The 57,148-nt window shown below is 47.5% G+C and carries 56 protein-coding genes (1 of these 56 only partly in view); 16 read left to right on the top strand and 40 right to left on the bottom strand.

Translation table 11 applies throughout. The annotated features are described in order from the left end of the window. From ACWJJ5_RS13150 to fabD, 6 genes are all read right to left on the bottom strand, one after another. Positions 1-3,410, bottom strand: part of the annotated coding region (locus ACWJJ5_RS13150; protein WP_454022450.1) for an SDR family NAD(P)-dependent oxidoreductase (this coding region is incomplete at its 3' end). 6,424 nt of the annotated region lie to the left of the window's left edge; 3,410 of its 9,834 annotated nt are in view. Positions 3,411-3,449: 39 nt separating this feature from the next. Further along, the gene (locus tag ACWJJ5_RS13145; protein WP_003153268.1) at positions 3,450-4,187 is read right to left on the bottom strand and encodes an SDR family oxidoreductase; all 738 of its coding nucleotides are present in this window, start codon (positions 4,185-4,187) and stop codon (positions 3,450-3,452) included. Between the two features lie 14 nt (positions 4,188-4,201). Next, complete coding sequence (locus ACWJJ5_RS13140) at positions 4,202-5,566, bottom strand: long-chain fatty acid--CoA ligase (RefSeq protein WP_176283415.1); 1,365 nt, start codon at positions 5,564-5,566, stop codon at positions 4,202-4,204. Continuing rightward, complete coding sequence (locus ACWJJ5_RS13135) at positions 5,563-5,835, bottom strand: acyl carrier protein (RefSeq protein WP_003153264.1); 273 nt, start codon at positions 5,833-5,835, stop codon at positions 5,563-5,565. The genes ACWJJ5_RS13140 and ACWJJ5_RS13135 overlap by 4 nt, the downstream gene beginning before the upstream one ends. Positions 5,836-5,859: 24 nt before the next feature. Next, positions 5,860-6,840: an LnmK family bifunctional acyltransferase/decarboxylase gene (locus tag ACWJJ5_RS13130; RefSeq protein WP_176283416.1), complete on the bottom strand. Its 981-nt coding sequence runs from the start codon at positions 6,838-6,840 to the stop codon at positions 5,860-5,862. 39 nt (positions 6,841-6,879) lie between these two features. Next, positions 6,880-9,138: an ACP S-malonyltransferase gene (fabD, locus tag ACWJJ5_RS13125; RefSeq protein ID WP_176283417.1), complete on the bottom strand. Its 2,259-nt coding sequence runs from the start codon at positions 9,136-9,138 to the stop codon at positions 6,880-6,882. Between the two features lie 734 nt (positions 9,139-9,872). Here fabD and loaP point away from each other — a divergent pair. Further along, entirely contained in the window at positions 9,873-10,403 is a 531-nt protein-coding gene (loaP, locus tag ACWJJ5_RS13120; RefSeq protein WP_003153257.1) for an antiterminator LoaP, read from the top strand. 342 nt (positions 10,404-10,745) lie between these two features. Here the strand turns inward: loaP and ACWJJ5_RS13115 are convergent, their stop codons facing one another. Then, complete coding sequence (locus ACWJJ5_RS13115) at positions 10,746-11,624, bottom strand: LysR family transcriptional regulator (RefSeq protein WP_102422725.1); 879 nt, start codon at positions 11,622-11,624, stop codon at positions 10,746-10,748. Positions 11,625-11,762: 138 nt separating this feature from the next. On the opposite strand from ACWJJ5_RS13115, the gene ACWJJ5_RS13110 reads away from it, so the two are divergent. The 3 genes from ACWJJ5_RS13110 (at position 11,763) to ACWJJ5_RS13100 (ending at position 14,129) form a co-directional block, all read left to right on the top strand. Continuing rightward, entirely contained in the window at positions 11,763-12,086 is a 324-nt protein-coding gene (locus ACWJJ5_RS13110; protein ID WP_015240166.1) for a GlpM family protein, read from the top strand. A 139-nt stretch (positions 12,087-12,225) separates the two neighbouring features. Beyond that, entirely contained in the window at positions 12,226-13,242 is a 1,017-nt protein-coding gene (namA, locus tag ACWJJ5_RS13105) for an NADPH dehydrogenase NamA (RefSeq protein WP_102422724.1), read from the top strand. A gap of 113 nt (positions 13,243-13,355) precedes the next feature. Next, positions 13,356-14,129, top strand: coding sequence for an alpha/beta fold hydrolase (locus ACWJJ5_RS13100; RefSeq protein ID WP_102422723.1), 774 nt, complete (start codon positions 13,356-13,358; stop codon positions 14,127-14,129). Positions 14,130-14,178: 49 nt separating this feature from the next. On the opposite strand, the gene rpmG is transcribed toward ACWJJ5_RS13100, so the two are convergent. Beyond that, positions 14,179-14,328, bottom strand: coding sequence for a 50S ribosomal protein L33 (rpmG, locus tag ACWJJ5_RS13095; RefSeq protein ID WP_003153246.1), 150 nt, complete (start codon positions 14,326-14,328; stop codon positions 14,179-14,181). Positions 14,329-14,406: 78 nt separating this feature from the next. Continuing rightward, positions 14,407-15,333: a ribonuclease Z gene (rnz, locus tag ACWJJ5_RS13090; RefSeq protein ID WP_454022449.1), complete on the bottom strand. Its 927-nt coding sequence runs from the start codon at positions 15,331-15,333 to the stop codon at positions 14,407-14,409. Positions 15,334-15,541: 208 nt separating this feature from the next. On the opposite strand from rnz, the gene zwf reads away from it, so the two are divergent. Then, complete coding sequence (zwf, locus tag ACWJJ5_RS13085) at positions 15,542-17,011, top strand: glucose-6-phosphate dehydrogenase (protein WP_053573216.1); 1,470 nt, start codon at positions 15,542-15,544, stop codon at positions 17,009-17,011. A 91-nt stretch (positions 17,012-17,102) separates the two neighbouring features. Here the strand turns inward: zwf and gndA are convergent, their stop codons facing one another. After that, a complete protein-coding gene (gene gndA, locus ACWJJ5_RS13080; RefSeq protein WP_003153241.1) occupies positions 17,103-18,512 on the bottom strand; it encodes an NADP-dependent phosphogluconate dehydrogenase in 1,410 nt (469 codons plus the stop codon). A 108-nt stretch (positions 18,513-18,620) separates the two neighbouring features. Beyond that, a complete protein-coding gene (locus ACWJJ5_RS13075; RefSeq protein ID WP_454022448.1) occupies positions 18,621-19,865 on the bottom strand; it encodes a DNA polymerase IV in 1,245 nt (414 codons plus the stop codon). 75 nt (positions 19,866-19,940) lie between these two features. Between ACWJJ5_RS13075 and ACWJJ5_RS13070 the strand changes: the two genes are divergently transcribed. Beyond that, positions 19,941-20,222 (top strand): hypothetical protein, encoded by a 282-nt coding sequence (locus tag ACWJJ5_RS13070; protein WP_003153239.1) that lies wholly within the window; start codon positions 19,941-19,943, stop codon positions 20,220-20,222. Positions 20,223-20,254: 32 nt separating this feature from the next. Beyond that, a complete protein-coding gene (locus ACWJJ5_RS13065) occupies positions 20,255-21,091 on the top strand; it encodes a membrane protein insertase YidC (protein WP_454022447.1) in 837 nt (278 codons plus the stop codon). A gap of 119 nt (positions 21,092-21,210) precedes the next feature. On the opposite strand, the gene ACWJJ5_RS13060 is transcribed toward ACWJJ5_RS13065, so the two are convergent. Genes ACWJJ5_RS13060 through mce form a run of 3 tightly spaced genes read right to left on the bottom strand, consistent with a single transcriptional unit; the run spans position 21,211 to position 24,281 of the window. Beyond that, a complete protein-coding gene (locus tag ACWJJ5_RS13060; protein WP_003153237.1) occupies positions 21,211-22,326 on the bottom strand; it encodes a tripeptidase T in 1,116 nt (371 codons plus the stop codon). A 16-nt stretch (positions 22,327-22,342) separates the two neighbouring features. Then, positions 22,343-23,866, bottom strand: a complete 1,524-nt coding sequence (locus tag ACWJJ5_RS13055) for an acyl-CoA carboxylase subunit beta (RefSeq protein WP_370649019.1) — start codon at positions 23,864-23,866, stop codon at positions 22,343-22,345. Further along, a complete protein-coding gene (mce, locus tag ACWJJ5_RS13050) occupies positions 23,853-24,281 on the bottom strand; it encodes a methylmalonyl-CoA epimerase (protein ID WP_069473494.1) in 429 nt (142 codons plus the stop codon). The genes ACWJJ5_RS13055 and mce overlap by 14 nt, the downstream gene beginning before the upstream one ends. Before the next feature lie 93 nt (positions 24,282-24,374). On the opposite strand from mce, the gene prli42 reads away from it, so the two are divergent. Further along, positions 24,375-24,470: a stressosome-associated protein Prli42 gene (gene prli42, locus ACWJJ5_RS13045; RefSeq protein ID WP_007408390.1), complete on the top strand. Its 96-nt coding sequence runs from the start codon at positions 24,375-24,377 to the stop codon at positions 24,468-24,470. A gap of 13 nt (positions 24,471-24,483) precedes the next feature. Here the strand turns inward: prli42 and ACWJJ5_RS13040 are convergent, their stop codons facing one another. The 6 genes from ACWJJ5_RS13040 to brxB form a co-directional block, all read right to left on the bottom strand. Beyond that, entirely contained in the window at positions 24,484-25,014 is a 531-nt protein-coding gene (locus ACWJJ5_RS13040; RefSeq protein ID WP_003153233.1) for a L,D-transpeptidase, read from the bottom strand. 69 nt (positions 25,015-25,083) lie between these two features. Beyond that, complete coding sequence (locus ACWJJ5_RS13035; protein ID WP_003153231.1) at positions 25,084-26,037, bottom strand: aromatic acid exporter family protein; 954 nt, start codon at positions 26,035-26,037, stop codon at positions 25,084-25,086. A gap of 76 nt (positions 26,038-26,113) precedes the next feature. After that, a complete protein-coding gene (locus ACWJJ5_RS13030; RefSeq protein WP_003153229.1) occupies positions 26,114-26,836 on the bottom strand; it encodes an amino acid ABC transporter ATP-binding protein in 723 nt (240 codons plus the stop codon). Beyond that, entirely contained in the window at positions 26,829-27,488 is a 660-nt protein-coding gene (locus ACWJJ5_RS13025; protein WP_069473495.1) for an amino acid ABC transporter permease, read from the bottom strand. Before ACWJJ5_RS13025 ends, ACWJJ5_RS13030 begins: the two co-directional genes overlap by 8 nt. Positions 27,489-27,549: 61 nt before the next feature. Further along, on the bottom strand, positions 27,550-28,317 hold the full coding sequence (locus tag ACWJJ5_RS13020) for a transporter substrate-binding domain-containing protein (RefSeq protein WP_003153224.1): 768 nt from the start codon (positions 28,315-28,317) through the stop codon (positions 27,550-27,552). Positions 28,318-28,560: 243 nt separating this feature from the next. Beyond that, the gene (brxB, locus tag ACWJJ5_RS13015) at positions 28,561-28,998 is read right to left on the bottom strand and encodes a bacilliredoxin BrxB (RefSeq protein ID WP_003153223.1); all 438 of its coding nucleotides are present in this window, start codon (positions 28,996-28,998) and stop codon (positions 28,561-28,563) included. 177 nt (positions 28,999-29,175) lie between these two features. Between brxB and ACWJJ5_RS13010 the strand changes: the two genes are divergently transcribed. Next, positions 29,176-30,072 carry a YegS/Rv2252/BmrU family lipid kinase gene (locus ACWJJ5_RS13010; RefSeq protein ID WP_014418333.1) on the top strand — a complete coding sequence of 299 codons (897 nt, stop codon included), beginning with the start codon at positions 29,176-29,178 and terminating at the stop codon, positions 30,070-30,072. 43 nt (positions 30,073-30,115) lie between these two features. Here the strand turns inward: ACWJJ5_RS13010 and ACWJJ5_RS13005 are convergent, their stop codons facing one another. The 8 genes from ACWJJ5_RS13005 to ACWJJ5_RS12970 form a co-directional block, all read right to left on the bottom strand. After that, positions 30,116-31,378 (bottom strand): dihydrolipoamide acetyltransferase family protein, encoded by a 1,263-nt coding sequence (locus tag ACWJJ5_RS13005; RefSeq protein ID WP_454022446.1) that lies wholly within the window; start codon positions 31,376-31,378, stop codon positions 30,116-30,118. A gap of 21 nt (positions 31,379-31,399) precedes the next feature. Beyond that, positions 31,400-32,383, bottom strand: coding sequence for a 3-methyl-2-oxobutanoate dehydrogenase subunit beta (bfmBAB, locus tag ACWJJ5_RS13000; RefSeq protein ID WP_003153216.1), 984 nt, complete (start codon positions 32,381-32,383; stop codon positions 31,400-31,402). 12 nt (positions 32,384-32,395) lie between these two features. Continuing rightward, positions 32,396-33,388, bottom strand: a complete 993-nt coding sequence (locus ACWJJ5_RS12995; protein ID WP_070082089.1) for a thiamine pyrophosphate-dependent dehydrogenase E1 component subunit alpha — start codon at positions 33,386-33,388, stop codon at positions 32,396-32,398. 22 nt (positions 33,389-33,410) lie between these two features. Continuing rightward, positions 33,411-34,832: a dihydrolipoyl dehydrogenase gene (gene lpdA, locus ACWJJ5_RS12990; RefSeq protein ID WP_070082090.1), complete on the bottom strand. Its 1,422-nt coding sequence runs from the start codon at positions 34,830-34,832 to the stop codon at positions 33,411-33,413. Next, positions 34,822-35,937, bottom strand: a complete 1,116-nt coding sequence (gene buk / locus ACWJJ5_RS12985; protein ID WP_094247799.1) for a butyrate kinase — start codon at positions 35,935-35,937, stop codon at positions 34,822-34,824. The genes lpdA and buk overlap by 11 nt, the downstream gene beginning before the upstream one ends. A 17-nt stretch (positions 35,938-35,954) precedes the next feature. Beyond that, complete coding sequence (gene bcd / locus ACWJJ5_RS12980) at positions 35,955-37,049, bottom strand: branched-chain amino acid dehydrogenase (RefSeq protein ID WP_003153209.1); 1,095 nt, start codon at positions 37,047-37,049, stop codon at positions 35,955-35,957. Positions 37,050-37,062: 13 nt separating this feature from the next. Beyond that, a complete protein-coding gene (yqiS, locus tag ACWJJ5_RS12975; RefSeq protein WP_454022445.1) occupies positions 37,063-37,956 on the bottom strand; it encodes a phosphate butyryltransferase in 894 nt (297 codons plus the stop codon). 122 nt (positions 37,957-38,078) lie between these two features. Beyond that, positions 38,079-40,148 carry a sigma-54 interaction domain-containing protein gene (locus ACWJJ5_RS12970; RefSeq protein WP_007612462.1) on the bottom strand — a complete coding sequence of 690 codons (2,070 nt, stop codon included), beginning with the start codon at positions 40,146-40,148 and terminating at the stop codon, positions 38,079-38,081. 153 nt (positions 40,149-40,301) lie between these two features. Between ACWJJ5_RS12970 and ACWJJ5_RS12965 the strand changes: the two genes are divergently transcribed. Next, positions 40,302-40,544 carry a DUF2627 domain-containing protein gene (locus ACWJJ5_RS12965; protein ID WP_007408378.1) on the top strand — a complete coding sequence of 81 codons (243 nt, stop codon included), beginning with the start codon at positions 40,302-40,304 and terminating at the stop codon, positions 40,542-40,544. Between the two features lie 28 nt (positions 40,545-40,572). Here the strand turns inward: ACWJJ5_RS12965 and prpB are convergent, their stop codons facing one another. The 10 genes from prpB to ytaF form a co-directional block, all read right to left on the bottom strand. Further along, a complete protein-coding gene (prpB, locus tag ACWJJ5_RS12960; RefSeq protein ID WP_025649861.1) occupies positions 40,573-41,478 on the bottom strand; it encodes a methylisocitrate lyase in 906 nt (301 codons plus the stop codon). Positions 41,479-41,496: 18 nt separating this feature from the next. Beyond that, a complete protein-coding gene (locus ACWJJ5_RS12955) occupies positions 41,497-42,924 on the bottom strand; it encodes a bifunctional 2-methylcitrate dehydratase/aconitate hydratase (protein WP_454022444.1) in 1,428 nt (475 codons plus the stop codon). A gap of 25 nt (positions 42,925-42,949) precedes the next feature. After that, a complete protein-coding gene (mmgD, locus tag ACWJJ5_RS12950) occupies positions 42,950-44,047 on the bottom strand; it encodes a citrate synthase (protein WP_003153198.1) in 1,098 nt (365 codons plus the stop codon). A 23-nt stretch (positions 44,048-44,070) separates the two neighbouring features. Continuing rightward, positions 44,071-45,204 (bottom strand): acyl-CoA dehydrogenase, encoded by a 1,134-nt coding sequence (locus ACWJJ5_RS12945; protein ID WP_003153197.1) that lies wholly within the window; start codon positions 45,202-45,204, stop codon positions 44,071-44,073. Between the two features lie 29 nt (positions 45,205-45,233). Next, positions 45,234-46,085 (bottom strand): 3-hydroxybutyryl-CoA dehydrogenase, encoded by an 852-nt coding sequence (locus ACWJJ5_RS12940; protein WP_165409576.1) that lies wholly within the window; start codon positions 46,083-46,085, stop codon positions 45,234-45,236. Positions 46,086-46,104: 19 nt separating this feature from the next. Further along, positions 46,105-47,286: an acetyl-CoA C-acetyltransferase gene (locus ACWJJ5_RS12935; RefSeq protein ID WP_025852849.1), complete on the bottom strand. Its 1,182-nt coding sequence runs from the start codon at positions 47,284-47,286 to the stop codon at positions 46,105-46,107. 138 nt (positions 47,287-47,424) lie between these two features. Continuing rightward, a complete protein-coding gene (locus ACWJJ5_RS12930; protein WP_454022443.1) occupies positions 47,425-48,162 on the bottom strand; it encodes a glycerophosphodiester phosphodiesterase in 738 nt (245 codons plus the stop codon). An 87-nt stretch (positions 48,163-48,249) separates the two neighbouring features. Continuing rightward, positions 48,250-48,876 (bottom strand): N-acetylmuramoyl-L-alanine amidase family protein, encoded by a 627-nt coding sequence (locus ACWJJ5_RS12925; protein ID WP_007612483.1) that lies wholly within the window; start codon positions 48,874-48,876, stop codon positions 48,250-48,252. Positions 48,877-48,895: 19 nt separating this feature from the next. Next, positions 48,896-49,213 (bottom strand): hypothetical protein, encoded by a 318-nt coding sequence (locus tag ACWJJ5_RS12920; protein WP_070082094.1) that lies wholly within the window; start codon positions 49,211-49,213, stop codon positions 48,896-48,898. A gap of 308 nt (positions 49,214-49,521) precedes the next feature. After that, on the bottom strand, positions 49,522-50,145 hold the full coding sequence (gene ytaF, locus ACWJJ5_RS12915) for a sporulation membrane protein YtaF (RefSeq protein WP_070082095.1): 624 nt from the start codon (positions 50,143-50,145) through the stop codon (positions 49,522-49,524). Between the two features lie 146 nt (positions 50,146-50,291). Here ytaF and ACWJJ5_RS12910 point away from each other — a divergent pair, with 146 nt between their 5' ends. The 6 genes from ACWJJ5_RS12910 to alr all read left to right on the top strand — a co-directional run bounded on the left by ACWJJ5_RS12910 (position 50,292) and on the right by alr (position 54,597). Beyond that, positions 50,292-50,924, top strand: coding sequence for a helix-turn-helix domain-containing protein (locus ACWJJ5_RS12910; protein WP_014418348.1), 633 nt, complete (start codon positions 50,292-50,294; stop codon positions 50,922-50,924). A 290-nt stretch (positions 50,925-51,214) separates the two neighbouring features. Next, positions 51,215-51,352, top strand: coding sequence for a hypothetical protein (locus ACWJJ5_RS12905; RefSeq protein WP_014470646.1), 138 nt, complete (start codon positions 51,215-51,217; stop codon positions 51,350-51,352). 93 nt (positions 51,353-51,445) lie between these two features. Then, positions 51,446-52,564, top strand: a complete 1,119-nt coding sequence (locus tag ACWJJ5_RS12900) for an NADH-dependent flavin oxidoreductase (RefSeq protein WP_094247935.1) — start codon at positions 51,446-51,448, stop codon at positions 52,562-52,564. Between the two features lie 125 nt (positions 52,565-52,689). Further along, positions 52,690-52,902: a spore germination protein gene (locus ACWJJ5_RS12895; protein WP_003153183.1), complete on the top strand. Its 213-nt coding sequence runs from the start codon at positions 52,690-52,692 to the stop codon at positions 52,900-52,902. Between the two features lie 125 nt (positions 52,903-53,027). Beyond that, positions 53,028-53,240: a spore germination protein gene (locus ACWJJ5_RS12890; protein ID WP_003153181.1), complete on the top strand. Its 213-nt coding sequence runs from the start codon at positions 53,028-53,030 to the stop codon at positions 53,238-53,240. A gap of 175 nt (positions 53,241-53,415) precedes the next feature. After that, positions 53,416-54,597 (top strand): alanine racemase, encoded by a 1,182-nt coding sequence (gene alr, locus ACWJJ5_RS12885; RefSeq protein ID WP_003153179.1) that lies wholly within the window; start codon positions 53,416-53,418, stop codon positions 54,595-54,597. Positions 54,598-54,744: 147 nt separating this feature from the next. Here alr and spo0A read toward each other — a convergent pair whose 3' ends face one another. Next, positions 54,745-55,545, bottom strand: coding sequence for a sporulation transcription factor Spo0A (spo0A, locus tag ACWJJ5_RS12880; RefSeq protein ID WP_003153177.1), 801 nt, complete (start codon positions 55,543-55,545; stop codon positions 54,745-54,747). Positions 55,546-55,825: 280 nt separating this feature from the next. Continuing rightward, positions 55,826-57,106, bottom strand: coding sequence for a SpoIVB peptidase (gene spoIVB / locus ACWJJ5_RS12875; RefSeq protein WP_003153176.1), 1,281 nt, complete (start codon positions 57,104-57,106; stop codon positions 55,826-55,828). Positions 57,107-57,148 lie beyond the last annotated feature (42 nt).

Below are 57,148 nucleotides of genomic sequence, written 5' to 3'. Positions count from 1 at the left end.
TCATGTTCATGAATCGGCTGTGCTTGAAACGTGCAGATTGTCAATGATAGTTGTTCCGTGTCAAAATTCAGAAGCAGAAGCGCTTTTACCAGCCGGAAAAGCTGCATGACCCCGTGCTCCTGTCCGTCGGCCGTATCCGCATCATAAACGGATGGAATCGGATGATCCGGCGCAGCCCATATCATGTGTTGAAAAGAGCCTTGCGCTTTCAGTGTTTCAGCCATTTGTTCCGCGCTGTCCAAAGAAGTGATGTCCGGAAAACGGACATCGGAATACATCTCTTTCAAAGCCTGTTGAAAATCCGGCCCGCCCCCGATGACGATTATTTTTTCTTCACGCATGAAAGACATGCCGGTTTCCGGAATGGTGACGGTGTTCCAAACCGGTGTCATAAGCAATTCCGTTTCACGGCTTTTCTTCGGCGTGACGCCGGCTTTTTGGTTAAACCCGGCGCTTTCCTGCACCTCTTTTATGATAAAATCTTTCACTGCCGCCAGCAGCACGCCGCGCTCATCACAAATATGCAGATCAAATTGGTGAACGGAGGCGGCTTTTACCTCCGCATGCACAAATACGGTTTTCGCTAACGGTTTAAGCAGCTGTATTTCTCCGAAGGAAAACGGTACGATAAGCGCAGGCTCTTTTTGAAATTGCAGCACATGCGCCATTGCGGTTTGAACAGCGCCATCCATTAAGGACGGGTGCAGGATGTACTGTTTAAAATCGGCTTCCAAGTGTGACGGGATCGTTAATTTGGCCAGTGCTTTCCTTTCTGTATAAGAAAATTCGCGGATGACCTGAAAACTGTCCTTTTGCACGATTCCCGCCGCAGAGAACGAGTGATAGATGTCTTTCGGCTCCGTTCTCTGCACAAATGGCGCCGGAAGCTGAAAGACCGAGGCCTCAAAAGGCGCTCCTTTTTCTTTACAAATCACTTCTCCTTGCGAAAAGAGAGTGCCGGCCGCTCCTTTTTCCTTAATGACATAGCTTATACGCTCTTTTTCCGCTTCAAACTCTATCATGACGGATCTTGGGTCTGTCCCTGTCACAATCGGCTCCATGTACCACACATTTTGGAGAGAGACGGCCGGACGTTCTCCCCACAATGCCGCGCCGTATGCCGCCATTTCCAGATGACAGACTCCGGGGAGCACATATTTTTCGTTCACTAAATGATCTTTAAAGAAATATTCATCCTTGGAAAATATCTTTTGAAACGTCCCTTTCCGGGCAGATGAAACATTCTCATCAAGCAGCGGATGCAGCGCTTGACGCCTTTTGGTATTTTGGGGCTTTTTTGTATACCGCTTTTTTTGATCGGTCAGCCAGGACGTTTCCTTTAAAAACGGATACGTAGGAAGCGGAACTTTCTGATACGGCGTCTCCGGCTTTTTGAAACCTTGAAGGCCTTTGACCCACAGCGCGGCAAATTTTTCAGGATCTGAAACGGATTGGCCTGAAACGTCCGGCCGCCCGGGTGACGCTTTTCCGAAGTAAATATGTCTGCCGTCACTGTGGCCGCTGACAAAGCCGTCCAATCGCTGTTTCAGCTCAGAAAGAGATGACGCAATGACAGCAAGCCGGTAGGAGAAAGGCTCTCTGCCTGACAATAGGGTGGCAGCGATATTTTCCAGGCTGTATCCGCCGGCAGAAGGCGAGTTTTCCAATCGGGCAAGAAAGGAGCTCAATTTCCCGGCATATTCTTTCAGCTGCTGTTCGGAATGTGCGCTTAGTACGACGGCATGCGGTTGTTGCTCAGTATTCCCGTCCGCTTGCCGTTTTGGCTGATAAGCACCTACGATCAGATGGGCATTAGAGCCTCCTGCGCCGAACGAACTGATTGCGGCGATTCTCGGTTTATCTCCTTCAGCCGGCCACGGGCGGTTGTTTCGGACAACATAAAATGGCGAATCAGAAAAAGAAATCTTGCGGTTCAGTTCCTCGGCGTGCAGACTGGCGGGAAGCGTTTCATGTTTCATGCTTAAAAGCACCTTGATTAAACCGGCGATCCCTGCAGCCGCTTCCAAATGTCCGATATTGGATTTCACCGAGCCGATTCCGCAGTCATTTTTCTCATCGGCCTGTTTCTCAAATGCCATAGACAGACCGCGTATCTCAATCGGATCGCCGAGTGCCGTGCCGGTACCGTGAGCTTCAATGTAGCTGATATCCGCCGGACTTACCGCGGCTCTGTTTATAGCGGATAAAATCAGGTCCCGGTGCGCTTCCGGATTCGGCACCGTATACCCGGTCGTTTTGCCGCCGTGGTTAGTGGCGGACCCCTTAATGACACCGTAGATGTGGTCGTTGTCCGCAATCGCTTTTTTCAATGGTTTTAACAAAACGGCTCCCGCGCCTTCGCCGGGCACGTAACCGTCTCCGCCTTCACCGAAACTGCGGCATTTTCCTTCAGAAGACAGAAAATGCGATTGGCTTAAAAACATGTATTTTTGCGGATGTAAGCTGAGGTTGACGCCTCCGGCCAGCGCCATTTCACAGTCGCCCGACTTAATGGCCTGACAAGCCTGATGGACGGCGACAAGCGATGAAGAACACGCCGTATCAACAGCGATACTCGGTCCATGGAGATCAAGGAAATAAGAAACCCGGTTCGGAATCCCCCAATATAAGGAGCCGGGGCCTTTATACTGATCTTTGAGGAAACCTTCTTCGTGTGCAATTAATGAATATTCATTCCAGGTCACTCCGGCGAATACACCGATTTGATCCGTCGGCCTCGCCGCCGGGTTCCCGTAACCGGCATCCTCCATCGCTTCCCAGCAGCACGTGACATACAGTTTTTGCTGAGGGTCCATTAAATCAGCTTCCCACGGGGAAACAGAAAAAAACAGCGGGTCAAATCGATCCGGACGATCAATAAAACCTCCCCATTTACTGTATGACGCGTATTCTGCCGTTTTCTCTTCCGAGTAATAAGAGCTGTCCCATCTGTCCTCAGGGATTTCGGAGACACAATCTTTATTTTCCATTAAATTGTCCCAAAAATCATGCTGGTTTTCCGCTTTCGGAAACATCCCGCTCATTCCGATAACCGCAATATCAGAACTCCTGTCCGTTCCCGGTTCGGGCACCTTTTCAGCCGCCTGTACAGGAAGCACTTCTTCCTGCCGGCTTCCCGTATCAGGCTCCGTTTCTTTGAATTCAAGAACGCTTTCGGGATTTCGTTTCTGCGTACTTAAAAACTCACTCAATTTCTCAATGTTCGGATATTCAAACAGCAGCGTTTCAGAAAGGCCGGTAAATTCTTTATGCAATATGGTCATGATTTCTTCACTGATGAGAGACGTCACGCCAAGAGTAAAAAAAGCGGTTTTATCTTCTGCTTCGGTCACCTCGGCACCCAGCTTTTCCGCTATTACCGTTCTTAAAAATTCGTTAATACATTTCATGAGGATACCATCCCTTGTACAAAAGAATTTTTCTGTGCTTTAACAAGTTAATCCGCCGTCTATCGCCATTGTCTGTCCGGTCATAAAGGACGATTCAGGAGAAAGCAGGAAACGAACGAGTCCGGTCATATCGTCTGTTTCGCCTAAACGCCCCATCGGCGTCCTTCTGATAATCTGCGATTTTTGTTTTTCCGGCATATTTTTCGTCATATCGGTGTCCACAAAACCGGGCGCAAGTGAATTGACACGGATTCCTTTGGACCCGAGCTCCCTGGCCAGACTTCGCGTCAAGCCGTCAAGAGCCGCTTTGGATGCGCTGTAGACTGAAGTGCCTTTAAATCCTCTTGAACCGATAATGGAGCTTATGTTAACGATTGATCCGGAATTTTGTTTCAGCATGACCCGGGAAACGTTTCGGGTCAGCTTGATGACTGAACCGATATTCAGATTGAGGATGCGGTCAATGTCTTCATCATTGGTCAGGGGCAGCAGCTGATCAAGGTTCAAACCGGCGTTATTGACCAAGCCGTCTATTCTGGAAAACTTGCGGTATACTTGAAGAACAAACTGTTTCATGGCGGCATCATCCGCCGCATCCGCCGCTTCCCAATAAAAGCGGTCACGGTACTTTTCACTCTCTCTCAATGTGTTAATAAAATCAGATTCACTGCGGCTGAAAGCGGCTACTTTGTAATTCTCATCCAAAAGCGCCTGTACAATCGCTTTTCCGAGCCCCCGGCTACCTCCGCTGACGACCGCTACTTTTCCGTTATTCATATTTGCCTCCTGTTTTACACGTTTCTTATTTTTTTAAATCGGTCATTAGACAGTTTCCGATCTGTAACAGAGATGATCTGCGGTATCTGATATGGCTGCAGCTTCTGTCTGCAATGAGCTACGGCCCGCTTTCTGAAAGATTTGATATCTTCCTCTTTTTCAAGCACGGCCTCTGCCGCGACAATCTCGCCCGTAATCGGATTTTTTCGGCCCGTTATGAGAACATCCCGGACATTCGGTATCTCCAGAAAGACGCTTTCCACCTCTGCCGGAAACACTTTCTCTCCGCCCACATTAATAATTTCACTCTTTCTTCCGAGAATTCTTATATATTCGCCGTCTGTTTCCACCTGGTCACCGGTGTCGTACCAGCCGTCTTCATCGAAAGGTGAGGGTGCGTTTAAATAGCCGAGCATCGCCGACTCAGAACGGACCCAAAGCGTGCCTCCGGTAATTTTGGTCTCTGTTCCGGCACCGCCTACTTTCATCCAAGTGGATTGGCTGTCTTTTGATTTCGTTGAGAATATACCCAATTCAGTTAATCCGTATGTTTGTTTCAGCCGTACATCCGGAAACAGCCGGTGAATGCCGCGCAGCGTTGATTGGGGCATCGGTTCTGTGCCGTAAGTGATCAGCTGGAGTGAAGACAGGTTATAGCCGGCATCCGCCTTGGACATCAGCAGCATGTTTAAAAAGGTCGGGGTGGCGGGGAGCACTTGGACAGCATGTTTGTCGACCGCCTGATAAACGGACTCCGGCGTTCTGCTGTCTGATGTGACGATCGTTCCCCCGTTAAACAGAATCGCAAACAGCGTATTAATGCCGCCTATATGATCCAATTTCAGAAAAATGAGCGTACGCAGCGGTTTTCTCTTCGCCGTTTTGTATTTTTCAAGCAGCCGGCCGGCGCTTAACACGGATGCTTTGCTTTTGCCGGAGGTTCCCGATGTGAAAATAATAATGCCTGACTCCCCTCTCTCTCGCAGGTCATCAAGCAGAGGGTGAGAGGCGCTTTCAGAACCTTCACGAAGCGTCCAGCTGTCATTTTCATTTATTTCAATGATTTGATTCACTTTCGCGTCTTCAAACATATCAAGATGCTTTTCCCTTGATTCATTGCTGAGAGGGACAACGATATTTCGGTTTAACAAAAGCGCCATCAGCAAAAAAATGGCGTTCGGGGAATAATCCCCGATAAGCGCCACACATTCTCCTTCACGTATTCCGTTTTGTTCAAGTTCTTTCTGAAAAAAGCTGATTCGTGTCAGCAAATCATCATACGTAAAAGTCTGCCCTTTAAAAATGAGAAACTCACTGTCCTGCGTTTCCCTAAGCTTATCAGTCACCCAGCTGATATCTCCCCTGCTTTCTGTTTTCATGATTGAGCACTGTCCATATATTTTTGATAAATATCACAAATGCTGCCGACGGTTGTAATGCTGGAAATCGTTTCTCCTTGGGAAAAAGGATCTACTCCGGTTTCCATCTCCATCTGTGCGACTAATTGAGCGATATCCAGTGATGAGAAGCCCAGATCCTCTATGACTCTCACATCATCTCCCGCTTCGACGGCCCGATATGACTGCTGTTCTTGAATATCCTGAATGATTTGAGCAATGATCTGCTTCATTTCCTTGGTTTGTTCCATTTGCTTTCAGCTCCATTCTTTATTTTATAAACTTCTGATGACCCGTTTATAATCCGGAATATGATCTTGTGAAGAGGTCGGCACCGCCAGCAGCTTATCCACCTTGGAAATGGCCAGCAATGTATGATTCCTTTTCATATAGACTTCAATCTGATAGCTGATTTTCGCCACTGAGATCATACCGAGGGACTCACCGTGAAAGTCGGGATCGCATTCTTCAATGTGTCCCGTCATATAAATATCAAGCTCTTCATCTGCAAAACAATTTCCGTAATAATACGTCTCTCTTTCAAGCAAAAATAAATGCCGCGCGATTGAAACCGGAAAACCCGGCTTCGATCGGCGCGTCAACCACTCAAATTCCGCCGCATCCATTATCTTGCTGAATTTCGCAAACACCATGGCATGCCCCGGCGCAGCATCCTGATCAACAGGAACCCGATATGAAACGGGGTCCGCTGTTTTGAGGTTGCCCGGCTTCATACCGAAAGCGTCCGTTCTGATTTTCTTTGACCGCATCAGCGCGTAAGGCGGCTTGGCTAACTTAGAAAGTTCCGCAATGCATTCAGCCTTAGGCGCTGAGACTTTGCGGGTCGAACCTTCTGTTTGTGTGACGTCGACGACTATTAAACTATTGGCTTTCATAGAAGGAAACCGTCCCCGGTCCCACTCGCTTTTATCAGAGCTGACCGCTCCTTTCGGCCCGAACAAATAATCAGATTCTAATATGGTTTCTCCAAACCGGGAGATATCGACTCCGACGGAAACCTCGTCCCATAATCGGTACTGATCAAGAGGCTGATCTGAAGGAACTTTGAGATGTGTCATAAAATAAGCCGGATACAAAATCAGCCCTTGGTGATCGGCCATCTGATCAGGCCGGAATCCCGTTCCGTCCGTTAAATGGTGACTGTGTGCGTTGCCGAATAACAGCAGCAGCGCGTACTCATTCAAATTCCCTAATCCGACATGGCTCATCGTTAATTCATGATTTTCAATCAGCATGGTAGTCCTCCGCAGAAAAAATGTAATGTCTGGTCATACTCAGCCTGTAATCGATACCAGCCTTTGCGCCAGAAGGCCGGCTGTTTCTTCCATGAGCTGTTTGCCGATCAAGTCGACATGCCTGTTTCTCCAATTTTCAAGCGGGGTTCCTTTCACCCATTGATTAAACGCGCCGAGTGCAGGGCCGCAATGAATTTGGTAATCTATTTTACTTTCGCTTTTTCCTTCCAGAGCGAGCCTCGTCGTATGGGAAAAATACCATTTAAATACCATCGCCATTTTGTGTTTCGGATTCTGTTCGGCTTTGGCGATCTGTTCAGGAGATTTATCACGCTTCAACTGCTCATACACTTCCTCAAAACTGCGCTGGAAATACTTATCTTCAATTAATGTTTTCGTTTTTTCATCTATTTCATCTAAAGAATTGTATTGTCTGTACAAGTCAAAGAGTTTATTGGCTCTTGCCGGAAAAAACAGGCCTTTTTTCAGCACCTGCACCCTTGCCCCCGCTTCAAACATGTCTCCCGCGGGAGCGTATGACGTATCCTGCACGTTCGCTTCCTGAAGCAGATCTTTCACTGAATCACTTGTCCCGGCTTCGACCGTGCATTGATTAATAGAACCGGTTCCGATAAATTCGGCGCCGAGCAGAAACGCGGCAGCAGCCGCTTCCGGAGTGCCGATGCCGCCCGCTGCCCCGATTCTTACTTTTTTCGCATACCCGTGCTTCTCCATCATGCGGTCTCTGAGTCTGATCATGGCAGGCATTAATGTATACGGAATCCCTTGGTCGGTATGCCCTCCTGAATCCGCTTCAACGCAAATGTCATCAGCCATCGGAATTTCTTTTGCAAGCGCCGCTTCCCCGGCTGTCAGCCGATTGTCAGACACAAGTCTTTCCAGCACATGAGCCGGAGCCGGATTCAGAAAGGCCTCAGCGACTTCAGGCCGGGATACTTTCGCGATGATTCTGTTTTGAACTGACACCGACCCGTCATGATTCCTGCTTAATCCTTTTGCCCTGTATATCACGAGAGCCGGGGTTATGCCCATAAATGCCGATGCTTCAATAAGATGAATGCCGTTTTTCAAATATAAATCTATCATTCTGACTTCCTTGTCAGGTGACATCATATGATGAAGAAGATTCATTCCGAATGTTTCCCCTTGCCGCAGTGCAGACCGGATGGTTCCGATGGCCTGTCCGATCCGTTCGATACTCAATCCGCCCGTTCCGAAAAAGCCTAGCATTCCCGCTTTTGCCGCTTTAATGACCATCTGTTCCGAAGCAATTCCCCTGTACATGGAGCCCGTCATGTAAGCATATTGGATGTTATAATCTTTTTTAAAATCTTCGTTCCCTAATCTCATTCCCGCCGTTTTTTGTGAATCAGCTGCCGATGCTTTAACATCAGCAGTATCAGACTCTTCTTTCGGCATTGGTAATGGGACGGCATCTTTTTTAATCTGCCGCGTCAGTTTTGTCAGCACTTCCCCGGGCCCGACTTCTGCAATTTCATTATTTTCAAGCCCCATCAGACGGCGTATCGTGTCCGTCCACTTTACCTGATTGGTCATTTGCAAAGTCAGATTTGTTTTGATTTCATCATTCTTATAAGGTGCGGCATGAAGATTTGAGATCACCGGAAAACGAAGAGGCAAAAACGCCGTTTCTTCTAAATAATCCGCGAACTCTTTTTCAGCATCTTTCATATAGCGGGAATGGAAGGCGCCGCTCACATTTAAAGGAAGATACATTCTCACGCCGGCTTTTTCAAAGACGGGGCCCGCTTTTTCAATGTCTTGTTTCGTTCCGGCGATCACAATTTGAGAAGGTGAATTGTGGTTAGCGATATCAATGCCGGTCAGATGATAATCGGATAGAACCTCTTTTACTTGTTCAGCCGTAAACCCCAAAACCGCCGCCATGCCTCCGGGAGCTGCCTTGCTCATGAGCTCCCCTCTTTTTTTCACAAGCTGCAAACCGGTCTTAAAATCAAAGCAGCCGGCCGCAAATAACGCATTATATTCTCCTAAACTGTGCCCTGCGGCGTAATCGGGCTCTCTGCCGGACTCTTTAATCTTCTTTAAATAACTGAGTGCACTTACCGTATATAACGCCGGCTGGGTAAATTGCGTTTTCCCCAGCTGATGACTCGGATCCTCCAGACACAATTCTTCTATAGAGTAGCCTAATATGTCATCAGCCTGACGTGTCAGATCTTGAAATTCATCAAACAGCCCGGCTCCCATTCCTTTAAATTGAGAACCCTGCCCCGGGAACACAAACGTAAGCATCTTATCCTCATCCTTTCCGCATCGTCAATTTGAATATCACATGTGGTTCTCAATGCAAAAACGTCTCGCTCATTTCATATATTGACTGGTGTAAACACCGCCATAAAAATAAAAACACAAACGCGTTTGCGATTCAGCACAGGTTTAAAAATCGCAAACGCATTGTGTTTTCCTTTTCTAACATAATTTATATAAAGACATCTTGCTTGTTTACAGAATGTTTCGCATGACAAGCTGCAGTGCCAATATGCCCGAAAACAGCCATGACGGCACACTTCTCCCTTATCATGTATATGTAGATATATACACTGCAATCATTTTTATAATCCCTATTTCCTCTTCAACGTGCCGAAACAGCGATTGAAATTTAATAGGTGCTTTACTTTAATTTAATAAATTTAACAAATAGTTGCTATTTAAAGAGAATAATATCAATTTATAGATAATAATGTCAAGGCTTTATTTCGTTATTTTCTGACATTTATTCCACAGTTTTATGTTCGGTGGACAGTCGGCATAATTGTTTCGGGATAAATGTCAGATAATTCCCTGAACCCTTTTCATGTCAAAGAAAATTCATCACCTCTCTGTCAATTGGGTCTATACTTATTTTTCATTTTCATATATTATGTAAAAAAAAGACGAATTAGAAAATTTTTTAATCACTTTAAATACTATCCATTAAATACTTTCTTTGTATAATAATTTCTTATTATTCTAAGGAGGATCCAGTCATGAAATGGTACGCACTTTTTGTAGAGTCGGGAAAAGAAGAAGCAGTTCAAAAATTTCTGCGTCTGCAGTTTGATGAGCAGGCTCTCTACTCAATCATACCCAAGAAAAAAGTCACAGAACGAAAAGCCGGAATCAAATACGAGGCACTCAAAAAGATGTTTCCGGGATATGTTCTGTTTAAAACAAAGATGACAGAGCGGACATTTCATAAAATCAAAGAACTCCCCATTTCATGCAGAATCGTGAATAACGGCGCATATTATTCCAAAGAGCGCAAAACCTATTTCACGACAATTAAGGATGAGGAAATCCTCCCTATTATCAGGCTGATCGGAGAAGGAGACACTGTAGATTATTCAAAAGTCTATATTGAAAATTCAAAAGTAACCGTTGCCTCAGGGCCTCTTAAAGGAATGGAAGGCATTATTAAAAAGATCGATAAAAGAAAAAGACGCGCCAAAATCTGCCTGTCTTTTATGGGACTGGACAAAATGGTCAACGTCGGAATTGAAGTGCTCTCCAAGCCCTAGCATTTCAAAAAAAGCATCAACAGCATGTGCCGTTGATGCCCTTTTTATATAAACAGACGAAAGCCCGACATCAAAATAACCCCGCTCACCACCGTCACGGTCAGACTTTTTGTTTTCAAGGCATAGTTAACCTGAAGCCGGGCTGCGCCTATGAGACAATCACATTTAGGGGAAGAATCCATTTTAATCAAGAGCGGTGAATTGACGGTTTAGCTTCATGACGAAAACCATGTGCTGACTTCGGGCGGTGCCGCACAGTTATTTTCATTCCTCGGATGAACCGGTGACATATTTTATGCTGGTCTATTATCCTGAACCGGCTTAAACGCATATCAGGCTTCTTCAGACAGAAGCCTGATGGACCGCAACCCATTCTTGTATGCATTGAATCAGTTTCTGGACAGAAGGTGTCTGCGTCTCCCTTGCATGAGCTGTCAAAATGCCGAGCTGCCTGGAGACATACCGGTCGAACCGTTTGATGAGCACATCACAATCATTCACCAAAAGCTGCGGCAAGATGCTGATCCCCAGATTGTTCCGCACCATTGCAATAATCGCTTCATCCCCTCTGATTTGATAAGCGACCCGCGGTGTGATCTTTTCTTCCTTCAGCACTTTCAGCACATCAAAATGTGTCTCCGGATAAGGCACGATACATTTGACGGACTCCATGACATGTAACGGAACCGTTTCACATTGCGCCAATTCATGCTGCGGGCTCATCACCGCTACAATCGGGTCCTCGGCCAACGGGTAAAAATGCCACTTCTCGCTGTGGGATGTCCCGATCGCCGCATCAATCCGGTCATCTTTCAGCCATTGTTCCAGCTCAGTAGAATTTCCTTCAAACAAATGCACCTTAATAGAAGGATACAGCTCATTAAATTCCCTCAAAATTTTCGGCAGCCATTTTACCGCCACGCTCGTAACAGTGCCGAGCCGGACTTCCCCTCTTTCTAACCCATTAATATTATCAACGGTTTGAGACAGTTTTTCATAGTTTTTTTGAATTTCCTTCATAATATGTAACACTTTCAACCCATTTGCGGTGGGCCTCACTCCATGCCGCTGTCTGATCAAAAGCGGAAAACCGTACTCTTCCTCTAATTTACTGATCATTTGGCTGATGTTCGGCTGTGTGTAATTCAATATGGCAGCGGCTTGGGTCAGGCTGCCGCTTTCTACCGTTTTAATAAAGGCTAAATGCTTCTTTAAATCCAACCGGCTTCATCTCCCAGATATCATTCTTTATTATCCAATGCATTAGTTATATTTAGTTTACTTATACATCAATCAAAAATAAAATGGCAATGTCTCCATCATTATACTTGATAACAAACAGAAGGTGAGCGTTTCAGCATGAGTTTTCTCATTCAATTTTTTATCGGCGGCACCGTTATGGTGGCCGCCGCGTATTTAAGCAAGTCGAAATACTTATTTTTATCAGGCGTTATCACCCTGCTGCCGATCATGACGTTATTGAATATTCACTTGCAGCTGAAAAATATGAGCCCCGACGATTTCAGAGCCGCTCAAAAAAACGGAATATTCGGTGCCTTCGGCGCAGTGATCTTCATCAGCAGTATTTTCATCCTGACAAACTGGTTCAAAGGAGGCCACGCAGTCATCGGTGCGTTTCTCATCTATATTTGCTATATGATCGGCTGTAAATGCCTGTTATGAAGATACGGCCACGCTGTGTATAAAAAAATGCCCGTCCAGAACAATAAGAACGATCTGTTCAGTTGTGAGCAGTTTATATGACTGAATGATCATGAGTTGTTATAATCAATGTCTAAAAACATTCCGGGAGGCGAAATAAATGGCGAGAAAATTATTCACACCATGGAGCGTTAAAGATGTAACGATCAAAAACCGTATTGTTATGGCACCGATGTGCATGTATTCCTCACATGAGAAGGACGGAAAACTGCAGCCTTTTCATATGGCGCACTACATATCGCGTGCAATCGGACAGGTCGGCCTGATTATCGTGGAAGCGACAGCCGTTAATCCTCAGGGGCGCATTTCCGATCAGGATTTGGGCATTTGGAGCGATGATCATATCGAAGGTTTTGCCAAACTGACGGAACAAGTGAAAGCGCAAGGATCTAAAATCGGCATTCAGCTTGCGCACGCCGGACGTAAAGCTGAGCTTGAGGGAGACATTTACGCTCCGTCAGCTATTCCGTTCGATGAGCAGTCCAAAACACCGGCTGAAATGACGACAGAACAAATTAAAGAAACCATTCAGGAATTCAAACAGGCAGCGGCGCGCGCGAAAGAAGCCGGCTTTGACATTATTGAACTTCATGCCGCACACGGCTACTTAATGCACGAATTTTTGTCCCCTCTGTCCAATCACCGTACAGACGAATACGGAGGCTCACATGAAAATCGCTACCGCTTCTTAGGCGAGACCATTGAAGCCGTCAAGGAAGTCTGGGACGGCCCGTTATTTGTCCGTATTTCTGCATCGGATTATACAGACAAAGGGCTGGACATTGCGGATCATATCGGTTTTGCGAAGTGGATGAAAGAACAGGGAGTCGACCTCATTGATTGCAGCTCAGGCGCACTCGTTCAAGCTGATATTAACGTCTTCCCCGGCTACCAAGTGAGCTTCGCGGAGAAAATCCGTGAACAGGCCGAAATTGCAACAGGCGCCGTCGGTTTGATAACGACGGGAACAATGGCGGAAGAAATTCTGCAAAACAACCGCGCTGACCTTATTTTTGTCGCGAGAGAACTTCTGCGCGATCCGCACTTTGCAAGGAGTGCAGCGAAGCAGCTGAATACTGAAATACCGTCACCGGTCCAATACGACAGAGCATGGTGATGAAGAGACAGCCGGAGTTTTTCGATCCGGCTGTCTCTTTTTTTATTTTTCGAGAAACGATTGCCGAAGCTTCTCCGTCTTCCCTATAGAACCAATTAGAGGAGATGACTCCAATGAAAGCAGCATGGATGGAAAGGACATATCTGATTGACGGGTGTCCGTTTTATACGAAACACCGTAAAGGCGCCGGCGAAGTGACGATCGTCTTTGAAGCCGGCTACGGCACTTCTTCTGAAACATGGACATCATTACTCGCTGACATAGATGAAGAATTTGGGGTTTTCACATATGACAGAGCCGGAATCGGCAAAAGCGGACGAAGCCGAAACAAGAGGACGGCGGACCATATGGTACAGGAATTAAACGCTCTTCTTCTGAAGGCCGGCGTCAAGCCTCCTTACCTTGTCGTCTCGCATTCATACGGCACGATTATCAGCAGACTTTGGGCGAGCCGGAACCGTCGGGATATTCTCGGGATGGTGCTGCTTGATCCGGTTTCTGAGGATCAGGAGACGAAAGTGTTTCCGCTTCTTCCTGAAGAAATGAAGGCCGCCTATTTGAAACAGTTCAAATTGGAAGGATCACACGCGGAATTTTTAACGAGCCTTAGGCAGATCAAGCATCAGCAGATTCATTTCGGCGATATGCCGCTGTTGATTTTATCATCGGGAGAGCGGGATGAGCGCTTAAAGCACGCTCATGAACAATGGGTGAAACTGCACAGAAGCATGCTTGATGTCTCTTATCAAAGCGGATGGATTCAGGCCAAAAACAGTTCTCATGCCATTCACCACGATGAACCGCACATCGTCCACCTTGCCATTTATGATGTTTGGTGCGCGGTGCGCCAGCAAATGAATGCTCCTGCCTATCAGGCGGTAAACTGATAAAACAAAAGCCATTGTGCAACGGCACAATGGCTTTTGTTATCGTGATCTATTTTGTCTCACGATGCAAAGTATACTTTTTCAACCGGGGTGAATACTTTTTCATTTCTAACCGGTCCGGATTCGTCCGTTTGTTCTTCGTCGTGATATAATTTCTGTCCCCTGTCTCTGTACAGGCCAATGTAACATTCACACGCATCATTTTCACCCCTTATATAAATCGTAATTATTACGTTTTATTATATCTCATCAGAAAAAAATGTCAAGCGTCTATTTTTTAAGACCGCTCCACAGTGACCTCCATGAAGTCAAATGCGATCTTACTGTTCTCAAATACCGCTTTCGCCTCATGTTCGAGACGCTCTATCGGCGATTCACCCTGATACCTTGCGCTGATATGAGTTAAGATCAGCTGTTTGGCGCCTGCTTTTTTTGCCGTTTGCGCAGCCTGTTCTGTCGTCGCGTGATAATAATTATGTGCGAGCTTTGCATCTTCCTTGGCAAACGTCGCTTCATGAACAAGCACATCCGCATTGCGCGCAAGCTCCGTTACCCGCTCTGATGCCCTCGTATCCCCGGAAAAAGCGACGATTCTCCCTTTTTTCGGGGATTCCAGAAAATCCTGCCCATTAATGATTCTGCCATCGTCAAGTGTGACCGTTTCGCCTTTTTTGAGTTTCTGATAGACGGGTCCGGGCGGGATATTCATTTCTTTCAATCTGCCGGCCTGCAATGCGCCGGGAATATCTTTTTCCTGAACCCGGTAGCCGAACGCTTCCACACCGTGAATGACGGATGCTGCGGTAACAATGAATTGCTCATCTTCAAAAACCGTCCCCTCTTCGATTTCATGTACGGTAAGAGGATACGTCAGATGAGTCGCCGTCACGTTCAGGCTTGTTTCGATAAAGGCTTTAATGCCTTTTGGCCCGTAAATCGTCAGCTCTTCTTCACCGCCCTGAAATGAACGGCTCCCCAACAGACCCGGAAGACCGTAAACATGGTCGCCGTGAAGGTGGGTGATGAAAATCTTTTCAATTTTCCTCGGTTTGATTGTTGTATGTAATATCTGATGCTGAGTGGCTTCTCCGCAATCAAACAGCCATACGGAACGCCTTTCTTCAAGAAGCTTCAGCGCGACGGACGTTACGTTTCTCGTCTTTGCCGGCATGCCGGCCCCCGTCCCTAAAAATAATAATTCCACAATGCTTCCTCCTATATCTTTGTACTACTAAGGATACAGGATCAGACTGAAAATGTGAATTCACCCGGGCCTTCTCCGGCCTGATTAATTTTTTTCCGCAAACCGCAAAAAACAGGCTGAAATGTTTGCTTTCAATGAATTTTAGATTTAAAATGAAGGAAATATGCGGGGTTTTAAACCATGCTTCAGATAAAGTGAGGTACTCTAAGTGAAAACAAACGACAAACCAAAAGCAGTAATTGTAATATTTGGTGCCACAGGGGATTTGGCAAAACGAAAACTTTACCCATCCATTCACCGTTTATATAAAAATGGTCAAATTGGTGAAGAGTTTGCAGTTGTAGGTGTTGGAAGAAGACCTTGGTCAAACGAGGACCTCCGGGAAACGGTTAAAACGTCTGTTTCTTCTGCCGGGCAAAAAGACATAGACGATTTCACATCTCATTTTTATTACCATCCGTTTGATGTAACGAATCCGGGTTCCTATCAGGAGCTGAATGTCCTGCTGGATCAGCTTGAACATACATATGAAATCCCGAACAACAGAATGTTTTACTTGGCGATGGCTCCTGAGTTTTTCGGCACGATCGCAAAATCACTTAAAAACGAAGGTGTCACAGCGACAAATGGCTGGTCCCGTCTCGTCATTGAAAAACCGTTCGGCCATGATCTGCCGAGTGCGAAAGAGCTTAACAAAGAAATACGCGAAGCTTTCACGGAAGATCAAATTTACCGGATCGACCATTACTTAGGCAAACAAATGGTTCAAAATATCGAAGTCATCCGGTTTGCAAATGCGCTGTTTGAGCCGCTGTGGAATAACCGCTACATCTCAAACATCCAGATTACATCAAGTGAGGATCTCGGCGTTGAAGATCGCGCGAGATATTATGAAAAATCAGGCGCACTCCGTGATATGGTTCAAAACCATATTTTACAAATGGTCGCTCTCTTGGCAATGGAACCGCCGATTAAACTGAACACGGAAGAAATCCGCAGCGAAAAAGTGAAGGTGCTGAGAGCTCTCCGCCCTGTCGCTCCAAACGAAGTGAGTGACTTCTTCGTCCGCGGACAATACCAAGCGGGAAAGATTGACGGAAACGCTGTACCGAGCTATACAGATGAACAAAATGTAGCACCGGATTCCAATACGGAAACATTCGTGTCCGGAAAGCTGTTAATCGATAACTTCCGCTGGGCCGGCGTTCCGTTTTATATCCGCACAGGGAAACGGATGAAAGAAAAATCAACGAAAATCGTCGTTCAATTTAAAGACATTCCGATGAACCTTTATTACGGCAATGAAACGAATGTAAATCCGAACCTGCTTGTCATCCATATTCAGCCGGATGAAGGCATCACACTATATCTGAACGCTAAAAAATTAGGCGGAGCCGCTCATGCTCAGCCGATTAAGCTGGATTACTGCAGCAACTGCAGTGATGAAATGAACACACCGGAAGCCTATGAAAAATTAATCCATGACTGTCTGCTCGGTGATGCGACAAACTTTGCCCATTGGGACGAAGTGGCGCTTTCCTGGAATTTCGTCGATGCGATTTCCGAAACGTGGGCAGCCGACAAAACCCTTTCTCCGAATTATGAAGCCGGGTCAATGGGACCGAAAGCTTCGGACGATCTTCTTGAAAAAGACGGCCTCCACTGGTGGAATATATAAGAAAAAATTTAAAAACCGCGGCGCCGTTCATGACGGCCCGCGGTTTTTAATATCAGGAAAAGCCCCCGCAATCAATGCGGGGGCTTCTTCATTACTTCATCCATTCAGTATGGAAAATGCCTTCTTTATCTGTGCGTTCATACGTATGCGCGCCGAAGTAATCACGCTGCGCTTGAATCAAGTTTGCAGGAAGCACTGCTGTACGGTAGCTGTCGTAATACGCAAGTGCGCTTGAGAACGAAGGTACCGGCACGCCTTGGGCTACGGCAAGTGAAATCACTTGGCGAAGGGCGCCTTGGTAGCTTTCTGCAATGTTTTTGAAGTAGCTGTCTAACAGCAGGTTGTCAAGCTCCGGTTCACGGTCATATGCGTCTTTGATCTTTTGCAGGAACGCCGCGCGGATGATACAGCCGCCGCGGAAGATCATCGCGATTTCACCGTATTTCAGATCCCAGTTATATTCTTCAGACGCGGCTTTCATTTGGGCGAAGCCTTGTGCGTAAGAACAGATTTTACTCATGAAGAGCGCTTTTCTGACCGCTTCAATCAGCTCTTCTTTATTTTCAGTGACCGGCTTAACGTCTGGTCCGGACAGAAGGCCGCTTGCTTTCACACGCTCTTCTTTCATTGCGGAAATGAAACGCGCAAAAACAGATTCAGTGATAATCGGAAGCGGCACGCCTAAGTCAAGAGCGCTTTGGCTTGTCCATTTACCCGTTCCTTTTTGGCCAGCTTTATCAAGGATGACGTCAACAAGCGGTTTGCCCGTTTCTTCATCTTTTTTAGTGAAAATATCAGCCGTGATTTCGATCAGATAGCTGTCAAGCTCTCCTTTGTTCCACTCAGCGAATACTTCGTGAAGCTCTTCGGCAGACAATCCGAGCACCTGTTTCAGAATGAAATATGACTCAGAGATCAGCTGCATGTCACCGTATTCGATACCGTTGTGCACCATTTTTACATAGTGCCCCGCTCCGTCCGGGCCGATGTATGTCGTACAAGCTTCTCCGTCCACTTTAGCAGAAATGGCTTCTAAAATCGGTTTTACGAGTTCGTGCGCTTCCTTTTGGCCGCCCGGCATAATAGAAGGCCCTTTCAGCGCCCCCTCTTCACCGCCTGATACACCCGTTCCGATAAAGTGAATGCCGCTTTCGGCAAGCTCTTTGTTCCGGCGCTGTGTATCTTTATAGTATGTATTTCCGCCGTCAATCAAAATATCGTCTTTTTCCAGATGAGGAAGAAGAGATTGAATCGTCGCATCCGTTGCAGTTCCCGCTTTAACCATTAATAAAATTTTACGGGGTGTTTCAAGAGACTGGACAAACTCCTCAATGCTGTATGTACCGACAACATTTTTGCCTTTTGCCTCTTCTAAAAACTCTTCCGTTTTGCTGCTTGATCTGTTGTATACAGACACAGAAAATCCCCGGCTTTCGATGTTAAGAGCCAGATTTTTACCCATTACCGCAAGACCGATAACTCCGATTTGTTGTTTTGACATATTCTAACGTCCCTTCTTCAAACGTTTAACCATTTTAAAATTTAAATTAAAATAAAATGATATTTATACTAAAGAAATTATCATACATAACCCCTTTTTTCAAGTTATTCACCTTTTCTTTTCATCCTTAAAAAAGTCTCTGTTAAAGCTCGTTCCCCTTGTTTTGCTTTCTTCTTTTTTTATAACGGCGCCTTTTCTGATCAGGTTTTGGCCGTACTTTTCATTCAGCTCGTTCATCATCTGAAAAATCGGCTCATCCTTTGCGTCCTCCTTGAATGAAAACAGATCAAGCTGTTTATACGCCTGCTGTTTTTCAACCAGTTCCGTCCCGGTGATGCCGAGAAGCCTTACCGGATTTTGGTTCCAGTGCTTGTCAAACAGTTCCATCGCCGCTTCCATGATGTCTTTTTTCTGATCAGCCGGATTGCTGAGGGTCATGCTTCTTGTGACCGTTTTCCAATCCGCATACCGAATCATGATGAACAGCCGGCAGGCCATGACCTCCTTACGCTGGAGCCGTTCGCTCACAGACAGCGCAAGCCGGTCAAACACGCCCGTTAATTCATCCCAGTCAGCCGAATCATGCGACAGGGTGGATGAGTTGCCGACGCTTTTAAATTCATAAATCCGCTCGGGATTGACTTCTGCAGGATGGATGCCGTTCGCTTTATCCTTCAGCCTCGGGCCGTTTATGCCGAGAAGCGTTTTCAGCGCATGTTCATCTCCTTTTGCCAAATCACCGATCGTTTTGATGCCGAGCGTTTTTATTTTTTCCGCAGTTTTCGTTCCTATACCGTGCATCTCTTCTATCGGAAGAGGCCATAAGACGTCCGGCAGCTCTCTTTTTCTTAAAATGGTGATGCCGAGCGGTTTTTTCATGTCAGACGCCATTTTAGCGAGAAATTTATTCGGGGCGATGCCGATGCTTGACGGAAGCAAAAGCTCTTTTTGCAGTCTCGCCTGAATGTCTTCGGCTGTCTCATACGCCCTGTGTCGGTGCGGTGTGTCCGTAATATCCATGTATCCTTCATCAATAGAAACAGGCTCGACTAAATCCGTATACTCCCTCAGAATGCTGAACATTTCTTTTGACGAACTCCGGTAGCGGTCAAAATTCGGAGGCACGACGATGAGTTCCGGACAGAGGCGTTTTGCCCGCCACACCGGCATGGTGGTCTTTACGCCCCGCGCTCTCGCTTCGTAGCTGCAGGTGACGATGATTCCTTTCCGTTCCTTCACGTTTCCGGCAACGGCGATAGGTTTTCCTCTTAAAGACGGATCATACGCCATTTCTACAGAGGCATAAAAACTGTTCATATCGATATGAAATATAATTCTCCCTTTTCCGGCCACTCCCGGCGCCTCCTTTCCTTACATAGACAACCTTATATATATGTAGTAAAATAAGAGCTGAATGGATGTGATAAAATGATTCTTGAGTCAATGAATGACTTTTTATTTTTAGTCGATTTTTTCACAATTATTCTTCCCGCTCTGACCGCGATCGGCATCGCTTTTCTTTTGCGTGAGCGCCGCGCAGGCGAGCATTGGAGAACGAAACGAATAGATGAACATCAAGCAGTCGTTCAGCTGAACCGAACAGACTTTCTTATTATTATATATCATCGCATTACAACTTGGATACGTAAAGTCATCCGCATGAATTCACCGGCGAATGATGATGAAGATGTCAGCTTCCTCCTTTTATAACGGCAAGTGAAGATAAAAAGGAGGAGACATAATTGTCTAAAACATATCAAAAATGGATTGCATTCGGATTGTTTTTTATCGTACTGTGCACAGGCCGCTCGGCTTTTGCCGCGACATCTCAGACTCAGACGGGAGGCCTCGGGAATATCGGTTTTTTCCACGATTACCTGATCGAGCCGTTTTCGGCACTTTTAAAAGGGGTGGCGGGCCTGTTCCACGGTGAGTACGGACTGTCGATTATTCTGGTGACGATTATCGTCCGGATCGTTGTATTGCCTTTGTTTGTGAACCAATTTAAGAAACAGCGGGTGTTCCAGGAAAAAATGGCTGTGATCAAACCGCAGGTCGACAGCATCCAGGCTAAAATAAAACAAACGAAAGATGCGGAAAAACAAAAAGAACTGCAAATGGAAATGATGAAGCTTTACCGTGAGCACAATCTGAATCCGATGGCAATGGGATGTCTTCCGATGCTGGTGCAATTCCCGATTTTGATCGGTTTTTATTACGCCATCCGCTCAACGCCGGAAATTGCTTCACACTCATTTCTGTGGTTCAGCTTAGGGCATTCTGATATTCTTGTATCACTGTGCGCGGGGGCCATGTATTTCTTACAGGCTTATATTTCCCACAAATTAAACCAGAAATATTCACCGGCTGCTCAAAATCCGGCCGCGATGCAGTCAGCAAAAATCATGGTCTTTATTTTCCCTGTCATGATGACCGTTTTTTCGCTTAACGTACCGGCTGCGCTGCCGCTTTACTGGTTTACAAGCGGACTGTTTTTGACAGTGCAGAACGTACTTTTACAGCAGACGCATCATAAAAAGAAACAGGCTGCGGCTCAGGCGGAGCCCGCCAAATCATAATACTGAAACCCTGCCGGAACCTATCCGGCAGGGTTTTTTTCTTGTATCTGCAAAGCTTTAAGCCAATTATCTTATCATGAAGAATGAAAAAAGCACCCAATCAACTGGGTGCTTCGTTTTTAGTTGGCCGCTGTTTCGATAATGGCAACGACCATTTCCGCCGTTTTGACGAGCTCTTCAATCGGCATTTTTTCATTTTTCGTATGGATTTGTTCATAGCCTACTGACAGGTTGACTGTCGGAATGCCGTGGCCGGCAATGACGTTTGCGTCACTTCCGCCGCCGCTTGTCTGAAGTTCGCTCGGACGGCCGATTTTTGCCGCCGCTTTTTTCGCGACTTCCACAACCTGATCGCCGTCCTGATATTTGAAACCCGGATACATGACCGCGATGTCCACTTCCGCGCGGCCTCCCATCTCAGCTGCAGCAGATTCGAAAGCTTCTTTCATTTTCTGCACTTGCGCCTCCATTTTTTCAGGCACTAATGAACGCGCTTCAGCCAGAATATCAACCTGGTCGCAGACGATATTGGTTTGCGTGCCGCCTTCGAAACGTCCGATATTAGCCGTTGTTTCTTTATCAATACGGCCGAGCGGCATTTTAGAGATTGCTTTTGATGCGATGGTAATCGCGGAGATGCCTTTTTCCGGTTCCACTCCCGCATGAGCCGTTTTCCCGAAAATGGTTGCTCTCACTTTCGCTTGTGTCGGCGCGGCTACAATAATGTTGCCGACTTTTCCGTCTGAATCAAGCGCAAAACCGTATTTCGCGGTAATGTCTGAACGATCCATTGCTTTTGCCCCGACTAATCCCGATTCTTCTCCGGCCGTGATAATGAATTCAATGGTGCCGTGCTCGATGTTTTGTTCTTTCAGCACTTTAATGGCTTCAAACATTGCGGCAAGACCCGTCTTATCATCAGCGCCGAGAATCGTCGTGCCGTCGGATTTTACATAGCCGTCTTCCACAATCGGCTTAACGCCTTTGCCCGGAACAACCGTGTCCATGTGCGAAGTGAAATAAATCGTATCCGCATCTTTTGTGCCCTTTAACGTACAGATTAAGTTGCCGGCTCCATGCCCGGTCACTTCTTTTGTATCATCTTCTTTTACGCTCAATCCTAAATCAGTGAATTTTTGTTTGAGCACCTTGCTGATTTCCGCTTCATGTTTTGTCTCTGAATCAATTTGAACGAGTTCAAGAAATTCTTCAAGCAGACGTTTTTCGTTTACCATTTTCAGTTCCCTCCGTTTAAAGCGGTATATTACCGTGCTTTTTTTTCGGTCTTTCCTCTTCCTTATGCGCAAGCATGTCAAATGCCTGAATCAATTTTTTCCTCGAGTCTTCCGGCCGGATGATATCATCCACCATTCCGCAGGCCGCCGCTTTATACGGACCGGCGTTTTCCTTTTCGTATATGGCTTTTTTTTCGCGCTTCGTCTTCTCCGGGTCGCCAGAAGCCTGTATGTCTTTGCTGTATAAAATCGACGCCGCGCCTTCCGCTCCCATCACGGCGATTTCCGCATTGGGCCAGGCGAATACAAGATCTGCCCCGAGCCCTTTCGAATTCATGGCAACATAGGCGCCTCCGTAAGCTTTTCTGATGATGAGCGTCACTTTCGGCACCGCCGCTTCGGCAAAAGCATACAGCAATTTTGCTCCGTGACGGATGATTCCCGCATGTTCCTGCTGAAGGCCCGGAAGAAATCCCGGAACATCAGCGATCGTCAATAGCGGAATATGAAACGCGTCGCAAAAACGGATGAATCTCGACGCTTTGTCAGCGGCATCAATCGTGAGGCTCCCCGCCAAGTGTTTCGGCTGGTTTGCGACAACACCGACTGTACGCCGTCCGAGTTTCAGAAAACCGACAGCAATGTTTTTGGCAAAATACGGCTGAATGTCAAAAAACGTTCCGTCATCCGCCAGCTCTTTTATTACCTGTAACACATCGTAAGGTTTCGAACTGTCCGCGGGAACGAGGGTGTTTAATAACGGTCTGGCGTCTTCCTTTTTAACGGGTAATGCCGTCTGTCCGCCGTGCGGGAGATAAGAAAGCAGGGTTTTCACAGCGGAAAGTGCCTCTTTTTCCGTTCGTGCGGAATAGTGGGCATTTCCGCTTATCACATTATGTATTCCCGCACCGCCTAAACTTTCCGCGTCAATCTGTTCACCCGTCACCTGTTCAATGACTTTCGGGCCTGTAATAAACATGTGCGACGTATGTTCCGCCATAATCACAAAATCCGTCAAAGCGGGTGAATAAACAGCACCGCCGGCACAGGGCCCAAGGATGACAGAAATTTGCGGAATCACTCCCGAGTAAAGGACGTTGCGCCTAAAGATATGACCGTATCCATTTAATGATACCACACCCTCTTGAATTCTCGCACCACCTGAGTCGTTCAGCCCGATGATCGGGGTTTTGTTTTTCGCCGCCAGATCCATTACCGCCGCGATTTTTTCCGCATGTGTCTCGCCGAGCGTCCCGCCGAGTACGGTAAAGTCATGGGCAAACAAATACACGGGCCGTCCGTCAATTGTGCCGTATCCGGTAACAACGCCGTCTCCCGGAGCATTCTGGCACCCGGGCGTGCGGCTTTTGGCAAACGGCTGCAGCTCTGAAAAACTGTCTTCGTCCAATAGATAGTCAATTCTTTCTCTTGCCGTCAGCTTGCCTTTTTTGTGCTGTTTTTCATTTTTTTCCGCTCCGCCGCCGTTTGTTAAAAAGGAACGTCTTTCGTTTAAGTGTCTGATATGATCACTCATGCTCATCTTGAGTTTCTCCTTTTTCAATTGTTTCACAAAGCTCAATCAGGACCCCGTTCGCCTCTTTTGGAGAGAGAAATGCGATCTTCTTCCCGCCCGCTCCGTTTTGCGGTTCATGATGAATCAAGGTCATGCGGCATGATTCAAGCTCCTTGATCGTTTCCTTCATATCGGCGCAGCGGAATGCCAAATGATGCAGCCCTTCGCCTCTTTTCTGTAAAAAAGAGCTGACGGGAGACGCGTCCGACAGCGGCTCAATCAGCTCAAGCTTTGTGCCTCCCGCTTCTAAAAAAGCAACTCTCACATTTTGGCCGTTTACCAGCTCGTCTCCCATATACGTAAGCCCGAGCATCCGTTCGTAAAATCCTCTCGCGGCTTCAATAGAGCTGACGGCAATGCCGACATGATCAAGTTTTTTCATAGCGCGGCCACCTGCTTTCCGCCATAGGATATGGCTTGTTCATACAAGCAAAACACGTTAAAATGGTAGACAGTAATCTTAAGGAGTGAAACAATGTCTCAAAAATTTATGAAAAGCGCCGTCATCGTCATTTTGGGCGTATTTATACTTTCAACCCTCCTCTCAGGCATTATGATGTATTTGCGGTAAAAAAGCAGGCGCCTCATTGCAAGGGGGTTTCCTGCTTTTTTATGAGGGCTTTCCGCTCTATTGCAATGTCCTCGAATGAGCGGTTTTCTTTTGTAATCAATACTTTCGTTCCGGGAGGGATAATCCGGAAAATACGGATGACATCCCGGTTTTTCATACGGATGCAGCCGTTTGATACAAACCCCCCGATCAGCTCTTCTCTGTTTGTTCCGTGAATGCCGTATATTCTGCCGTCGGTGCCTTTCGCATCAAAACCGATCCAGCGGACGCCGAGCGGGTTTTCCGGCGCGCCTCCCTCTACATTTTTCTTCCGGTAATACGGATTGACGGCTTTGACCGTTACCGTAAATTCTCCTTCAGGCGTCAAATCATCCGTTTTTCCCGTCGCTACCTGATAAATGCCTTCTATTCGGTTATCCTTCACAACAGCAAGCGCGTTTGTGGCTTTATTGACGATAATATAAGGGTCACCCGGCAAAGGGTTCGCGCCAAGCGGCCAAAGCGGAGACAGCAGCAGGGCGGCTGACAATAAAAAAAATCGCATGGGCTCCCCTCCTTTTTTCATTAGAATGACCAATGAAAGGAGGACTCATGCGATTGATCCATATGTTTTTTACAGCTTGATGCCTTTGAAATAACTTTTAATCACGAGATATTGTTCCATCTCACCGAGGAGGTGGAACAAAGCCGCCCGCGCTTCAAACTCCTCGCGCGTTGCCGGGAGCGGCATTTCTTCAAATTCCGTTCTCATTTCTGCAAGTCTTTTTAAAAATTTATGAGCGGTATTGCCGGGATGAATGGCTTCCCTTAATTCATGGATGAAATGGGCGATTATTTTTCCCTGCTCCACCGTTATTGAAATAGAGGTAATCTTCGGCAGCAGCCGTTCAATGATTTCAAATTGTTTCTGTCTCATCTTAAAATAATGATAGTAGAGATTTTCATGGCGCAAAATATGATTCTGCACGTCCCGATAGGCGAGGTTTTTCGCCTCTTGAATCATCTGATGCGTCTCCGGTATTTCCTTCCCCGTCCAATCTTGCTCACCAGTTAACAAATACCGTTCGATTTCGGCGAAGATGACGGAAAAGTTGTCCTCGATTTTTTTCCTGTACGCCGCGAGTTTTCTGTCGAGGCTCGGCATATACAGATTCATTAACAGCGCGACGCCGATACCTACGGTGATCAGCTGGAACTCATTCCAGATAAACGCCATCGTAATGCCGCCGGACATATATAAATGAAGAATGATTACTGAACTGGTGACGATCCCTTCATTTATTTTTAAAACGACTGTAGTCGGAATGAACAGCACCAGCAATATTCCGATCGCAAACGGATAATAGCCGATCAGTCCGAAAAAGACATATGAGAAGACGATCGCCAATAAACAGGCGGCAAATCGGGCCCACGAGGCCTGAAGCGACCGCTTTTGCGTAATCTGGATGCACAATATGGTGATGATTCCTGCGGATGCGAAGTTTTGCAGATGCAACAGCTGGGCTAAATAAATGGCCAGCGCCGTTCCAAGTGCGGTCTTTAGTGTCCGGTAACCGATTTTAAACATTGCTTGCTCCATTCTGTTTGTTTCTTTCTCAAAAAAAAGAAGAAGAGCATTCTTCTTCTTTTCTTACAGTTATATTTTATAATATTTTTTCTAAAAAGTCCTGTGCTCTTTTTGACTTCGGAGAAAGAAAAAATTCTTCCGGCTGACCGTCTTCCACGATCGTCCCTTCATCCATAAATAATACGCGGTCTGCGACTTCTTTGGCAAATCCCATTTCGTGCGTTACGATCACCATTGTCATGCCCGTCTGCGCGAGCTCTTTCATCACCTCAAGAACTTCTTTGACCATTTCCGGGTCAAGAGCCGAGGTCGGTTCATCAAACAGCATGATGTCAGGATTCATGGCAAGCGCCCGCGCGATGGCGACCCGCTGCTTCTGTCCGCCTGACAAACGGTTCGGATAGTCGTTCCGTTTGTCAAGCAGTCCGACTTTTTCAAGGAGAGCGCATGCCTTTTCCTCCGCCTCCTTTTTAGACTCTTTCTTCACGCTGACCGGCGCGTATGTGATATTTTCAAGCACCGTTTTATGAGGAAACAAATGAAAATGCTGAAATACCATGCCGATATTTTCCCGCACTTTCAGTTTATTCGTTTTAGCTGCGGTGATTTCGTTTTCTTTAATGGCAATCGTTCCGCCGCTCGGGGTTTCCAGCAGATTTAAGCAGCGCAGAAACGTTGATTTGCCGGAACCGGAAGGGCCGATGACAGCGACGACTTCCCCTTCTTCGATCTGTGTTGAAATGTTTTTCAGTACTTCATGTTTCCCGAATGATTTTGACAGGTTATCGACCTTAATCATTGGCTTTCAGCTTCCTTTCTACGCCTTTTCCGATGAATGCTAAGATCAAAACGAGCACGTAATAGATTAAGCCCGCCACAATAAGAGGTTCTAAATAGTTGTATGTTGCGGCGCCGGACTGGTAGGCCCGTCTCATAATGTCTCCGAGACCGATTACCGTGACGATCGCCGATTCTTTCGTCAAGGTGATTAATTCGTTAATAATAGCCGGAGAAATGTTTTTAAACGCCTGCGGCAGCAGCAGATCTTTCATCATTTTTCCGTACGGCACGCCGAGAGCGACGGCAGCCTCTTTTTGTCCTTTGTCAATTGCGTTGATTCCCGCTCTGATAATTTCAGAGACGTAAGCGGCTGAATTGAGCGATAATGCGGTGACCGCCGCCCAAAATTGATCGATCTGAAAGCCGAGAAGCTGCGGCATACCGAAATAGATGATCATCAGCTGCAGCACGAGCGGCGTGCCGCGGAATATCGAAGTATAAAAATCCGCAATCCATTTCAGCGGACTGATCATGCTGATTTTAAATAAGCTGAGCACGATTCCTAATACAAGACCGATGACCGCTGAAACGAGCACAATTTTTAATGTGACCGCAAGGCCTTCCAATATAAAAGGAATTTGGGGGATTGTCGCTGAGAAATCCAAATTCATACGTGTGATCTCCTTTGTCTTTATTCAAGATAAAAAGCTCAACGAAAAGTTGAGCTTTCTTTTATTTCTCGTTGGTGAACCATTTTTTCTTCAGTTTTTCGATTTCTCCGTTTTTCTCCATTTCTTTCAGCGCTTTGTTAAACTTCGCTGTCAGATCACTGTCTTTACGGAACGCAATCGCGGAGCCCGATTCGTCTGATTTCGCATCTGCTGACGCAAAGCCCTGCAGATCGTTATTTGAACTGAAATAGCCTTGTGCTACGATGTCTTCGATAATCGCGGCATCAAAACGCCCGGATTTGATCTCTTCCGTTAAGTCTGAGATCCGGTTGCGGTCTTCGAGCTGAAAACCGTATTTCGAAGCGAGCTTCTTGCCTTTTTCCTCTTGAATGGAGCCGAGCTGAACACCGACGGTTTTGCCTTTCAGATCATTCAGGGATTTAATGCTGCTTCCCTTTTTCGTAACGATCATATTGTTAGCAGTATAATAAATATCAGAAAAATCAACTTGCTTTTTCCGTTCCGGCGTAGGTGTCATTCCAGATAAAATCATATCTACCTGCTTGGACTTTAAGGCTGTAATCAGGCTGTTGAAGTCCATGTCCTGCACCTCAACGTCATAGCCGGTCTTTTTGCCCAGAGCTTTTGCCAGATCAACGTCAAACCCGGTGATCTGATCGCCGTCTTTATATTCAAATGGTTTATAGTCAGCCGATGTACCCATAATCAGCTTGTTCTTTCCGCCCTCTGAGCCTGAATTGCCTGATCCGCAGGCGGACAGCGCAAAGGTGATACATGCGGCAGCTAATACCAACAGCCATTTCTTCATGATTCATTTCCCCCATATCTACTGATCTCTTAAATTTGAATATTTATTCGTTAACTTGTATTTTAAACACTTTTTAATTGTGATGCAATACTATTTTTGAAAAATGTATTTTCCTTTCTGTGTTTATTATAGTCATTGTTTTTCCGATTAGTGACAGCTGAATGCCGGCGTATAAATATTTATATTTATACAGATTCCATATAAAAAACCCCGGAAGCGCTCGGCTCCGGGGTTTTCTTTCACTTATACTTCTTCACAATATTCTTCAAATGCTTCCTGCAGTTTTGTGACGACGGCCATCGGCTCATGGCCTTCAATTTCATGGCGTTCCACCATTTTCATGATTTTCCCGTCTTTTAAAATGGCAAATGACGGAGAGGACGGCGGATAGCCTTCAAAGTATTCTCTCGCTTTGGCTGTCGCTTCTTTATCCTGTCCGGCAAATACCGTCACAAGCTGATCCGGGCGTTTATCGTAATGTACGGAATGGTACGCGGCAGGCCGTGCAATACCGCCTGCGCATCCGCACACAGAGTTGACCATAACGAGTGTCGTTCCTTTTTTCGAAAGCGCTTCGTCCACTTCCTCAGCGGTTTTCAGCTCTGTATACCCGGCGGCCGTGATTTCCTGGCGGGCTTGACGCACAACATCATTCATAAATAAATTAAAATCCATATTCAACTGGGACCTCTCCTTTTTGATCATCTCTTCTTATGATAGCAAGGAACCTCCCTATCGGCAAATGACACCGCTCATATCCAATTGTTTTTGTCCCTTTTATGTACCCGATGTAAGTTTATGACCTTTTAAAAACGGGAAACTTGTTAAAGAGATTGTCTGAAATAAAGGAGCAGTCGTATGAGCCAACGGAAAGCAGTATTAATTTATAACGGAAACGCCGGTCAAAAACAGATTGATAAAACGCTCGGCACGGTCGTCCCCATTTTGGCCCAGTCAGCTGACGAACTTTTGATTAAACCGACCAAACATCAGGATGATGCCCGTCAGTATTGTGAAAACCTCGACAGTTCAGTTGACCATTTATATATTTTAGGCGGAGACGGCACTGTGCATCAATGCATCAACAGCATCAGCAAACTTGATCACAGGCCCGCTGTCGGCATTTTGCCGGGAGGAACGTGCAACGATTTCTCACGGGCGCTCGGCATCCCGCAAAACCTTCAAAAGGCCGCTGAAGCGCTCGCGGCCGGACATAAACGGATGATTGACGTCTGTAAAACGGATGACGGCTATTTTCTGAACTTCTGGGGCATCGGATTGATCACCGAAGCATCAAGCCATATCAATGAAACTGAAAAAGCATGGCTCGGTAAAATCAGCTACTTCACGAGCGCCTTGCGAACGATGACAAGCGCGAACCCGTTTCCTGTCAAATTGACGATTGACGGCGAGGTGAAAGAAGACGAAGCCGTAATGGTGCTTGTCATGAACGGGCATTATATCGGGACAAACAGAGTTCCCCTGCCTGATGCCAGCCTCCGGGACGGCTTAGCCGATGTGTTAATCTGCCGCAACACAAGCCTTGCCGCGTTGCGGGAGCTGATGACGATGGAGCAGGGTTCATTTGATGATTTCAAAGGGGAGCTGTCCTATATTCAGGCCTCCAGGATTGAAATCGAAACCGGACGTGAAATGGACGCGGATACAGATGGCGAGGTATACGGAACAACGCCTTGTACGATCGAAGTGAAAAAACATCATCTCACTATGCTTGTTCCCGAGGACTCACAATGAAAATAAAAAAGCTCCTTTTGCCGCCCGGGCAAAAGGAGTTTTTTTAATAGACTGACGTATGTTCATCAATGTTTTCTAAGATCTCTTTGACGCGTCCGAGGAATCGGCCGCATACGAGCCCGTCAAGCACTCTGTGATCTAAAGACAGGCAAAGATTAACCATATCACGCACTGCGATCATCCCGTTATTCATGACAACCGGACGTTTGACGATTGATTCTACCTGAAGAATGGCCGCCTGCGGATGGTTGATAATGCCCATAGATTGAACTGAGCCGAAAGATCCCGTGTTATTGACGGTAAATGTGCCGCCCTGCATATCTTCCGCGGTAAGTTTTCCGTTTCTCACTTTTTTCGCAAGGTCCGTTATTTCTCTGGCTATGCCTTTAATCGTTTTTTCATCAGCATGCTTAATAACCGGAACAAACAGCGAATCTTCCGTGGCAACGGCAATGGAGATGTTGATGTCTTTCTTTTGGACGATTTTGTCTCCCGCCCACATGCTGTTCATCTGCGGGAACTCTTTGAGAGCCTGCGCCGCCGCTTTCACAAAGAAAGCGAAAAATGTTAAATTGAAGCCTTCTTTCTGTTTAAATGAGTCTTTTATGCTGTTTCTGTACGCCGTCATGTTCGTGACGTCGACTTCCATCATCGTCCAGGCGTGCGGAATTTCTGTTTTGCTTTTATGCATATTGGCGGCGATGGCTTTTCTGACGCCTGTAACCGGAATTTCAATATCACCGGCTGACAGAGCTGGAGCCAGCGCTTGTTTTTGCTGTTGTTTCGGCGCTTGTTGCGTTGTTTGAACGGCAGCCGGCGCCGGTGCTTCCGACTTCTGCTGCATTCCCGAATCAATGATCTTTTGAATGTCTTTTCGCGTAATTCTTCCGCCTGCACCCGTTCCTTCAACTTCTTCGAGCTGAATGCCGTGTTCTCCTGCTAATCTGAGCACGGCCGGTGAATAACGCGCTTTATTTGACTGATCTTTACCTTGACGGTTTGCATCGGTGTCTGAAGGGGTATTCTGCTCTTCTTCCCGCTTCGGCGCCTCTTCGGTTTCCGTTTCTTCCGTTTCAATTTTGCAGATGATCTCGCCGACTGTAAGAGTCTGGCCTTCTTCTCCTACAAGTTCTGTAATCGTACCGGTAAAAGAAGACGGCACCTCCGCATTCACTTTATCCGTCATGACCTCCGCAATGGGGTCATATTTATTCACTTGATCACCGGGGGATACCAGCCACTTACTGATCGTCCCTTCCGTCACGCTCTCTCCGAGCTGAGGCATAGCCATTTGTTCAATCGCCATGTCAAAAACCTCCTTACGTCTTTAAAACTCCGCTAATTCTCTCATCGCGGCTTCCGCTTTGTCAGGATTCATCATGAAGTATTTTTCCATTGTCGGCGCATAAGGCATTGCCGGAACATCAGGACCTGCAAGCCGCTTGATCGGCGCGTCTAAATCAAATAAGCAGTTTTCAGAAATAATGGCGGCGACCTCGCTCATAATACCGCCTTCTTTCGTATCTTCTGTGATCAGCAATACTTTTCCGGTTTTAGACGCAGCTTCAATGATGGCTTCTTTATCTAACGGATAAACCGTACGCAAATCTAATACGTGCGCGGAAATTCCGTCTTTTTCAAGACGCTCGGCAGCCTGCAGAGCGAAATGGACGCATAATCCGTACGTAATGACAGTAATGTCGCTGCCTTCGCGTTTTACATCCGCCTTTCCGATCGGAAGGACGTAATCATCCGCAGGGACTTCGCCTTTAATCAGACGGTACGCCCTCTTATGTTCGAAAAACAGCACCGGATCTTCGTCACGGACTGCGGCTTTCAACAGCCCTTTTGCGTCATAAGGAGTTGAAGGCATGACAATTTTAAGACCCGGCTGGTTGGCAAAAATGGCCTCCACAGATTGGGAATGATACAACGCGCCGTGCACGCCGCCGCCGTAAGGCGCTCTGATGACCATCGGACAGCTCCAATCATTGTTTGAACGGTAGCGTATTTTGGCCGCTTCTGAAATGATTTGGTTGACCGCAGGCAGAATGAAATCGGCAAACTGCATCTCGGCAATCGGGCGCATGCCGTACATCGCGGCGCCGATCCCGACACCGGCAATCGCTGATTCCGCAAGCGGCGTATCCATCACCCGCTCTTCTCCGAACTGTTCATAGAGACCCGCCGTGGCTTTAAACACGCCGCCTTTTCTCCCGACATCTTCCCCGAGGACAAATACGCGCGGATCTCTTTCCATTTCTTCTTTCATTGCTGCATTAATACTGTCAATATAAGACATTACAGACATAAGTATTCCTCCCTACTTCGCATAAACGTGATCAAGCGTTGATTCAGGAGATGCGTATGGCGCTTTCTCCGCTTCGTCTGTCGCTTCGTTTACGATAGCCATGATGTCATCCAGCATGGTCTTTTCTTCTTCTTCACCTAGAAGCCCGGCTTCTTGCAAGTATGCTTTGTATAAAAGAAGCGGATCCTGTTTCTTTGCTTCTTCTACTTCTTCGCGTTCTCTGTAGCTGCTGTCGTCGTCATCACTGGAATGGGGCGTCAACCGGTAGGAAACCGTTTCTATTAATGTAGGACCTTCGCCTTTAGATGCCCGTTCGCGCGCTTCTTTCACGGCCCGGTAAACTTCCAGCAGGTCGTTTCCGTCAACTGTGACTCCCGGCATGCCGTAGCCTGCCGCCCGGTCGGAAATATTTTCGCACGCCACCTGTTTGTCATACGGAACAGAAATAGCATACTTATTGTTTTCACACATGAAAATGACCGGCAATTTATACACGGCGGCAAAGTTTGCCCCTTCGTGAAAATCCCCCTGGTTGGAAGATCCTTCTCCAAAGGTAACGAAAGAGACGATATCCTTTTTATCCATGCGTCCCGCAAGCGCGATTCCGACTGCATGAGGCACCTGCGTTGTCACAGGGGATGAGCCCGTTACGATTCTGTTTTCCTTTTGCCCGAAGTGGCCCGGCATCTGCCTTCCGCCTGAGTTCGGGTCAGCCGCTTTCGCAAAACCGGACATCATCAAGTCCTTTGCAGTCATACCGAATGCAAGCACAACTCCCATATCTCTGTAGTAAGGAAGCACATAGTCGGTATCACGGTTTAAAGCATAGGCCGCGCCTACTTGAGCCGCTTCCTGTCCTTGACATGAAACAACGAACGGAATTTTGCCCGAGCGGTTTAAGAGCCACATTCTTTCGTCGATTTTTCTGGCTAACAGCATGGTTCTATACATTTCAACGGCTTCTTCGTCAGAGAGCCCTAATGCTTGATGGCGGTTTGTAGTCATTCAAACCCCTCCTTCTTTCCTTTTAAAAATGAATCGCGTTTCCGTCTGCGGCTAACGCAGCTTCTCCAATCGCTTCTGAAAGCGACGGATGCGGATGTATGGACTGGCCGATTTCCCAAGGAGTCGCGTCGAGCACCTTGGCAAGCCCCGCTTCAGAGATCATATCGGTGACGTGCGGGCCGATCATATGAATACCGAGAATATCATCTGTATTCCGATCGGCGACGATTTTCACAAAGCCATCGCTTTCTCCGTATACAAGAGCCTTTCCGATTGCCATGAACGGAAACTTCCCGATCTTCAGTTCATGTCCTTTTCGGGTTGCTTCCTCTTCTGTCAGACCGACACTCGCCGCTTCCGGATTTGAATAAATGCATTTCGGCACAAGAGCTGCATCAAGCGGAGCCGGATTAAGACCCGCCATATGCTCAACGGCAATGATGCCTTCACGGGAGGCCACATGTGCAAGCTGAAGACCGCCGACAACATCACCGATCGCATAAATGTGCGATTCCTTCGTCTGCCCGGCTTCGTTCACGATGATAGAACCGTTTTCCGCTTCAATATCCGTGTTTTCAAGGCCGATCCCTTCAATGTTCGGCTGGCGGCCGATGGAAACAAGCATTTGTTCCGCGTGATACGTTTCTTTTTTTCCATTCTTTTCAGCGGCAATTGAAACGCCGTCCGCTTTTTCCAATGTATCCGGAAGCACTTTCGCACCCGTTACGATCTTAATTCCTTTTTTCGTTAACAGTTTTTCCATCTCGCTTGAAATATCACGGTCTTCAGTCGGCAAAATGCGGTCCGCATATTCAATCACAGTGATATTGACGCCGAAATCGTTCAGCATGGATGCCCATTCAATTCCGATGACACCGCCGCCGACGATCATCATGGATTGGGGCAGACGTTCAAGCTCAAGCGCTTCATCTGATGTCAGAATATATGTACCGTCTGCTTCTAAACCCGGCAGCATTTTCGGCCTTGAACCGGTTGCGATAATCAATTGTTTCGGTATCAGCATGTCGTTTTCTTCACCATTTGCGTATTCGACAGAAACCGTACCGGGAAGAGGTGAGAAGATGGAAGGGCCGAGCATACGTCCGTACCCGTTGAATACATCAATCTTCCCCTTTTTCATCAGGTGGGCGACACCGCCGGCCAGACGGTCAACGATTCCCTGCTTTCGTTTTTGCACGCTGTCAAAGCGGAGGGAGACACCTTCCGTTTCAATGCCGAATGCTGCCGCTTCCTTTGCGGTTCGGTACACTTCCGCGCTTCTTAACAGCGCTTTACTCGGGATACATCCTTTATGCAGGCATGTTCCGCCGAGCTTTTCTTTTTCTACAACGGCCGTTTTTAAGCCGAGCTGGGCCGCTCTGATGGCGGCTACATAACCGCCCGTCCCGCCGCCCAGAATGACCACATCATATTCAGTCGCCATTTGTTTTCACTCCTTCGCCGATCTGATATTGCTTTGACTGCTCCTCACCGGCTAAAACCCGAAGCGCGCCTTGCGCGAGAGATTGCAGTTCATTTTCTCCCGGGTACACCAGTACATCCGAAATCCAATCTATGTACGATCTGATGGCGGATACGAAACTTTTCCCGTACGCCAATCCGCCCGTCAGGACGATAATGTCTACTTTTCCTTTTAATACGGCGCTTGCCGCCCCGATTTCTTTTGCTACTTGATAAGCCATGGCGTCATAAATGAGCCTCGCATGCTCATCTCCGGCCTGAATGCGTTTTTCCACCTTCACCGCGTCCGTTGTCCCCAGATAGCCGGAGAGTCCGCCCGTGCCGACAAGTTTTTTCATCATATCGGCTTTTGAATACTTGCCGGAAAAACACATCTCCACCAAATCACCCGCAGGAACGGTTCCCGCGCGCTCCGGGCTGAAGGGCCCTTCTCCGTGAAGCCCGTTGTTGACATCCGTCACCCGTCCGCAATCATGGACACCGACTGTGATGCCGCCGCCCATATGAGTGACGATCATCTTCATCTGTTCATACCGTTTGCCGAGGGACGCCGCCGCCTGACGGGCAACAGCTTTTTGGTTCAAAGCATGAAAAATGCTTTTCCGCTTGATTTCAGGCATCCCTGATACTTTAGCGAGCGGAGTCATCTCATCCACCACGACCGGATCGACGATATACGCGGGGATATTTAGTCCGTCAGCTATTTCCCTGGCAATAATTCCGCCCAGATTAGAAGCATGCTGGCCGTTGTAGCCGTTTTTCAAATCAGTGATCATGGCGTCATTCACTTCATATGTGCCGCCCTCAATCGGTCTGAGCAGGCCGCCCCTGGCACAAACGGCATCAAACTTTGAAATGTTGATGCCCTGTTCGTGCAAAGACTCAAGAATGCTTATTTTTCGAAATTCGTACTGGTCGATAATGCCGTTAAATGTTTTCAGCTCTTCTTCGGGATGCCGCAGCGTCTTTTCAAAGATACAGCGTTCATTGTGAAAGACACCGATTTTCGTTGATGTTGAGCCTGGATTCAGAATGAGAATGCGTTTTTCCTTTTCGAACATTTTCATACCTCCAGATCAAATTCCTATCGTCTGCTTAATATACTTTGGCCGTTTTGCAGAAACTGGCTTCTTGAACGGCGCATGCGTTCAATTCGTTCCTCAGCCAGACGGTCGGCCGCTAAGTATGTCGGAATGCCGTCACGCGCGGAAATATCGAGCACCCGCTCAATGTTTGCATAGATGCCTTCAACTTTTTTCAAAGCCCGCTCAGCATTGTAGCCGTAAAGCTCATCGGCCACATTGATGACGCCGCCTGCATTGATGACATAATCCGGAGCGTACACGATTCCCATTTCATGAATGGTATCGCCGTGACGTGTTTCTTTCAGCTGGTTATTGGCCGCTCCCGCAATGACTTTCGCCTTCAGCTGTTTAATCGTGTCATCGTTAATGACGGCGCCGAGAGCACATGGGGCATAAATATCGCACGCCTGTGAGTAAATGTCGCCGGGATCAACTGCGCGGGCGCCGAAGTCCTCAACGGCACGTTTAACAGATTCTTTATTGATATCCGTTACGATTAAAGAAGCGCCTTCTTCGTGAAGGTGGCGGCATAGATTGTAAGCCACATTTCCCACGCCCTGCACGGCAATTGTTTTACCTTCCAGTGAATCAGTGCCAAACGCCGCTTTCGCTGCGGCTTTCATCCCTTTGTAGACGCCGTACGCCGTAACCGGGGACGGATTTCCTGATGAACCGAATGCCGGAGAAATTCCGGTTACATAGTCTGTTTCATCATGAATAATGTCCATATCTTCAACGGTGGTGCCGACGTCTTCCGCCGTAATATACCTTCCGTTTAAGCCTTGGATGTAGCGGCCGAACGCGCGGAACATTTCTTCATTTTTATCTTTGCGCGGGTCTCCGATAATAACGGTTTTCCCGCCGCCTAAGTTTAAACCGGCAGCCGCATTTTTATAAGTCATGCCTTTTGCGAGTCTCAGTGCATCTTCAATCGCCGCTTCTTCACTGTCATATGTCCACATTCTTGTTCCGCCGAGTGCAGGGCCGAGCGTCGTATCATGAATCGCGATGATCGCTTTTAATCCGGATTGTTCATCTTGGCAGAATACCAATTGTTCGTAATCGTAAGTCTCCATATATTTAAAAATTTCCATAGGTTCGTTCCTCCTACTGTTCTTGTGATGCGCAAATCGCAAGCGCAATTGAATACAGTTTATTTTCTGCGGTATCCGCTCTGCTCGTTAATGCGATCGGCGCTTTTGCACCGGCGATGACGGCAGCAACATTTGCTTTCGCAAAATAAATCATTGACTTATAAAGCATATTTCCGGCCTCGATTGAAGGAACCAAGAGAATGTCCGCCTGGCCCGCTACGCTTCCGGAAATCCCTTTTTGCAGCGCAGCCGCTTGGGATACGGCATTATCCAAAGCAAGCGGTCCGTCCGCAATGCAGCCGGTAATCTGTCCTCTATTGCACATCTGGACGATCGCAGCCGCGTTCAGCGTCGCCTCCATTTTCGGATTAACCGTTTCAATAGCGGCAAGGACTGCGGCTTTCGGCATAGGGTTCCCTACTGAATGTGCGACATGAACCGCATTTTGCAGAATATGCCCGAGCTCTTCAAGAGACGGGGCGATGTTCAGCGCTGAATCAGTTACATACATCAGCCGGTCATAGTCCGGCACTTCAAAAACGGCTACATGTGATAACACCCTTTTTGAACGAAGCCCTTCCTGGCGGTTTAAAACCGATTTCAGAAGAGTTGAGCTCGGGAGATTCCCTTTCATTAAAACGTCCGCCTCTTGTTCACGCACTGCGCGCACTGCTTTTGCCGCAGATTCTTCGGGTGAATCGGCGTGGATGATGTCAGCATTGAACTTCGGCTCATTTGCCAGAAGCTCTTTCAGCTTTCCGCTGTCACCCGTCAGTAAAAATCGTGCCGACAAGTGTTCTGACGCCATTTTGACGGCCTGGATCACTTCTTTATCTGCTGCGTGGGCCACTGCAATGGTTTTTGCGTTTTTTGCCGCGGCTTTTTCAACTAGGTCTTTCAGCTTCATTTTGTACCACCTTTCTTGTGCGAATCCGCTTTTAACAATGCAAGTTCCGTGCCAAATATGCGAAAGGGTTTATTCCGGCTTTTTTCAAGAACACATGCAGCTGTTTGCGCTTTCTCTGCAACTTATTGCATGCCGTCATTTGCAAGGCCGTACTTGTCCATTTTGTAGTACAGATTCCGAATGCTGACACCAAGCGCTTTCGCCGTTTTGGTTCGGTTGAATTTATGCTTTTCAAGCGTTTTTTGAATGACGTGCGCTTCAAATTTTTCAACAGCCTGAGACAGCTTTTCCCCTTCTACATCCGGAAAATCACTTTGGGTGCCGTTTTTTTCATTCAGCTCTGATTCGAAAACAGGCAGATGCTGCTGTTCGATCCGTTCCATGTGCGGCTCTAAAAATATCATTGCCCGTCCGAGAACATTTTCAAGCTCCCGTACGTTTCCCGGCCAGCTGTAGGCTGATAAAGCTCGCAGCGCGTTCGGCGTGAGCCCCTTTACATTGCGGCCGTAATCCTGATTGATTTTTTCAATGAGCCGAATGCTCAGCGCTTCAATATCTTCTTTGCGCTGCCGAAGCGGCGGGATTGAGATCGGATAGCGGTTAATCCGGTAATACAGGTCTTCACGGAACGCGCCTTCCGCCATGGCCTTTTCGATGTTGACGTTTGTCGCTGCGATAATTCTGACATTGACAGAAATCGCTTTAGCGCCGCCGACTCTGATAATTTCTTTTTCCTGCAGAACTCTGAGCAGCTTTGCCTGGGTGCTTTGGGTCAGCTCTCCGATTTCATCTAAGAAAATGCTGCCGTTATTCGCTTCCTCAAAAAGTCCTTTTTTGCCCCCGCGCCTCGCACCCGTAAACGCGCCTTCCTCATAGCCGAAAAGCTCGGATTCAAGCAGGGATTCAGACAGGGCCGCACAATTGACCCGGATGAATTTATTGTATTTTCGGTCGCTTTCATTATGGATGGCGTGGGCGAAAAGTTCTTTTCCTGTGCCGGATTCTCCCCGCAGCAGAATCGTCGCCGGCGTTTTCGCCCCGAGCTTCGCCTGTTCAAGGGCGACCAGCATTTGTTCACTCGTGCCGATAATGTCGTCAAACGTGTATTTCGCTTCAAGCGTGCGGATGATCTGGCGCGCCCGATTCAGCTCAGCAGTCAGCGTTTTAATTTCTGACACGTCGTGGATGACGCCGACGCTGCCTTTTAAAATACCATCCACAATAACGGGGGCAACATTTACGATGACATCCTTTTTATTGGGGCCGACCTTCATCCTCACACCCCGAACGGGCCGCCTTGTCCCCAATACTTTCAGGTGCATGCTTTCCCCTTCTGAGATATCGGTGGAAGCGGGTTTTCCGATGACTTCGCTTTCTGACAGCCCGGTCATTTTTGTATACGCTTTGTTGATTAACATTCCGATGCCGTTTTCATCAACGACGGAAATGGCCTCGTCTGACGATTGAATAATCGCTTCAAGCATGGTGCGGATTTGTTTTAAGTTCGTGACCTCTTCCGCCAGTTCAACTGCGTCGGTGATGTCTTTAAACACGCATAATGCGCCGAGAAGTTTTCCGCCTTCATCAATGATCGGCAGTCTTGTCGTGACAATCTGCAGGTGCTTGCCGAGAAGCTGCTTCTGGTTATATTCCGGCTCTCTCGTTTCCAGAATCCGCGGCAGCTTTGTGTTCGGCACTACATCTTTAATTTGGCGGCCGATGACATCCTCCCGTTTTCGGCCGACCATTTTTTCTGCCATCTGATTAAATAAAATGATCGTTTCGTTGACGTCTATAAAAATCATGCCGTCGTGCGTTGAATTAAAAATCCGGTCATGCTTATACGTCTGCGACTTCAGCATTTGGATAAGCTGCTGTTTTTCCTCCATCAGCTGAAACACCATGTACGCCAATTTTCCCGGCATGACGATGGTTTGTTCTTTTTTCTCATGGAGCAGCTCATCCATGACCGCTTTATCGCCTGTTGTATGGATGATAATATCTATATCTTCAGTTATGTAGGGTTTCCAATCTGATGAGGTTGCAATTCCATATCTCCGGGCTTCTTGCAGCCCTTGCGCCTCCGGATCTTGGTCAACCACCGCAATAATCCGGATCAGTTTTGTTTTCATCAAAATCTGTAGGAGCGCCGTGCCTCCTTTACCAGCACCTATAATCAGCACCTTCTGCATCCCGATACCCCTTTATATGAAAAAATTTGCACACCTGTATTTCCCGTTGCAATAATTTGCACAACCCCTATGTTACCACGTTTTGATCTCTTGACAAAATATTTTTTCGATTGGACAATAAAGGAAATCATATCGTAAAGGGGTTTTCTGAATATGAGCCGGCTTGTTGCACTTTTGATTCTGGTCCTCCCCGGCGCTGTCGCGGCGCTCGGCATTAAGCTGATGAGAGATGCATTATTCGGGCATGCGTTTTCCCCGTTTCCGTCCCTTTTTCTTCAGGGGGCGGCCGGATTGGCGTTTTTTTTGTTCGGCCTTTATGTCCTGGCCGGGTTTATTCTGTACAGAGATCGGAAACGCAATCAAGTCAGCCCGCGGTTCAGGAAAAAAAAGCTGTAAAAAAAGCCCTTGCAAAAAAAGGGCTTTTTCAGTCGTCCGGCAGTATCGTTTTGGCAATGGATTGATCCAGTTCTTCATAGTCATGGTAAGCGATCGTTTCATATAATTCTTTTCTCGTCTGCATATCCGAAAGCCCCTCTTTTTGAGAGCCTTCTTCTTTCAGAAGGCGGAAAATACGTTCAAAAGCCTTGGCCGCCGTTCTGAGTGACGTGACCGGGTAAATGACCATCTGACAGCCCATATCGGAAAATTCATCAGCACTGTAATACGGCGTTTGTCCGAATTCAGTCATATTTGCGAGAATCGGCACACTGATTTGTTTGGAAAACGCTCTGAATTCACTTTCGGATTGGAGCGCTTCCGGAAAAACAGCGTCAGCACCCGCTTTTATATAAGCGGACGCCCTTTTTAATGCTCCCTCCAGCCCTTCCTGCTGTCTGGCGTCTGTTCTCGCAACAACAAGAAGAGTCGGCGCGGCCCGCTTGACCGCTTGGATTTTTTGCGCCATTTCTTCAATCGGCACGAGCTGCTTCCCATTCAGATGTCCGCATTTTTTCGGCAGGCGCTGATCCTCCATTTGGACGGCGGCCGCGCGCGCTTCATACATTTCTTTCGCCGTCCGGGCGGCATTCAGCACGCCTCCGAAACCCGTGTCAATATCGACGAGGACGGGCAGATCAGACGAGCGGACCAGATCTTTAACCCGTTCAGCCATTTCCGCCGACGTGATGATGCCTAAATCGGGCAGCCCTCTGCTCGCCGTGTAAGCCGCGCCTGATAAATAAAGAGCCGAAAAACCCGTTTTCTTGGCGATAAGAGCGGCCATCGCATCGTGAGCGCCGGGAATCTGCAATAGATCCGGCGCTGCCATCAGCGTACGGAACCGCTCTGCAAGCTCCTCTTGAGACGACTGCTTGCTGACGATCCACGTCATGTTTGTCACCCTCCTATTTTATATGAGAAATAAGTCCATAAATTCACTAACGCTGAGCTTCTGCATTCGGCCGCTATCTTTACAGGCCTCTTCGATTTTCCGCTGCTGCTTCAATGAAAAATGAGTGCTGATGTTTGCTGAAAACTTGGCAAGAATCTTCGGAACGGCTTCTTTTCTGCGGAATCGGTGCCCGAGCGGATATTCACATTCAATCCGTCCCGTAGCCGTGCCGTCTGTAAAATGCACCTGTACGGCATTTGAGATGGATCGCTTATTCGGGTCTAAGTAATCTATTGAGTACGCTTTATGTTCTGTCACCTCCATTTTGCTCCGCAATGTATCAATTCGCGGATCAGACGCCGTTTCCTCTTCATAATGATCCGCCGTGATATCTCCGAAAAGCAGCCCGATTGCCGTAATATACTGGAGGCAGTGATCCCGGTCAGCCGGATTGTGAAGCGGCCCTTTTTTATCGATAATCCGGATTGCCGACTCATGGGTCATAATCGTGATCCTGTCAATGTCTTCGATGCGGTCTTTCACCTCCGGATGAAGCCGGACCGCGCATTCCGCCGCTGTCTGGGCGTGGAATTCAGCCGGGTAGGATACTTTAAACAAAACATTCTCCATCACATAGGACCCAAGCCGGCGGGCAAGCTTCATTTCCTGACGGTTAAATAATACGTCTTGAAATCCCCACCCAGATGCGGTCAGAGCCGTCGGGTACCCCATTTCACCTTTTTGCGCCATAAGGGCCAAATATACGCCTCTGCTCGTCGCGTCGCCGGCCGCCCATGATTTGCGTGATCCGGTGTTCGGCGCATGACGATACGTTCTGAGGCTTGAATTATCAATCCAAGCGTGAGATACGGCGTTATTAATTTCCTCTCTTGAGCCGCCCAGCATTTGTGCGCAAACAGCCGCAGTCGCCACTTTCACAAACAGCACATGGTCAAGCCCGACTCTGTTTAAACTGTTTTCCAAAGCGAGAATTCCTTGAATTTCGTGCGCTTTGATCATTGCGCAAAGCACATCACGCACGGTAAGCAGTTCTTTCCCTTCTGAAATCCGCACTCTGGATATATAATCCGCACAAGCCAATATGCCTCCGAGATTGTCAGACGGATGCCCCCATTCGGCCGCAAGCCACGTATCATTATAATCGAGCCACCTGTTGATACAGCCGATATTAAAGGCAGCTGTGACCGGGTCTAAAACAAAAGGCGTGCCCGGGACTCTGCTGCCGTTGGGCACGGAGGTTCCCGGGACAATCGGGCCGAGCAGCTTTGTACATTCGGGATAGCTGAGCGCCAAAATTCCGCAGCCTATCGTATCAAGAAGCACATGTCCTGCCGTAGTGAAAGCTTCTGAACTGTCAATCTCCTGATGGAGCACGTAGTCAGAAATCTCTTCGATTACAGCGTCCATTCGGCGGGGTTCTGTCATGTTTTCATCTTCCTTTCTCATCTGTTTACAGGCGCGCTCCGGTATAGCGGACACGCGGGCGGAAAAGCCGGTTTCGGCTGTGCTGTTCAATGACATGAGCGCACAGTCCGACCGTCCGTGCGCTGAAAAATATAGGCGTATACAGCGGGATCGGGATGCCGAGCATGTAATAGACCGGCGCTGCGTAGTAATCTAAGTTCGGATAAAGGCCTTTTTTCTCCCGCATGACGGTTTCTCCGGCTTCACACATATGATAAAGACGGAAATCACCTGAAAGATCAGACAGTTTTTTCAATGCTTCTTTCATCATGAGCGCCCTCGGGTCCATTTTTTTCATGTAGACACGGTGGCCGAAGCCCATGATTTTTTCTTTGTTTGCGAGTTTTTGAGTTAATAATTGTGTAAACCCGTCTGTATCCTTCGCTTCCTCAAGCATGTACATAACCGCTTCGTTCGCTCCGCCGTGAAGGTTTCCCTTAAGCGAGGCGACGGCTCCGGTCAGAGCGCCGTAAATATCCGATTGCGTCGAAGCAATGACACGGGCCGTAAACGTTGAGTTCGGCAATTCATGCTCACTGTATAAAAGAAGCGACCGGTCGAATATTTCTTCTTCCAAGGAGGACGGCGTTTTTCCGGTAATCATATATAAAAAGTTTGCGCTATACGATAAGGTTCCGACAGGCGCTAAAGGCTCCAGTCCGTTGATGACTCGATAGCTGTTGACGGTCAGATTGGGCATTTTGCCTATCAGCCCGCGGACACGGTGCCGATTTACAGAAGAGGTGCGGTTATCAATATCCTTATCAAAGCCTCCAAGCGCGGACAAACCTGTCCTCAGTCCGTCCATCGGGTGAGTACGTTCGGGCAGCAGACGGCATATACGCAAGATTTCCTCGGGAAGGTGTCCGCCGCGCCGAACGTCTTCTTCAAGCGCCTTCTTCTCTTTCGCATCAGGAAGTCTGTCTTCCAATAAGAGATGAACAATGTCCATATAGCCGGCCGTTTTAGAAAGCTCAATCAGATCGTGGCCTTTGATTAAAATACTGCCCTGCTGTGTATCCAGGAAAGAAATCCCCGTTTCCACCGCAATGACGCCATCTAAACCGGGAGAATAAGATTCCATGGTTTCGCTCCTTTGCACACTTTTTATTGAAGAAGATACTTAGAAATAATCAGCCTTTGAATCTCATTGGTTCCTTCATAGATTTGCGTGACTTTCGCATCCCGAAATAAACGCTCCGCGGGATACTCTTTCATATAGCCGTAGCCGCCGTGAATCTGAACAGCCTCCACCGCCGCTTTCATCGCCGCATCGGACGCGAACTGCTTCGCCATAGATGCTTCTTTTCCGCACGGAAGCCCTCGCTGATACAGATCAGCAGCATGATAGACCAATAATTTGGCAGCTTCCGCATTCGTTGCCATGTCAGATAATTTAAATGAAACGGCCTGATTCGAAGCGATGGGTCTGCCGAACTGGCTGCGGGTTTTGGCGTACTCCACCGAGCAGCCGAGCGCCGCTTCGATAATCCCGAGCGCCTGAGCCGCTATGCCGATCCGTCCGACGTCAAGGTTTTTCATGGCGATTGAAAAACCCTCGCCCTCTTCGCCGAGCCGGTTTTCAATCGGAATTTCCGCTTGGTCAAACTGCAATTCGACAGTATTGGAACCTAACAATCCGAGCTTTTTTTCTTTTTTTCCGACAGAAAAACCGGGTGTGTTTTTTTCAACGATAAACGCTGAAATTCCCTTTCTCCCTTTACCCGGATCGGTTATGGCGAATGTCAGATACAGATCTGCCGCTCCGCCGTTTGTAATAAAGATTTTTGAACCGTTCAGAATATATGAACCGCCTTTTCGCACGGCTGTTGTTCTCAGGCTTCCCGCATCAGATCCGGAGTGAGGCTCAGTAAGCGCAAAAGCCCCAATATATTCGCCCGCTGCCAGCTTCGGAATATACGTTTGTTTTTGGGCTTCTGTCCCGAAATGCAAAATCGGGATTGTCCCTACCGATGTGTGGACGGACAAAATGACGCCGACGGCCGCGCTGACTTTTGATATTTCATGAATCGCTAAAATGTAAGATGTTGTATCAGCACCCGCCCCGCCGTAAGCTTCCGGGACGGGAATGCCCATCAATCCCGCTTCGCCCATTTTTTTAATCAGCCGCTCCGGAAATTCATCTGTTGATTCCATGAGCTCAACCACCGGCGCGATTTCCTTGCGGGCAAAATCACGCACCATTTTTCTCATCATGATGTGCTCTTCTGTAAAATGCATGGCTGCCGTCTCCCCTCATGATCTTTACATCATCTGCCGTACTCATAAAAACCGCGCCCGCTTTTTTTGCCGAGCCAGCCGGCGCTGACATATTTTCTGAGCAGAGGGCATGGGCGGTATTTCGGATCTCCGAGCCCCGCGTAGAGAACCTCCATAATGGAAAGGCACGTATCCAGCCCGATGAAATCAGCTAACGTTAAAGGACCCATCGGATGACGCATGCCGAGCTTCATCACCTCATCAATCGCTTCCTTTGAAGCTGCTCCTTCGTAAAGGCAATAAACGGCTTCGTTAATCATCGGCATTAATATGCGATTAGATATAAAGCCCGGGAAGTCATTGACTTCGACCGGGGTTTTATTCATCCGGACGGCAAGCTTCTTTACTGTTTCCGCCGTTTCTTCCGATGTGGCGAGTCCTCTGATGACTTCGACAAGCTCCATGACCGGAACCGGATTCATAAAATGCATGCCGATTACTTTTTCAGGCCTTTTTGTGGCCGCGGCAAGCTCCGTAATGGGAAGAGAAGACGTATTGCTTGCCAATACGGCATGAGGGGGACAGATTTTATCAAGTGTGTCAAACAATTCCGCTTTTGCTTTTTTGTTTTCGGCAATGGCTTCAATGATAAAATCAGCATCTCCCGCTTCTGTGAGCTCCGCCGGGGAAATACGGCTGAATACGGCATCTGTCTCCTTCTGTGACTTCCGTCCTTTTGCCTGCTCTTTCTCCAGGTTTGTCTTTATGCGGTGAAGACCTTTTGTTACCGTTTCCGGCTCCCAATCGTATAACTTGACGGCAAACCCGGCTTCTGCGGCCGTCTGAGCGATGCCTGCTCCCATCTGACCGGCACCTGCGACCATGATTGTTTTCATCTTCATCCGGCGCTCCCTCCTTTGATCAGTACACCTCCAGCAGGACAGCATCTCCTTGAGCCGCTCCGCTGCATATAGCCGCTATGCCTAACCCCCCTCCGCGACGCTTTAATTCGTATATTAAACTCATGATGATTCTCGCTCCGCTTGCGCCGATCGGGTGGCCGAACGCGATTGCCCCTCCGTTTACATTCACTTTCTCCCGGCTGAACCCGGCTATTTTTTCACTCACGAGCACGACGGACGCAAATGCTTCATTTACTTCAAACAAATCAATATCGTCAACGGACAGTCCGGTTTTTTTCAAGAGCCGGCTGATGGCCTCTCCCGGCGCGCTTGCCAGCTCGGACGCTTCCAGTCCGACGGACGCAAAGCCAAGTATCGCTGCGAGCGGCCTGACATGCTGCTTTGCTGCTTTTTCCTCTGACATCAGCACAAATGCTCCGGCCCCGTCATTTACACCGGGAGCGTTTCCGGCTGTAACCGTTCCGTCGGCTGTGAAAATCGGCTTGAGCGCTGCGAGCTGTTCAAGGCTTGTATCAGGACGCAGCCCCTCATCCGCTTCAACGATATGCTGTTTGCCCTTTTTGCCGGTCCAGGTGACGGGGACAATTTCTTCACGCAATTTGCCCGTCTCAGCCGCCTCAGCCGCGCGTTTCTGACTCAAAAGAGCGTAATGATCCTGTTCATCCCGGGAAATGCCGTACTTTTTGGCTGCAGTGCTTCCGTGGACAGCCATATGCACCTGGTCGAACGCACAGGTCAGCCCGTCATGAACCATTAAATCCTGAAAAACCCCGTCCCCCATCCTCACACCCCAGCGGCCGGCCGGAATGGCGTACGGGATGTTGCTCATGCTTTCCATTCCGCCTGCAATCAGCACGTCCGCGTCTTTCGCCCGGATCATTTGATCACAGATGGTAACGGCTCTGAGCCCTGATGCACAGACTTTATTAATGGTTTCAGCCGGAACAGACCACGGAAGCCCGGCATATCTTGCAGCCTGCCGTGCCGGAATCTGCCCGGCACCCGCCTGGACGACCATCCCCATCACCGCTCCTTCCGCTTCGCTTTCACTGATAGCGGCGCGCTTGATTGCTTCTTTTATGGCAATGCCGCCAAGCTCGGATGCCTTTACCTCTTTTAATGCGCCGCCGAATTTTCCGAACGGCGTTCTTGCCGCACTGACGATAACCGTTTTTCCCACACTTTTGCCTCACTTTCAATAATAAAAGATAACGCTTACACAAAACGCCCTGTTACAATATATGAACCGGCTGACCGAGTTATGAGTGCACCGCCTTTTTCCCGCCCATAAAAAAAGAAGACTGTCTGACCAGTCTTCTCAGCTGCGGCATTCTTCTTTTATAGAAACAGCCAGCTTTGGATAATCGGTAAAAATTGCGTCTATCCCCGCTTTCATCAGCCGCTTCATATCCTCAGGACGATTGACGGTGAACGGACGGAGCGCCGCTTGGTGTTTTGCAAGATGTGTGATCACTTCAGCGCTGACCGCAGGCGTACCGAGCTTCGGATGATAACCCGAAGCGGGGATGGCGGCAAGATACCGTTCAGGCCGGTACAGCACATCCATTGTCAGCACCGCCCGTTCAATTTCAGGCGCCAGGGCGTGGCAAACCGCGAGACTCTCATGATTAAATGAAGAAAAAATAACGCGCTTTTCCAGTCCGTAATATCTGACTTTTTTAATCACTTCTTCTTCCATTCCTTCGTAACGGAATACACTGTTTTTCAGCTCAATGTTTATCAGAAAATCAGCACGTTCCGCAAAACGCAGCACATCTGACAAAAGCGGAACTCTGACACCTTTAAAAGCATCTTTCCATTTTCCGGCGGCATCGGCGGTTCTGATTTTGTCATACGCCGTATCTTTCACAAATCCTTTCAAAGACGTCGTGCGGTCGAGGGTTTCATCGTGAATGACCACGATCCGGCCGTCTTTTGTCATCTGTACATCAAGTTCGATTCCGTCAGCCCCGTCCTCAATCGCTTTTTTGAATGCGGGCATCGTATTTTCAGGGCAGTCGCCCGACGCCCCCCGGTGGGCAAAAATATTCGTCATATGTGTCACCTCAGATGTTTGTCATCGGTTTTCTCTATTATAATCGTTATGCACATCAGGAGGGCGCTATTTACACATATTTTATCATTACCGGCCGCTGTAATAGGTTTCGATTCCGTTTACAACGGCGTCCGCGGCATGCTCTTGTCCGTTATCGCTTTTCAGCTTGTCCGCATCTTGAGGATTTGTGATAAAACCTAATTCAGCCAGCACACTCGGCATCTTTGAATATGTAATAACATAAAAAGGAGCTTCTTTTACGCCTCTGTCCCTCATCCCTAAAGACGTGACAAGCTGCTGCTGAATGTCGGAAGCAAGCCTTTCGCTGTCTGCGCCTTCATATGTCGAATTAAAATACGTTTCCGTGCCCGATGCCGTTGAGACGGCTGAATTCGTATGGAGGCTGACGAATAAATCGGATTGGCTGGCGCTCGCTTTCGCCACCCGCTCGTCCAAACGTAAAAAAGTATCGTCAGTCCTTGAAGCTACAGGTTTTGCGCCTTCTGTCTCCAATTTGGCGATCACCTTGTTTGACACCGCTAAATTGATGTTTTTCTCAAGCAGTCCATTTCCGCCGGCCCCGCTGTCTTCTCCGCCATGTCCGGCATCGATATAAATGGTTTTCCCTTGCAAAGGTTCGGCTGCATAAGCGGACGGCGCAAGCAGAAGCAGAGCGGCACCGAAGGCAGCAGCGCTTTTTGTCAGTAAACCCACGTTTTTTTCCTCCCCGTTTTCACATATCTGTTTCTTTTTTCAGTTTCTCAAGCCGTAATTGTCCGTTGCTCTCTTTTTTATAGGTGATTTGCACCGCCGTATGTTCAGGCAGAGACTGACATTCAAACCGCTTAGCGAAAGGCACCTTCACCTCTTGCCTTTCTCCGTCAATTTCGACCGCGATCATATCGTTTCCGGCCGCTTTTATAAATGTTCCTTCCTGTGTAAATGACGGCGCCGCATCAGCCTCCGCGGTATACTCGCAGCCTGATAACAGCCATGCGGTGAAGATCAAAAGTATGACAGACTTCACACAGATCACCTCACGTTTTCTCATTCGGCTTTATCTTTGAACAGAATGGCCGATTTGTAAAGGGAGCCTCCATTCCTCCAGCGCTTTTCCATATTTGGAATGAAGGCTATCTGACCTGCTGTTTACCTGAACTTAGAAAGAAAACAAGCTGATCAGTCTATGAAAAAGGTTCTGTCTGAAGGCCGAATATGCAGAATTTAACGGAAACGGACGACTTTCTGTTCATTTTGAAAAAATATCAGATCGGCAAAAAAAGAGAGCCGCGTCATGCACTCTCCCGAATAGAAACATTCATATTTATTTTGAGCTTTTCATAAAATGAACGGGACAACTTAAAAGAGCAGCGTATTGGCGGCAATGATGAGAATAATCACTCCGCTCAGCACCGTGCTGAACTGTCCGACGTGAAAAGAACCGATGCGCAATGACGCGGCTTTTTTTCCAAGCGAGCAGCCGATCCATATGGTCAGAAAGCTTCCGATCGCCGCAGTGATGGAAATGGCAGCGGGAGAAAGCCCGATCAACCCCGCGCTTAATCCGTTGGTCAGCGCATTTGCGGATACGGCCACCCCGAGAACCATGGATTCCAATATACCGATTTCTCCCGAACCGTCGGCATCCGCTGCCTCCGGATTTTGCAGCAGACCGGCAAAACGGCCTTTTTTTCCTGACGCGCCAACACGCGCTGTTTTTCTCGGCACAGCCAGCAGAATGATGCGGATACCGATGACAGATAAAATAAACGCCGCCAGCAATACAGGAAGAAAGCCCGGTAAAACGGCTGAAATCCATTTGCCGAAATAAATTCCGATATAACTGAATACAAAACAGATAAAAGCGATCATCATATTTGACGCATGCGATATTTTGATTTTTCTGATGCCGTATGACATCCCCACTCCTAAATTATCAATGCTTGAGGACACTGCCAAACCTAAAATCAATAACCAAGCCATGTTCGTTTCTCTCCATTCTTTGATGTCTTTTCAACATGTTGTGCCGTTGAATCTACACTATCCTATTCAGCAGCACAGAAAAGGTACCTTTTCTGCAAAAATTATTGATTGACGATCATCATTCCGGCGGAAACGAGGTGACACCCTTGACAGAAAATAAAAATAAGACACTGGGACCCCTTTTAAAATCACTGCTTGATAAGCACTCGCTCTCCATGAGAAAGCTCGGCGCCTTAACAAACATTGATACGGCCACCATCTCCCGGATTATCAACGGCAAACAGAAGGCCAATTTAAAGCATCTTCAGGAATTTTCAAAACACCTCCGCACCCCGCTGGAGGAATTGCTTGAGGCGTCAGGCATAGACATCGGCCATGAAAAAGAAGCTGCGCCGCAAGACCCGATGCACGCGATTCAGGATATGCTGAATATGGCCGAGATGTTTGATCAGCCTTTTTCCCGGGAGCAAATTGAGCGCGAACTGACCAGATATGAACAATACGCCAAAACCCAGCAGGGCCATCGCCTGATTTGCGATGAGTTTCAAAAGAAAATGGACAATGAAGAAAGCGTCGGCCCTTTTATTGATCATTTGAAAAACATGCATCATCAGTATATGGATGAATCAACACCGGCTGAAGACCGCGCGATTCTCGGGAGCGCGCTGCTGTATTATATTTTAGCGACCGACGTCATTCCGGATTACATGTTTCCGATCGGCTACCTGGATGACGCCATCGCCGTTCAAATCGCTTTGAACCGGCTGAAAAAAAAGTAAAGGCGCTTAAAAAAGCGCCCTTTTTGTGTTGAAAAATATGAAACACCGCATTACGGTTTTGTCAAAACAGAGACAGCTGTCATATGATACATCAACCTAACAAAAAGGAGGGTGTCTTCTATGGACAGCAACACAGTTGTGGCAGTGTGCGCTCTGTTAAGTGTTGTGATTCAGATCGGAACGATATTCGCCGCAGGAAAGTGGAAAAAAGAATAAACAAATTGACGGTTTTTTCGCACAAGCGTATGCTTATAAATAACCTTGTAAAAGATAAGAAAGAAGATATGCATATGAAAAAAATCATTCTCCTCTTCGCCGCCGCTGTCATATTCAGCTCGATCGGCCATCAAATTTCAGGAGGATATAAAGATCCTGAAAAGGAACGGAGAAAACCGTTTCATTCGTTTAAATGGTTCAGCCGGTCATAACCTCCGGAAGAAGAACAAGCAAAATAATTGCACACAATGAAAACATAAGCTAGAATACGGACGAGTTAAACTCCTAAGGAAGAAGGCGAAATGATGAAGCAAACTTATCAACCGCTGTTTGAACCTTTTACGTTCGAAAGCGGCGTCACCATACCAAACCGTATTTCAGTCGCACCGATGACACATTATTCATCAAATGATGACGGAACGATTTCCGACCGTGAATTAAGCTACATTACTCCCCGTTCAAAAGAAATGGGCATGGTCATTACGGCATGTGCAAACGTAACGCCGGACGGCAAAGCGTTTCCAGGCCAGCCCGGCATCTATGATGATTCTCACATTCCCGGCTTGAAAAAACTCGCTCAGGCGATCAAGTCTCAAGGAGCGAAAGCCGTTGTGCAGATTCACCACGGAGGATTGGAATGCCCTCCTGAACTCGTGCCAAACAACGACGTCGTCAGTCCGAGCGGCTCAGAAGAAGACGGCAGACAAACGTCCCGGGCTCTCACCGAACAAGAAATTGAGCACATCGTGAAAGCATTCGGCGAAGCGACACGCAGAGCGATTGAAGCCGGCTTTGACGGTGTTGAAATTCACGGGGCAAACGGGTACCTGATTCACCAATTTTATTCACCGAAAACAAACCGGCGCACAGACCGCTGGGGCGGAAGCGATGAAAAGCGCCTTGCGTTCCCGCTTGCAGTCGTTGACGCTGTCAAACAGGCGATTGATACACACGCTGAAAATCCATTCGTTCTCGGCTACCGCCTGTCACCGGAAGAGCCGGAAACACCGGGGCTTACAATGAAAGAAACATTCATGCTCGCCGACGCGCTTGCGGAAGAGAACTTGGATTATCTGCATATTTCACTGATGGATGTCAATTCCAAAGCCCGCCGCGGCGCGGATACTTCACGGACCCGGATGGATTTATTAAACGAACGCGTCGGCCATAAAGTGCCGCTGATGGCCGTCGGTTCCATCTATACCGCGGACGAAGCGCTTGCCGTATTAGAAAGCGGAATTCCGCTGGTGGCTCTGGGACGTGTCATTTTGATTAACCCCGAATGGGCGGTGCTGGTCAAAGAAGGCCGCGAACAGGAAATCGAAAAAGCCATTCAGGCATCTGAAATTGAGAAATACCGACTTCCTGAACCGTTATGGGAAATGATTCAGAATACAGGCGGCTGGGTGCCGTTTGAAAAGTAGACTAAAAAACTGCCGGATGTCCGGCAGTTTTTTTGATTCACAAGTTTTTACCGCTTTGTTTACTCTTATTTCCAACACACAGCGTACATATAGTAAATAGATTAATAGAAAGGAGACCGTATATGATGGCTGGTTTCCCTATTACGATTAACAGTCTTTCCGGAAACGGGGTTGTCAATGTCGGCGGTGCGTTTTCGATAAGTCCTTTAACCGTATCAAAAACCGTCTACGGCTCAGGAGGGGGAAATACAGGTATGGTCCTGCAAATGAATCAATCCAGCACATCTCAATCTTCAAACTCTCAATACTCTGATCAAAATGTAACGAAAACATTATGACATCCGTATTTCCCTCCCTTTCCGGCTGGCAGCAGCCGGATTCTTTTTGCCGTTTTGTTTAATCTTATTCCATATCACAGCGTACATATAGTTAGTAGACTGTGAGAGAAAGGAGAAAAAATAGAATGAGCGGTTGCCCGATTACGATAAACAACGTATCAGGAAACGGAGTTGTCAATGTTGGCGGCGCCATATCCATCAGTCCGCTGACTGCATCAAAAACCGTTTTCGGTGCCGGAGGGGGAAATATCGGCATTGTCATTCAAAACAATGCTGTAAGCCAGTCCAAAATGTTTGAACATCAATTTTCAGATCAGAATATTGTAAAGTCAATTTAAGGGCTGCCAAGCAGCCCTAACTGCATAAATAAAGCAGGCACACTGATTTCCCGAAAACTTGATTTTAAACATCAGCGATCACCTTTCCATGTTTTGAATGATTTCAGTTAAAGATGAATAGAATGCAGATTGAAAGCATGAGTACTGAATCTCATTAAGGAAAGAAGGAATCGTGATGAAAAAACTTTGCCGGGAAGTTTGGATTGAAGTTGACCTTGATGCGATAAAAAAGAACGTACGGGCGATCCGCCGCCATATTCCGAATACGTCTAAAATTATGGCCGTCGTAAAAGCGAACGCTTATGGCCACGGCTCTGTGGAAGTAGCGCGGCAGGCACTGGAAAGCGGGGCGAGCGAGCTTGCTGTCGCAAGCGTCGAAGAGGGAATTGTGTTACGGAGAGCGGGAATTACGGCGCCTATTCTCGTGCTCGGCTTCACAGCTCTCAGCTGTGTGAAAAAATCTGCCGTTTGGAACATCACATTATCAGCGTTTCAGGTCAGCTGGATCAAAAAAGCGAATCGGATATTGGAAAAAGAAGCAGAGTCTAAACGGCTGTCCATTCATATCAATGTGGATACCGGAATGGGCCGGCTGGGTGTGCGCACGGAAGAAGATCTTTTAGCAGTGGTGAAAGCGCTCAAGTCGAGTACATACCTGTCATGGGATGGCATCTTTACACATTTTTCAACAGCGGATGAACCGGACACTGAGCTGACGATGCTGCAGCACGAAAAGTTTATCAGCTTTCTCCGCTTTTTAAAAAATCAAGACATTACGCTGCCTACCGTGCATATGTGCAATACAGCCGCTGCTATCGCATTCCCGGAATTCAGCGCCGACATGATCCGTTTAGGCATTGGGTTATATGGTTTATATCCGTCCGCCTCGATAAAGGAGCTGAGCCTCGTGGATCTCACGCCCGCACTAAGTTTAAAGGCGCGTATCGCTTATGTGAAAGCCATGGTGACAGATCCCCGGACCGTCAGTTATGGTGCCACATATATCGCCGAACCGGGTGAAATCATCGCGACGATTCCGATCGGCTATGCTGACGGTTACTCCCGCGCCCTGTCCAACCGCGGGTTTATTCTGCACCGCGGCAGACGGGTGCAGGTAGCGGGGAGAGTGACAATGGATATGATAATGGTCAGTTTAGGTGAGAATGAGGGCAAACAAGGAGAAGAAGTCGTCATCTACGGCAAACAAAAAGAAGCCGAGATTTCCGTTGATGAAATTGCCGAAATGCTCGGTACGATCAGCTACGAAGTCCTGTCAGTGTTAAGCCGCCGCATCCCCCGCTTTTATTTCAGAGACGGCAAAATCATTAAAATATCAGCTCCGGTATTATACGTATAGACGGCATAGTTCCCGTATTTATGTATAGAACAAGTACCAGCGTGAGTGATTCCCATTGTTTTCGTCAGCAAAATCTCAAAACGCCTTCTCTTCCGCGTTCATGCACGGAATAGAAGGCGCAAAAAGACATTTAGCCAAAGGCTTGCGTTACGAAGCTTTATGCTCCAATCTCAGCTTGTCAGCAACCATCGCGATGAACTCCGAGTTGGTTGGTTTTGCTTTTGTCATGCTTACGGTATACCCGAACAGTGAAGAAATGGAATCAATATTTCCCCTGCTCCATGCGACTTCAATGGCGTGGCGGATGGCACGTTCTACACGGCTTGCGGTCGTGTTGAATTTTTTGGCGATGTCGGGATAAAGGACTTTTGTGATGCTGCCGAGGAGTTCAATATCGTTATACACCATGGAAATGGCTTCACGCAAATAAAGATAGCCTTTGATATGGGCAGGCACACCGATCTCATGGATAATGCTTGTAATGCTGGCATCGAGATTTTTCCGCTTCGGCTCCGGCTGGCTGCGGATAATGCTGCTTTGCGCGGACGGCGCACGGTGTGTGACACTGCTGACATTTCCGCTTACCTGGCGGATATGGCCGACAAGGTTTTCCATATCAAACGGCTTCAGGATGAAATAGGACGCGCCTAAATCGACGGCTTTTTTCGTAACGTCTTCCTGACCGAATGCCGTCAGCATGATGACGTTCGGCTGCTTCTCGAGCTCTGATTCCCGCAGACGCTCCAAAACCGCAAGTCCGTCCAGATGCGGCATGATAATGTCTAAAACGAGCACATCGGGATTCTTATCTTTAAACAAAGAAAGACATTCCTGTCCGTTATAAGCAACGCCGATCACTTCCATATCATCCTGTCCCTCTATATATTCACTCAACAGGCTTACAAGCTCTCGATTATCATCAGCAACACAAACTTTAATTTTCTCCACGTTTCTTCCTCCCCCAATGTATTAACAGGACGCAACCCATTTGACTGCTATATGTTACATTCGACAAAACCACTACTTCCCCTTTTAAAAAATCCATATTTACCAATAATAGTGGTATATCTTTGTTTTTCTAGCATTTTCTAGGTTTTTCGACTAAAAATTAAGTTTGACAAATCAGGAAACGTGAATTTGTCGAAAAATCTTCATGTCTTATTTTACATGAATCCCGGAAAGAAGTGAAGAACGCATCACATAAAAAAACTGCCGGATCATCCGGCAGTCAGCTTGCTTTGTCTTTCCCGTAAACATCAACACCCGCTTCAGACAGCATCCATTCGATATGAACGCCGTAGCCGCTTGTCGGATCATTGACAAATACGTGGGTTACGGCTCCGACGACCTTTCTGTTCTGAATGATCGGGCTTCCGCTCATCCCCTGAACGATTCCGCCGGTTCTTTTCAGCAGTTTCGGATCTGTCACTTTCAACACCATTCCCTTTGTCGCCGGGAATTTTTGCGGCGTGGTGCTGACGATTTCAATATCAAATTTCTCTACTTTATCGTTTTCGATAACCGTCAGCATTTGCGCAGGTCCTTTTTTTACTTCATTTGACAAAGCAATCGGAAGCGCTTTGTCGGAAATGTTGTTTTTAATCGGCTGATGCAGTGTCCCAAAAATGCCGAACGGGCTGTTGCGGTTAATATCGCCGATTGTTTTCCGTTCTGACGAAAACCTTGCCAGTTTTTCGCCGGGATTGCCGCCTTTTCCTTTTTCAATCGATGTTACAGTAGAACGGACGATTTCTCCGTCTTCTACAACAATCGGTTTTTTTGTATCCATATCAGAGATGACGTGGCCCAATGCGCCGTATTTTTTTGTTTTCGGTTCAAAAAATGTCATGGTGCCGATGCCGGCTGCCGAATCGCGGATATAAAGGCCGATTCGATATTTCCCCTCGGCTTCGTCCTTTGTCGGAATCAGCTTTGTTTTGATTTTTTGCTTATCGCGTTTCACCAATAAATCCAAAGATTCACCGGTTTTGCCCGCTTTTTGAATAAACGGGGCGATGTCGCTCATTTTTTCAATTTTATGTCCGTTCATTTTAATAATGATGTCGCCAGATTCAATTCCCGCTTGTTCTCCCGGAGACTTTTTCCCATCCTTTGTCATCACCTGGTGAAAACCGACGACCAAAACACCGACTGAATGCAGTTTTACACCGATGGACTGTCCGCCCGGAATGACCTTCAATTCTGGAAGGACACGCACTTTCGTTTTTTTAATGGGAAACCCGGCAAGATCATATACTACTTCTGACCGGCCTTGTGTTTGCCCTGTTATGTTTGCATGACCGTGCTCTTCTTTCAGCGTAAAGGCTTCTGATAATTCGCCCTTTTCAGCGCTTATTGATGCATTGACCGGAACGGCCTGAGTCTGGTTTTCAAAGACGCTCATTTCTGACGGTATCAGTAAATATTCTTTAAACGGCTTAAAAAAGCCTACACTTAGTAAAGAAACAAGGAGAATTACACCTATTGCTTTCCTCATGTTATCGTGCATTCATTCCTTCACTCTCCTCGCTCCTATCCCACACCACTTTCT

The sequence above is a fragment of the Bacillus sp. JK74 genome, from assembly GCF_053663395.1.
Note: the sequence above shows the minus strand (reverse complement) of the source record. Positions and strands in the feature narration are given on the sequence as shown.

What these genes read in the sequence shown, in the direction of transcription:
- ACWJJ5_RS13145 (WP_003153268.1), bottom strand. Translation starts at nt 4,187, where the DNA reads ATGAATAACGGAAAAGTAGCGGTCGTCAGCGGAGGTAGCCGGGGGCTC.
- ACWJJ5_RS13140 (WP_176283415.1), bottom strand. Translation starts at nt 5,566, where the DNA reads ATGAAAACAGAAAGCAGGGGAGATATCAGCTGGGTGACTGATAAGCTT.
- ACWJJ5_RS13135 (WP_003153264.1), bottom strand. Translation starts at nt 5,835, where the DNA reads ATGGAACAAACCAAGGAAATGAAGCAGATCATTGCTCAAATCATTCAG.
- ACWJJ5_RS13130 (WP_176283416.1), bottom strand. Translation starts at nt 6,840, where the DNA reads ATGCTGATTGAAAATCATGAATTAACGATGAGCCATGTCGGATTAGGG.
- fabD (WP_176283417.1), bottom strand. Translation starts at nt 9,138, where the DNA reads ATGCTTACGTTTGTGTTCCCGGGGCAGGGTTCTCAATTTAAAGGAATG.
- loaP (WP_003153257.1), top strand. Translation starts at nt 9,873, where the DNA reads ATGAAATGGTACGCACTTTTTGTAGAGTCGGGAAAAGAAGAAGCAGTT.
- ACWJJ5_RS13110 (WP_015240166.1), top strand. Translation starts at nt 11,763, where the DNA reads ATGAGTTTTCTCATTCAATTTTTTATCGGCGGCACCGTTATGGTGGCC.
- namA (WP_102422724.1), top strand. Translation starts at nt 12,226, where the DNA reads ATGGCGAGAAAATTATTCACACCATGGAGCGTTAAAGATGTAACGATC.
- ACWJJ5_RS13100 (WP_102422723.1), top strand. Translation starts at nt 13,356, where the DNA reads ATGAAAGCAGCATGGATGGAAAGGACATATCTGATTGACGGGTGTCCG.
- rpmG (WP_003153246.1), bottom strand. Translation starts at nt 14,328, where the DNA reads ATGCGTGTGAATGTTACATTGGCCTGTACAGAGACAGGGGACAGAAAT.
- gndA (WP_003153241.1), bottom strand. Translation starts at nt 18,512, where the DNA reads ATGTCAAAACAACAAATCGGAGTTATCGGTCTTGCGGTAATGGGTAAA.
- ACWJJ5_RS13070 (WP_003153239.1), top strand. Translation starts at nt 19,941, where the DNA reads ATGATTCTTGAGTCAATGAATGACTTTTTATTTTTAGTCGATTTTTTC.
- ACWJJ5_RS13060 (WP_003153237.1), bottom strand. Translation starts at nt 22,326, where the DNA reads ATGGTAAACGAAAAACGTCTGCTTGAAGAATTTCTTGAACTCGTTCAA.
- ACWJJ5_RS13055 (WP_370649019.1), bottom strand. Translation starts at nt 23,866, where the DNA reads ATGAGCATGAGTGATCATATCAGACACTTAAACGAAAGACGTTCCTTT.
- mce (WP_069473494.1), bottom strand. Translation starts at nt 24,281, where the DNA reads ATGAAAAAACTTGATCATGTCGGCATTGCCGTCAGCTCTATTGAAGCC.
- prli42 (WP_007408390.1), top strand. Translation starts at nt 24,375, where the DNA reads ATGTCTCAAAAATTTATGAAAAGCGCCGTCATCGTCATTTTGGGCGTA.
- ACWJJ5_RS13040 (WP_003153233.1), bottom strand. Translation starts at nt 25,014, where the DNA reads ATGCGATTTTTTTTATTGTCAGCCGCCCTGCTGCTGTCTCCGCTTTGG.
- ACWJJ5_RS13035 (WP_003153231.1), bottom strand. Translation starts at nt 26,037, where the DNA reads ATGTTTAAAATCGGTTACCGGACACTAAAGACCGCACTTGGAACGGCG.
- ACWJJ5_RS13030 (WP_003153229.1), bottom strand. Translation starts at nt 26,836, where the DNA reads ATGATTAAGGTCGATAACCTGTCAAAATCATTCGGGAAACATGAAGTA.
- ACWJJ5_RS13025 (WP_069473495.1), bottom strand. Translation starts at nt 27,488, where the DNA reads ATGAATTTGGATTTCTCAGCGACAATCCCCCAAATTCCTTTTATATTG.
- ACWJJ5_RS13020 (WP_003153224.1), bottom strand. Translation starts at nt 28,317, where the DNA reads ATGAAGAAATGGCTGTTGGTATTAGCTGCCGCATGTATCACCTTTGCG.
- ACWJJ5_RS13010 (WP_014418333.1), top strand. Translation starts at nt 29,176, where the DNA reads ATGAGCCAACGGAAAGCAGTATTAATTTATAACGGAAACGCCGGTCAA.
- ACWJJ5_RS13005 (WP_454022446.1), bottom strand. Translation starts at nt 31,378, where the DNA reads ATGGCGATTGAACAAATGGCTATGCCTCAGCTCGGAGAGAGCGTGACG.
- bfmBAB (WP_003153216.1), bottom strand. Translation starts at nt 32,383, where the DNA reads ATGTCTGTAATGTCTTATATTGACAGTATTAATGCAGCAATGAAAGAA.
- ACWJJ5_RS12995 (WP_070082089.1), bottom strand. Translation starts at nt 33,388, where the DNA reads ATGACTACAAACCGCCATCAAGCATTAGGGCTCTCTGACGAAGAAGCC.
- lpdA (WP_070082090.1), bottom strand. Translation starts at nt 34,832, where the DNA reads ATGGCGACTGAATATGATGTGGTCATTCTGGGCGGCGGGACGGGCGGT.
- buk (WP_094247799.1), bottom strand. Translation starts at nt 35,937, where the DNA reads ATGAAAATGTTCGAAAAGGAAAAACGCATTCTCATTCTGAATCCAGGC.
- bcd (WP_003153209.1), bottom strand. Translation starts at nt 37,049, where the DNA reads ATGGAAATTTTTAAATATATGGAGACTTACGATTACGAACAATTGGTA.
- yqiS (WP_454022445.1), bottom strand. Translation starts at nt 37,956, where the DNA reads ATGAAGCTGAAAGACCTAGTTGAAAAAGCCGCGGCAAAAAACGCAAAA.
- ACWJJ5_RS12970 (WP_007612462.1), bottom strand. Translation starts at nt 40,148, where the DNA reads ATGCAGAAGGTGCTGATTATAGGTGCTGGTAAAGGAGGCACGGCGCTC.
- ACWJJ5_RS12965 (WP_007408378.1), top strand. Translation starts at nt 40,302, where the DNA reads ATGAGCCGGCTTGTTGCACTTTTGATTCTGGTCCTCCCCGGCGCTGTC.
- prpB (WP_025649861.1), bottom strand. Translation starts at nt 41,478, where the DNA reads ATGACGTGGATCGTCAGCAAGCAGTCGTCTCAAGAGGAGCTTGCAGAG.
- ACWJJ5_RS12955 (WP_454022444.1), bottom strand. Translation starts at nt 42,924, where the DNA reads ATGACAGAACCCCGCCGAATGGACGCTGTAATCGAAGAGATTTCTGAC.
- mmgD (WP_003153198.1), bottom strand. Translation starts at nt 44,047, where the DNA reads ATGGAATCTTATTCTCCCGGTTTAGATGGCGTCATTGCGGTGGAAACG.
- ACWJJ5_RS12945 (WP_003153197.1), bottom strand. Translation starts at nt 45,204, where the DNA reads ATGCATTTTACAGAAGAGCACATCATGATGAGAAAAATGGTGCGTGAT.
- ACWJJ5_RS12940 (WP_165409576.1), bottom strand. Translation starts at nt 46,085, where the DNA reads ATGAAGATGAAAACAATCATGGTCGCAGGTGCCGGTCAGATGGGAGCA.
- ACWJJ5_RS12930 (WP_454022443.1), bottom strand. Translation starts at nt 48,162, where the DNA reads ATGACGAATATTTTTGCCCACCGGGGGGCGTCGGGCGACTGCCCTGAA.
- ACWJJ5_RS12920 (WP_070082094.1), bottom strand. Translation starts at nt 49,213, where the DNA reads ATGAGAAAACGTGAGGTGATCTGTGTGAAGTCTGTCATACTTTTGATC.
- ytaF (WP_070082095.1), bottom strand. Translation starts at nt 50,145, where the DNA reads ATGGCTTGGTTATTGATTTTAGGTTTGGCAGTGTCCTCAAGCATTGAT.
- ACWJJ5_RS12905 (WP_014470646.1), top strand. Translation starts at nt 51,215, where the DNA reads ATGAAAAAAATCATTCTCCTCTTCGCCGCCGCTGTCATATTCAGCTCG.
- ACWJJ5_RS12900 (WP_094247935.1), top strand. Translation starts at nt 51,446, where the DNA reads ATGAAGCAAACTTATCAACCGCTGTTTGAACCTTTTACGTTCGAAAGC.
- ACWJJ5_RS12895 (WP_003153183.1), top strand. Translation starts at nt 52,690, where the DNA reads ATGGCTGGTTTCCCTATTACGATTAACAGTCTTTCCGGAAACGGGGTT.
- ACWJJ5_RS12890 (WP_003153181.1), top strand. Translation starts at nt 53,028, where the DNA reads ATGAGCGGTTGCCCGATTACGATAAACAACGTATCAGGAAACGGAGTT.
- alr (WP_003153179.1), top strand. Translation starts at nt 53,416, where the DNA reads ATGAAAAAACTTTGCCGGGAAGTTTGGATTGAAGTTGACCTTGATGCG.
- spoIVB (WP_003153176.1), bottom strand. Translation starts at nt 57,106, where the DNA reads ATGCACGATAACATGAGGAAAGCAATAGGTGTAATTCTCCTTGTTTCT.